The sequence below is a fragment of the Pseudomonas sp. Soil_N_39 genome (assembly GCF_057655955.1).
The window spans coordinates 1-56,129 of the sequence record NZ_JBDGLI010000008.1 but is presented as its reverse complement, the minus strand read 5'-3'; the positions used below and the strand labels follow the sequence as shown (position 1 = coordinate 56,129).

Below are 56,129 nucleotides of genomic sequence, written 5' to 3'. Positions count from 1 at the left end.
GAAGACGAATTGGAAATCGCCCTTGATGGAGAGCCTTCGACATTGGACGGCGTCAAGGTCACCCTCAGCCCTACCCGCCTGCTGATTGAAATTGCCCCGGCGGATGCCGATGCGCTCAACGGCGACGATGTGCTGGAGATCATCCACGACACCGACGCGGCGGACCTGGCGGAAGTGGAACTGACGTTGCAGAACATCCTCAAGGGGACGGGGACCTATATAAGCCAGCTCTGACTCCCAAGGCGACCCCTCGCCACAGGATCAGTGCGCCAGCTGTTATTCGTCTTTCTGCACGAGATTGCCATCGGCGTCATAAACCAGGTACTCGTCATCGTTTTTCGGATCCCTTACGTAGTAACGGGCCTCATTGCCGTTATCCGGCACCTTCATGCTGGTGTAGGACCCCAGTGCCTTGATCACCTTGTTGTCCTGACTGATCAAGACCAGCCCGGAACCACCACCGGCCCGGATGGCCGCGGCGTAACGGGTCTGAAACGCGTTGATCTGGCTGTAATCCAGCGGCACGCGCAGCCTGCCCGCCAGGTCGATGGCACCGTAGCTACCATCCCGTGCGACCACCGCCATGCCGTTGGAAAACGGTGTCACTTCGTCATACGGCAACTTGATGGGTAGCCGCGCGCCCTGGCGATCGATAAACGCGAATTTCCGGCTTTTAGTGTCCTGCACCAGCAGCGGTTGCTGACCCACAAACCGGCCTATCACGTTGTCACCCTGAAGGTTGATCCGTTTACCTTCCAGGTCGAAAACGTCCTGATGACGCCGATCGGGGGCACTGGCGTAGAGCAAACCCTCGCTGTGCTCGATGCCCGAGAATTGCGTCGGCAGGATCTGCTTGCCATCCAGGGTATAGGCACCGTACAGGCCCTCCGTGACATCGGTTCGCTTGCCGAGACGGGCGATGAACAGGTTGTCGGTCACGGTGGGGTTGACGAATTTCATCGGCAACACGAAACGGTGACTCCTGGCATCGTAAAGCCCATATGGGCCGTTGGTTTCACGCTCCACCAACAGCAGGCCATTGCTCAATACCTCGACGATGTGCTCGAACGGCAACTCCACGAGCTTGTTGCTACCGGCGGGGAAATAGGCGAGCTGGCTGCGCAACGCCTGCCACTGCGAGTCCGGGTCGCTGGACTTCTCCGGGGAAAACAACGTGTAGGTATCGGCCATCTGGCTATCTTGCACCTGCACCCAACGGGGCTTGATCAACCACTGGCCGGCCTGATCGATGAAGCCGTAGCGCTCGGCGTTCCGGTCCAGGGCGATGTACCGCGCTTGTTGCGCAAGGACGTTGTCGACCTGGGTGAACGCCACGGAGTTGTCTTCCATCGGATCGAGCACATGGATGACGATACGTTGCGGGGTCGCCTCGAATTGATAATCGACCTCGGTGTTTTTCAACGGTCCCACCTGTGCGGCCAGCGCCTCGGTCAAGCGCTGCAACTGCTGTTGCACCGCCTGACCGGTCTTGAGCTGCTTGAGATCGTCCTTGGTCTGCAGCAACGCCTTGTAATAGTCATGCAACGCCGCGATATCGCCATCGGAGGGGAACGCCCGAGCGTTGTTACCGTTGCTGTAGAGCGCCCTGCCCGCATCATCCAGCCCCTGCACCACGAAGGTCGACGATTTCGGCGTACTCAAGCGCACGGAGGCGCTGCCATCACCCAGGGCGGTGAGCTGGAAGGACTGGCCGTCGTCCAGGGTCACTTTCGGGTGATCCTTGTCCAGCACCACTTTCTTGAACGCCGGGTAGCTGCGGTACGCGACTGTCAGGCCGAGACTCGCCAGCGGTTTGTTCACCGACAGTGCAAAGGCGTCATGGGACGAGATCGTGTCGTCGGACTCTACCTCAGGCGCCCCCTTGAGCTCGGCGAAGGTTTTTTCGCTGCCATCGCGAAAACGCAGGCGCTGCGGCAGGTATTGCTCGGCCGCCGGCTCATCCGGCGTGGCGGCGCGCTTCCAGAGCGGATCAAGGCTGCTGGTATCGAGCCGCACCTCAGAACCCTCGGCGAACAGCCGCTGGGTAAAACGCAGGCCCTGGATCGACGCCAGTTCAGCTTTCAGTTGCGCACTTGTGAACGGCACAAACAGCGGCTCGTATTGCAGCGGCTGCTCATCGGCAGGCTCGTTCGTCTCGACGGTCAGGCTCAGTTGCACATCACTGACCAACTCCAAGGACCTGAGGCTTTCACCGGCGTCCTGAATCAAGTAATTGAGGCGTTTCTCCACCTCGGGCGGTGCCAGCGTGCCGATGTCTTCCATGCCCCCTTCGTTCAGTTGCTCGGCGGCGAAACCTTCATCGGCCGGCGCGCCGCTGTGGCGAAACAGGTAATAGGACGTAAAGCCCACCACCAACAAGGTCACACTCAGTATCGACAGCAATCTCAAGCGAGGCTGGGTAAAGTTCATGGTGGCTTCGGTAGTCAAAGGGCAGGGAAAGGCAGGCAGCTAACCACACGGCCTTACGCGCTGCAAATCGGCTGGAGGGGTCGGTTCTGATGAGGATCTGTCTGGATCGTCGCCCCTGTGGGACTGAAGCGAACCACCGTCGGTCGTGCCTCTGACACGTCGCCCTTGACGATCGATTGGGTTCTGGTGTTTCCTGAAACCGGTTTCAGAGCCACTAATAAATCCAATAAGCAGGTTTCAATCCGTGACTTCTTTCTCCGCCGCCCAGCGCAACCGCGTGACCATGCTCGACGTCGCCGAACGCGCCGGGGTCTCCAAGGCCAGTGTCTCGCGTTTCATCGGCGAGGACCGCGCCCTGCTCTCCGAGGCCATCGCCCGGCGTATCGAGCAGGCCATCAGTGAGCTGGGATACCGGCCGAACCAGATGGCCCGCGGCCTCAAGCGCGGGCGCACACGCCTGATCGGCATGCTAGTGGCCGATATCCGCAACCCTTATTCGATTGCCGTGATGCATGGCGTGGAAACCGCCTGTCGTCGCCACGGCTACAGCCTGGTGGTGTGCAACACCGACCGCGATGACGAGCAGGAACGCCAGCACCTGGCACTGCTGCGCGCCTACAACATCGAAGGGCTGATCGTAAACACCTTGGGTCACCACCGTGACGAACTGTTCGAACTGCGCAGCGAAATGCCCCTGGTGCTGGTGGATCGCAAGGTCGATCAGCTCGACAGCGACCTGGTCGGGCTGGACAACCCGGCGGCCGTCGAAATGGCCCTTGATCACCTCGAACAACGGGGCTACCGCGACCTGTTGCTGGTGACCGAACCGTTCGATGGCACCAGTTCGCGAATCGAGCGGGTCGGGAGTTTCAACGCCGGCATCCAACGACGCCCTGCCCTGGCCGGCGCCGTGGTGGAAACCTGTGATCAGTTGAAAACGCGCATCAAGACCTTTCTTTCCCAGCCAGGCCATGGCCCCAAGGCGTTGTTCTGCGCCAATGGCATCGCCGCCCTGGCCGCCACGACGGTATTGCGCGAGCTGGGTTGTCACTTGTTCGACGACGTGGGCCTGATCGCCCTCGATGACCTGGATTGGTACCCCCTGGTGGGCAGCGGCATAACAGCCCTGGCCCAACCGACAGCGCAGATCGGCGCCAGCGCGTTCGAGTGCCTGCTCAAGCGCTTGCGCGGTGACAACGGGCCGGTGCGGACCCTGGATTTTGCGGCGCGGTTGATTGAGCGTGGGTCGACGCTTGGGAATGGTCGGTGATGGTGAGGGACCTATCGCGAGCAAGCTCGCTCCCACAGGGATCTTCAGTGCGCCACAGATCCAGTGTGGGAGCGAGCTTGCTCGCGATGAGGCACTGAAGCGCACCACCCTTTTTTTGAACAAAACTGAAACCGGTTTCAGAGGTATAACAACAATGCACAACCCACCCGTCTCCATCAGTCTTTCCAGCTACGGCGCCGACCTGGTGCGGCAGCATGGCCAAGGCCGTTTCATCGACCTGTTGGCCGCTGCCGGTGCCTCACGCATCGAATGGCGCGAAGAATTGCTCACCACCGAACAGCCCACTGAATTGGCCGCCGCTGCCCGGGCCCAGGGGCTGCAAAGTATCTTCTCGTCACCACTGGAACTGTGGCTCGCCGGCCAGTCCAGGCCCAACCCCGCCCTGGCGCTGGCCTTGCAACGCGGCGAGGCGTTCGGTTCGACTTGGCTGAAAGTCTCCCTCGGTCATTTCACCGATTCCAATGACCTGTCGGCACTGGCCCAGGTGCTCGCCGCGAGCCCGGTGCAGTTGCTGGTGGAAAACGACCAGACCTTGCAGGGCGGACGGATCGAACCGTTGCAACGGTTCTTCACGGCCGTGGAGCACCAAGCGCTGCCCGTCGCCATGACCTTCGACATTGGCAACTGGCAATGGCAGGACCAATCGGCCGCCGTGGCCGCCCGACAGCTCGGACGGCATGTGGCGTATGTGCACTGCAAGGCCGTGGCCCGGCGCGCCGACGGCAAACTCGTCGCAGTGCCTCCGGGCATGACCGACCTGCACCTGTGGGAACAACTGCTCAAGCACATGCCCCCTGGCGTGATGCGAGCCGCCGAATACCCGCTGCAAGGCGATGACCTGCTGCAATTAACCGCTAGCCATGTCGCCACCCTGTCCCGCCTCGGGCAATCACGCCGGGAGCCTGTCCATGTCTGAATTCGATGTGCTGTCGTTCGGCGAAACCATGGCGATGCTGGTAGCGGATCAGCACGGTGACCTGGCCAGCGTCGACCAGTTTCACAAACGCATCGCCGGAGCCGACAGTAACGTGGCCATTGGGCTTTCGCGGCTGGGCTTCAAGGTGGCGTGGCTGAGCCGGGTCGGCGCCGATTCACTGGGGCGCTTCGTGACACAGACGCTGGAAAACGAAGGCCTGGATTGTCGTCACGTGGCGGTCGACCCGGAGCACCCCACCGGCTTTCAGTTCAAATCTCGTACCGTCGATGGCAGCGACCCGCAAGTCGAGTATTTCCGGCGCGGCTCGGCGGCCAGTCATTTGTCGATCGACTCCATCGCCCCAGCGTTGCTTGAAGCGCGTCACTTGCACGCCACTGGCATCGTCCCGGCGCTGTCGGTCACGGCCCGCGAAATGTCCTTTGAATTGATGAGCCGCGTGCGCGAGGCCGGCCGCAGCCTGTCGTTCGACCCGAACCTGAGGCCGAGCCTATGGCGCAGCGAGGCGATGATGATCACCGAAATCAATCGCCTCGCCGCCCTCGCCCACTGGGTCTTGCCAGGGCTTGGCGAAGGCCGGCTGCTGACTGGTTTCGACGATCCGGCTGACATCGCCGCGTTCTACTTGGACCAAGGCGCCGAAATCGTCGTGATCAAGCTCGGCGCGGACGGCGCCTACTACCGCACGCCGCAGGACGAAGGCGTCATCGCCGGCGTGCCGGTGGCCCAGGTGGTGGACACCGTGGGCGCCGGCGATGGCTTCGCCGTCGGCCTGATCAGCGCATTGCTCGAAGGCCGCGCCATCCCCGAGGCCGTGCAGCGCGCCAACTGGATTGGCAGCCGCGCGGTGCAGAGCCGTGGGGATATGGAAGGGTTGCCGACGCGCCTTGAGTTATTGGCTGAATTTGAAACCGTCGATCGCGAGCAAGCTCGCTCCCACATAGGGTCGAGTTAACCCCTGTGGGAGCGAGCTTGCTCGCGATTGAAGCCACCACAAACGCACCTGCTGCAACAAAAACAACAAGCTCAGGAGTCAACGACATGCAAACGCTCAACCTCGCCACCCGCCGCTGGTGGTACATCATGCCCATCGTCTTCATCACCTACAGCCTGGCCTACCTCGACCGTGCCAACTATGGCTTTGCCGCCGCCTCGGGCATGGCCGAAGACCTGATGATCACCCCAGGACTCTCGTCGCTGCTGGGCGCACTGTTTTTCCTCGGCTACTTTTTCTTTCAGGTCCCGGGGGCGATCTACGCGCAAAAGCACAGCGTGAAGAAGCTGATCTTCGTCAGCCTGATCCTCTGGGGTTCTCTGGCCACCCTGACAGGCGTGGTCTCCAACGCTTACTGGCTGATCGTGATCCGCTTCATGCTCGGGGTAGTCGAGGCCGCCGTCATGCCGGCGATGCTGGTGTACCTGTGCCACTGGTTCACCCGGGCCGAACGCTCGCGCGCCAATACCTTCCTGATCCTCGGCAACCCGGTGACCATGCTGTGGATGTCCGTGGTCTCGGGTTACCTGGTGCAGCAATTCGACTGGCGCTGGATGTTCATCATCGAAGGCCTGCCGGCGGTGCTCTGGGCCTTTATCTGGTGGCGCCTGGCCGATGATCGTCCGGCCCAGGCCAAGTGGCTCAGCGACCAGGAAAAACACGACCTGGAAAGTGCCTTGGCGGCCGAACAGGTCGGCATCAAGGCGGTGAAGAACTATGCCGAAGCCTTCCGTTCACCCAAGGTGATCATCCTGGCGTTGCAGTTTTTCTGCTGGAGCATCGGCGTCTACGGGTTTGTGCTGTGGTTGCCGTCGATCCTCAAGGCCGGCTTGCAGATGAACATGGTCGAGGCCGGGTGGCTGTCGTCCTTGCCGTACCTGGCGGCGGTGATCGGCATGCTGGTGGTGTCCTGGGCGTCGGACAAGGCGCAGAAGCGCAAGCGTTTTGTCTGGCCGCCGCTGCTGATCGCCTCCATCGCGTTCTACGCCTCTTACCTGCTGGGGGCCGAGCACTTCTGGTGGTCCTATGGTTTGCTGGTGGTCGCCGGCGCTTGCATGTACGCGCCCTACGGTCCGTTCTTCGCCATCGTTCCGGAAATCCTCCCGGCCAACGTCGCTGGCGGCGCCATGGCCTTGATCAACAGCATGGGCGCGCTGGGGTCGTTCGGCGGCTCGTACCTGGTGGGCTACCTCAACGGCACCACCGGCTCCCCTGGCATGTCCTTCCTGTTGATGAGCGGCGCGTTGCTGCTCTCGGTGGTGCTGACCCTCGCCCTCAAGCCCGGCGCCAGCGACCGGGACGTCTCCAACCCCGCGACGCCACACCCGGCGCCCGCCCGTTCCTGAATCGAGACCCATCCCATGAAAAAGCACGTGGTGTTGTACAAAACGCTGTCACCTCAATTGATGGCTCGCCTGCAAGCCCAGGCCCAAGTCACGCTCATCGAACGCCTGGATGCCCAGGGCCTGGCGCAACTGCGCGACGCCCTCCCCACCGCCCACGGCCTGCTCGGCGCCAGCCTCAAGCTGGATGCGGCGCTGCTGGACCTGGCGCCGAACCTGCAAGCCATCGCCAGCGTCTCGGTGGGAGTCGATAACTACGACATCGACTACCTGACCGAACGCCGAATCCTGCTCAGCAACACCCCCGACGTGCTGACCGAAACCACCGCAGACACCGGTTTCGCCCTGATCCTGGCGACCGCCCGGCGCGTGGTGGAACTGGCCAATCTGGTCCGCGCAGGCGGCTGGCAACAGAGCATCGGCCCCCGGCATTTCGGCACCGATGTCCATGGCAAGACCTTGGGCATCATCGGCATGGGGCGCATCGGCGAAGCCTTGGCCCAACGCGGGCACTTCGGCTTCGGCATGCCGGTGCTCTACCACAGCCATTCGCCCAAGCCTGCGGTCGAGCAGCGTTTCAACGCCCGTTATTGCAGCCTCGAAACGCTGTTGCGGCAGGCGGACTTTATCTGCCTGACCCTGCCCTTGACCGCTGAGACTCAAGGGCTGATCGGTGCCCAAGCGTTCGCGCAGATGCGTCCCGAGAGCATCTTCATCAACATCTCCCGAGGCAAGGTGGTGGATGAAACGGCGCTGATCGAGGCCCTGCGCAACAAACAGATCCGTGGCGCGGGGCTGGATGTCTTCGAGCGCGAACCCTTGAATGCCGATTCGCCGCTATTGCAGATGGACAACGTGGTCGCGACGCCGCACATGGGCTCGGCCACCCACGAGACCCGGGAAGCGATGGCGCGCTGTGCCGTGGACAACCTGTTGGCGGCATTGGCGGGGGAGCGGCCGGTGAATCTGGTGAATGCGGGGGCGTGAACGCCGCACTTGCCCCTGAATCTCCGTGGTCAGTCGATTCTTGCAGTAAAAGCGCTGAAGTTCGTTCTGCTTCAGCGGTGTCGTGCCGACAAGCCGGTCCAACGGATCGTAGTGATAACGACAGAGCAGATTATCGCTATACGGGGCCATGGGCTAAGCTCCTGAGGGTCCGTCAAGCAGTGTTCAGTCTCGACGTGGGTTCAACGGCTGTCTACTAGCAGAACTGTTAGGGAGTAGACCATTCAGTTGATTTTTTCAGGGTCGCGCGCGCCTGTGGCGAGGGGGCTTGCCACCTAAATGCGAACCAAACGTCTCGCCCCATAACTTCTCTCGCGGGCATTTCCGCTTTTCCTGCGCAAAGGCCCGATAGTTGCCGATGGGCGTTGGCAGGGACTGCAGTCAAGTGGTTGTTGAATGACATCCAGGCAAAGAACTAACCAAACCGTATGCCTGAGACGATGATGCTGGATGTGCCGGACTCTTCGCGAGCAAGCTCGCTCCCACAATGGAACTGTGGCGTTCCTGGCTCCTGCGTCCGCCGCCAATCCCCTGTGGGAGCTTGCTCGCAAAAGCGGTGGGTCAGGTTGCATTGAAGTTGAAGGTGCCGCGGTCATCGCGAGCAAGCTCGGCTCCCACACTGATCTCGGGTGTTCATGGAATCGGTGTTCACCGCAAGTCTCTGTGGGAGCGGACTTGCTCGCGAAAGCGATATGCCTGGAGCGGCCCGTGGATCTGGCGAATGCGGGGGCATGGATGGTCGGGTCATTCGTCCAAGAGCCGAAGCCATGGAGGCTTTTTGGGCAAGAAAAAGCCCCTGTTGTAGCATGATTGCCCTGCGTGATCTCGTGCCGAATGTATCGACAATCAGTCGACCGGTGGAAGACGCACTCCAAATCTTGGACGGTGCCGTTGCGCTTCCTCTGCGGCGGGTAACGTGCCCGCATCCCTGATTGCTTTCTGAATATTCTCTGGAAGGTCTGCCTTAAATACTCCAGGAAGCAGGTTTTGATTAGCCATCACTGCGAAATGTTCCCTGTTTTGGGCTGCTTTGTATTGATTCTGAAAATTGATAAATGAAGACTCTCTAACGCGAGCCATAACCCAAGCGTGAGAATGATTTTTAACTAAAAAGGCATGATCTGCGGAGGTGAGTTTCGCTTGGCTCAGGTGTTGAAGTAGGAAGGTATCCGGTTTCTTTGGAATAGATTCCTGAAGCGTATTAAGCTGGACAAGGCCATTCACTCGAGATCGAGTGACAGGGTTGGATTCGAAAGCCCTACGAACCCGAACACGATCATTCCTTCGAGTTGGGCCCGCGGGGGCAGCCATTGCAGCTTCAGGTGCGCGCGCAGCCACTACGCGCTGTGACTTTCGCAATCCAAGTTTTCTCCCAATATATTTCAACTTCCCCCAAATTCCCGCATGCCCAGTCGGGTCCATCCGATTCACCGGATCTCCCAAACAATACGCATATCCATTCAACCCGCCTTTACCAAACGGACTCCAACTATCTGGGCTGTTAAAGCGCATCAACACCGGGTTAAACGTCCGATAACCATTACCCAACCAATAATGTCCGGTTAACGGATCCGACCGTTCGCCGTTGAAGCCCAGCAAACTGAGCAAATTACTTTCAACGGGACGATGGCCGTAAGGTGAATAAACGATGGGAAGCTGCTGATAGGGGCTAACTGTTTGCGCTACTGAGCGCTGCTGGTCGGTGGCCAATAATAGAGTATCGCCCTGATGTTCTTGTTGTGCCAGCAGTTGGTCGCCCTGCTGGAAAATCGAACGCCGCACTTGCCCCTGAATCTCCGTGGTCAGTCGATTCTTGCAGTAAAAGCGCTGAAGTTCGTTCTGCTTCAGCGGTGTCGTGCCGACAAGCCGGTCCAACGGATCGTAGTGATAACGACAGAGCAGATTATCGCTATACGGGGCCATGGGCTAAGCTCCTGAGGGTCCGTCAAGCAGTGTTCAGTCTCGACATGGGTTCAACGGCTGTCTACTAGCAGAACTGTTAGGTAATAGATCATCCAGTTGATTTCAGGGTCGCGCGCGCCTGTGGTGAGGGGGCTTGCCACCTAAATGCGAACCAAACGTCTCGCCCCATAACTTCTCTCGCGGGCATTCCCGCTTTTCTTGCGCAAAGGCCCGATAGTTGCCGATGGGCGTTGGCAGGGACTGGTCGATAAGCCAGTAGTCAAGTGGCGGTTGAATGACATCCAGGCAAAGAACTAACCAAACCGTATGCCTGAGACGATGATGCTGGATGTGCCGGCCTCTTCGCGAGCAAGCTCGCTCCCACAATGGAACTGTGGCGTTCCTGGCTCCTGCGTCCGCCGCCAATCCCCTGTGGGAGCTTGCTCGCGATGGCGGTCTGCCTGAGACGACGATGCTGGATGTGCCGACCTCTTCGCGAGCAAGCTCGCTCCCACAATGGATCTGTGGCATTCCTTGATCCTGCGTCCACCGCCAATCCCCTGTGGGAGCGAGCTTGCTCGCGATGGCGGTCTGTCTGAGACGATGCTGCTGGATGTGTCGACCTATTCGCGAGCAAGCCCGCTCCCACAAATGACTCCAAACCGATCACAAATCCGCACACCAGACAAAATCCCGTTAGTCGCCACCCCCTGCCATGCATTAAAGTAACGCCCCCAGCCCCGACGTTATCCGAACGCCTGGGGCCACCCTTTCCAGGAACAGTCACCGATGGAACATCGTGAAGCGCTGCTTGCGCTGCGAACCTTTCTTTCAACGCAGATTCTCGGCCAGGAAAAACTCATCGAGCGCCTGCTCATCGCCCTGCTCGCCGACGGTCATATGCTGGTGGAAGGCGCGCCTGGGCTGGCCAAGACCAAGGCCATCAAAGAGCTGGCCGAGGGCATCGAAGCGCAGTTCCATCGCATCCAGTTCACCCCCGACCTGCTGCCCGCCGACATCACCGGCACGGAGATCTACCGCCCGGAAACCGGTAGCTTCGTGTTCCAGCAAGGGCCGATCTTCCACAACCTGGTGTTGGCGGACGAAATCAACCGCGCCCCGGCCAAGGTCCAGTCGGCCCTGCTCGAAGCCATGGCCGAGCGTCAGGTCAGTGTCGGGCGCAGCACCTATGAACTGTCGCCGCTGTTCCTGGTGATGGCCACGCAGAACCCGATCGAGCAGGAAGGCACCTACCCGCTGCCCGAAGCCCAGCTCGACCGGTTCCTGATGCACGTCAAGATTGGCTTTCCCGATGCTGCCGTGGAACGCCGCATCCTGCAGCAGGCCCGGGGTGAAGCGCTGAACGGCGAGACCAAGCCCGAACGCCGCGTGAGCCAGCAGGCGATCTTCTCCGCCCGCAAGGAAATCCTCGGGTTGTACATGGCCGACGCCGTGGAGGAATACCTGGTGCAACTGATCATGGCCACTCGCAACCCGGCCAAGTTCGATCCGGAAATGGCCGAGTGGATCGCCTACGGCGCCAGTCCGCGGGGCTCCATCGCCCTGGACCGCTGCGCCCGTGCCCATGCCTGGCTGGCCGGACGCGACTTTGTCAGCCCGGAAGATATCCAGGCCGTGCTGTTCGACGTGCTGCGCCATCGCATCATCCTGTCGTTCGAAGCCGAGGCCGCCGGCATCGACCAGGATCGGGTCGTGCAGCGGATTCTCGACGTCGTCGCTGTCGCTTGAGCATGCGTCATGAATAACCCCCTGGCGCCCGCACCGGGCATCCGCGTCAGCCTTTCGGAGCTGATCGAGATGCGCCATCGCGTGCGCGAGGTGCAACTGTTCTCGACACCGGGCCAGCGCAGCCCGCTGATCGGCTTGCATCACTCCAAGCTGCGCGGGCGCGGGGTGGATTTCGACCAGGTGCGGGTCTATCAGGCCGGCGACGACGTACGCACCATTGACTGGCGCGTCACCGCCCGGACCCAGGAGCCCCACACCAAGCTGTTCCACGAAGAGCGGGAGCGGCCGATCTTCATCATGATCGAGCAAAGCCATCGGTTGTTCTTCGGCTCGGGGCTGATGTTCAAATCGGTACTCGCCGCCCAGGCCGCCAGCCTGATCGGCTGGGCCGCGCTGGGGCATAACGACCGGGTCGGCGGCCTGGTGTTCGGCAACAACACCCATTACGAGGTCAAGCCGCGACGCAGCAAACAGAGCCTGTTGCAATTGCTCAACCGGCTGGTGCGGGTCAACCAGTCACTGCACACCGAGGGCGAGCCGGACCGCGACTCGTTCGGCATCGCCCTGCGCCGGGCCCGGGAAGTGCTGCGGCCCGGCAGCCTGGTGATCGTGATTTGCGACGAACGTGCCCTGTCCGACAGCGCCGAGCAGCAACTGAGCCTGCTGTCGCGCCATTGCGACTTGTTGCTGCTGCCGCTGTCAGACCCGCTGGATCACGCCTTGCCCGCCGCGGGCTTGCTGCGTTTCGCCCAGCGCGACGCCCAACTGGAGCTCGATACCCTGAATTTCGAACTGCGCCAGGCCTATCGCGCCCAGGCCGAGGCCCGCCAGGCGCGTTGGGAACTGCTGGCGCAGAAACTGCGAATCCTGATGATGCCCCTGAGCACCCAGGGCGACATGGTCGAGCAGTTGCGTGAATACCTGAACCCCAAGCGGGCCGGGAAAAGCCGATGAGCAGTCTCGATCAATTGCAGCCGCTGATGGCCCCACCGCCCATTGGCTTCTGGCCGCCCGCGCCGGGCTGGTGGTTGCTGCTGGTGATGTTGCCCCTGCTCGGCCTGGGGCTGTGGCAATTGCGCCGGTTCATTCCCGCCAAGCGCATCACCGACCGCAGCGAGCAGCCCCTGGACCCGGTGCGCGTGGCCGCCCTGGCCGAACTCGCCCGGCTGCCCAAGCCCTACGACGGCGCCCCGGCCGGTGCCTGGTTGCAGCAACTTAACGGGCTGCTCAAGCGCCTGTGTCGCAACCACTACCCCTACAGCCAGAGCCACACCCTCAACGGGCGCAAATGGCTGGCCTTCCTGGATAACCGTTGCCCGGCCGCCGGCCTGACACGCTGGATGGTACTGGTGGAAGGCGCCTACAAGCCCGAATGCAAGCTCGATGACAAAGCCATCGCCGGCCTGACCCAGGCGGTGGAAATCTGGATCCGCAAACATGTTTGAATTCGCCTGGCCGTGGGTGTTCGCCCTGTTGCCGCTGCCTTGGCTGATGCGCCTGGTGCTGCCGGCGGCCGACAGCGGTGAGCCGGCGCTCAAGGTCAGTTTCCTCGACGACCTGGAAGGCCTGGTGGGCCGTCGGGCCCGGGCCAATCTGCCGACCTGGCGACAACAAGCGCCCTTTATCCTGCTCTGGCTGCTGTTGCTGATCGCCGCCGCCCGGCCGCAGTGGCTGGGAGAACCGCTGCCCATTGCCGCCAGCGGTCGCGACCTGCTGGTGGCGGTGGACGTCTCGGGCTCCATGGACTTTCCCGACATGCAGTGGAAGGACGAAGAGGTCAGCCGCCTCGCGCTGGTCCAGCACATGCTCGGGGATTTTCTCGAAGGCCGCGAAGGTGACCGGGTCGGCCTGATCCTGTTCGGCAGCCAGGCCTATTTGCAGGCACCGCTGACCTTCGACCGCCGCACCGTACGTCGTTGGCTCGACGAGGCGCGCATCGGCATCGCCGGCAAGAACACCGCCATCGGCGATGCCATCGGCCTGGCCCTCAAGCGCCTGCGCCAACGTCCGGCCCACAGTCGTGTGTTGATCCTGGTCACTGATGGTGCCAACAACGGCGGCGAAATCGATCCATTGACCGCCGCGCAACTGGCCGCCGATGAGGGCGTGAAAATCTACCCGATCGGCATCGGTGCCGACCCGGAGCAAAGCGGCACCGCAGGCTTCCTCGGCGTCAACCCGAGCCTGGACCTCGACGAACCGACCCTCAAGGACATTGCCCAGGTCACGGGCGGTCGCTATTTTCGGGCCCAGGATGGTGAGCAATTGCTGGCGATCAAGACCACCCTCGACCAGCTCGAACCGGTGACCCAGCAACCGACCCAGGCGCGCCCTGCCCTGGCGCTGTATCACTGGCCCCTGGCCGTTGCGCTGCTGTTGAGCATGTTGCTGGTGGCCCGGGCGCGCTGGCCGGACAATCCGCTGCAACGCCTGCTCAACCAAGCACTGTTCCGGCCGGCCCAACACACCGAGTGGCGCCAGCGGCTCAAGCGCCTGCGCTTGCGGAGGCGTCGATGATCGCCCTCTGGCCACACTGGCTACGCCCCTGGTTCGTGTTGCTGCTGCCGTTGCTGGGCTGGTTGCTCTGGCAACTGTGGCATCGGCAGAAACGCGTGGGACGCTGGCAGATGATCCTGCCGCCGGCCTTTCATGCCGTACTGCTCAGTGGTGGCAGTGGCCGGGAAAGCCGGCTGCCGTGGATTGCCCTGGGCCTGGGCTGGCTGTTGATCGTGCTGGCGTTGCTGGGGCCGAGCTGGGCGCGGGTCGAACAGACCAGCCAGAAACCCGCCGATCCGCTGGTGGTGATACTGGAACTGACCCCGGAAATGCTCGCCACCGATGTCCCGCCCACGCGCTTGGAACAGGCCCGGCGCAAGGTGCTGGACCTGTTGCAGAACCGCAGCGATGCCCAGACCGCGATCATCGTCTATGCCGGCAGCGCCCACACGCTGGTGCCGCTGTCCGACGACCTGGCCACCAGCACCAACCTGCTCGAAGCCCTCGCGCCATCGATCATGCCCCAAAGCGGTCATCGCGCCGATCTGGCCGTTCATAAAGCCATGGCCCTGCTGGATCAAGGTGAACTCGGTCACGGTCGGATCCTGCTGATCGGTTCGTCGTTGAACGAACAGGAACGTCAAGGCATCCGCCAGGTCCTGGACGGTTCCGCCACACAATGGCTGATGCTGGGCATCGGTACCCGCGAAGGCGCACCGGTGGCCCAGGCCGATGGCAGTTACCTCAAGGATGCCCAAGGCTCGATCCTGGTGCCGCGCCTGGACAACCCGGGCCTCAAGGCCTTCGCCAACGAACTGGACGGCCGCTACCGACCGGCGCGGCTGGACGACAGCGACCTGCGCGGCCTGGGCCTGCTGGACGGTCCTCGTCACCTGCGCAGTGACGGCCAGACGTTGCGCCTGGACACCTGGGCCGACCAGGGTTATTGGCTGCTCCTGCCGTTGTTGCTGTTGGCCGCCTGCGCCGGGCGTCGAGGCTGGCTGTTCTGCCTGCCGCTGCTGTTCGTCTTGCCGCAAACCGGCCATGCCTTCGAATTCCAGGACCTGTGGTTGCGCCCCGACCAACAGGGCCAGCACTTGCTCAAGCAGAAGCGCCCCGCCGAAGCCGCCGTCCACTTCGAAGACAGCCAATGGCAAGGCGTCGCCCTGTACGAAGCCGGCCAATACGGCGAAGCCGCCCAGCGTTTCGCCGAAGGCAACGACGCCCGTGCCCACTACAATCGTGGCAATGCCCTGGCCCGGAGCGGTGAGCTGGAAGCCGCACTCGATGCCTATGAACAAGCCCTGGAATTACAACCCGACCTGCGCCCGGCCCAGACCAACAAGGCCCTGGTACAGAACCTGCTGAAGGAACAGGCACCACCGACGACGCCAGAGCCCAAGCCTGTCGAAAGCGAGGAAGCGGGCCCTGCCGAGCAAACGCCGGATAGCACTTCGACGAGTCAAACTTCCGAAGCGGGTCAACCTTCCACCGAGGCCACCACGACGCCGGACCAATCCCAGCCTCCACGGACGGCACAAGCGCCCACCGCCCAGGATGTGCCGGGCAGCGAGCTGCCTGACGAGCAGACCACCAGGCCGCCGCTGCGTCCCGCCGCCGGCCAGCGCAATGAAGAAGAACAACGCCAGGCCATGGAACAATGGTTGCGCCAGATCCCGGACAATCCCGGCGAGCTGCTCAGGCGTAAATTCTGGTATGAACAGCAAAGCCATCAGGCCCAGGGAAAAACCCCATGACCCGCTTCACCGCCTACCTCCTCGTCTTGCTGCTCTGGGCCTCTGGAACCCAGGCTGCACAGCTGACGGCCAGTGTGGACCGCAGCCGCCTGAACTCCGGGGAAACGGTGGAACTGACCCTGGAATCCAATGACGCCACGTTGTTCGGCAAACCCGACCTGGGCCCGCTCCAGGCCTTGTTCGATGTGCGCGGCACCCGCCAGGTCAACCAGCTGACCACCCTCGACGGCGAGAACCGCGCCACCACCCGCTGGATCGTCACCCTACTGCCGCGTCGAAGCGGCACCGTGGTCATTCCTCCACTGCAACTGGGCGAGGTGAGCAGCCAGCCCATCACCCTGCAAGTCATCGAAAGCGAAACCCGCAATGCCTCGGGGACCTTGGCGCCTGTGTTCATCGAAGCCAGCCTCGACCAGCGCGACGTGTACGTGCAGGCCCAGGCGATCCTGACCCTGCGCATCTACCATTCGGTGTCGCTGTACGACGACAGTAGCCTGACGCCGCTGCACATCCCCGATGCCCGCACCGAACAACTGGGGGAATCGCGCACCTATGAAAAGGTCATCAACGATGTGCGCCACGGCGTGATCGAACTGCGTTATGGCATCTACCCGCAGCGCAGCGGCGAGTTGACGATCCCGGCCCAGACCTTCAGCGCTACCCTGGTCGAACCGGTGACCCAGGACGCCGCACCTTCAGGTCCCAAGCCCGGCCAATTGATGCGGGTCAGTTCCGAGCTACTGCAACTGAGCGTCAAGCCCAAGCCCGCCAGCTACCCGGCCGACGTGCCTTGGTTGCCGGCACGCAGCCTGTCCTTGAGCGAAAGCTGGAGCCCGGAACCGACCCACAGCCAGGTCGGCGACTCCCTGACCCGCAGCCTGACCCTGGAAGCCGAAGGCCTGGCCAGCGCCCAGTTGCCACCGCTGCCAGCCACCGAGATCAATGGCCTGCGGCGTTATCCGGACCAGCCGGTACTCAGCAGCCGCAGCAGTGAACGCGGGTTGGTGGGCAGTCGCGAAGACCGCGAGGCGCTGGTGCCCAACCGCAGCGGCACCATCGAGCTGCCTCCGGTGGAAGTGGTCTGGTGGAACACTCTGGAAGATCATCTGGATCGCACCAGCCTCCCGGCGCGAACCCTGCAAGTGGCGAACAATCCGAGCCTGATGGTGGATACGCCCGCCGGCACGGCGCAGATCGTCACGACCGTCGAGAGCGACAGCCTGTGGTATTGGCAATTGAGCAGCCTGATCCTGGCCTGCACCACGCTGCTCGGCTTTGGCCTGTGGTGGCGAGCCCGCTCGCAGCCCGCCGTCCTGCGCGCGACCCAGGCCGGGCCAAGCCCGCGCACCCTGCTGGATGATCTCAAGCGCACCTGCCTGGCCAACGACCCCCACGCCACTCGCCAGGCCCTGGACGCCTGGGCCCGCCAGCAACCGGAGACCCTGGCCGACATGGCGGCGCGCTTCGTGCCGCTGTCCGACGCCTTGGACGGCCTCAACGGCGCGCTCTACAGCGAGACCGGCCAGCATTGGCAGGGTGAAGACCTGTGGCGGGCCATTCGCACCATCCCGCCCACCGAAGGGGCGCTGGATTCGGCGGGTGATTCGGGATTGCCGCCGCTTTATCCTAAATAAACCGCTCTTTTTTGTAGCTTTTGAGCTTTTGAGCTTTTGAGCTTTTGAGCTTTTGAGCTTTTGAGCTTTTGAGCTTTTGTGGCGAGGGAGCTTGCTCCCGCTCGATTGCGCAGCAATCGCAAAACAAGGGCCGCTGCGCAGCCCAGCGGGAGCAAGCTCCCTCGCCACAGGATCGCGCTGCAGCAGATACCTCGAAGTTGAACAAGTCCTCCCCCCAGTTTCCCAGTAAACTCTGCTTCTTTTAGCCGCCCCCCTCTTCACCGCGGCCATTATCTGTTTTCTGGAGTTTGCCTTGCGTCTGTTTCACACCTCCGACTGGCACCTGGGACAAAACCTGCACGGTCAGGAACGCGATTTCGAACACGCCTGTTTCCTCGACTGGCTGCTGCGTCAGCTGACCCACGAAAAACCCGACGTGCTGTTGATCGCCGGCGACATCTTCGACACCGTCAACCCGCCGGTCAAAGCCCAGGAGCGGCTCTACGATTTCATCGTCAGCGCCCATGAACAAAACGCCAACCTGACCATCGTGATGATCGCCGGCAACCACGACTCCGGCTCGCGTATCGAATTGCCTGCGCCGCTGATGCGACGCTTGCGCACCCACGCCCTGGGCCGGGTGTTGTGGCTGGACGACGGCCAATTGGATGTCGAGCGCCTGTTGCTGCCGTTGCCCGATGCCAAGGGCAAGGTCAAGGCGTGGTGCCTGGCCCTGCCGTTCCTGCGCCCCGCCGAAGTCACCGGCGCGCAACTGGGCGACGACTACCTGCGGGGTATCGGCCAGGTGCATGAGTGGCTGATCGCCGCGGCCAACAGCAAGCGCAAGAAAGGCCAGGCGCTGATCGCCATCAGCCATGCGCATATGGCCGGCGGTTCGGTGTCCGAGGATTCCGAACGCAGCCTGATCATCGGCAACGCCGAGGCCCTGCCCGCCAGCCTGTTCGGCCCGAGCATCAGCTACGTCGCCCTCGGTCACTTGCACAAGCCGCAGAAGGTCAACGGTGAAGAGCGCATCCGCTACAGCGGCTCGCCGATCCCGCTGTCATTCTCGGAGATTGGTTACCAGCATCAGATCCTCGACATCACCCTGGACGGCGAGACCCTGGTCAAGGTCGAACCCCGCCTGATTCCCCGGGCCGTCAACCTGCAACGCCTGGGCCCGGCGCCCCTGGCCGATATCCTGGGGCAACTCAAGGACCTGCCCGACATCGACCTGCTGGCCGACGTCCAGCGCCAACCCTGGCTGGAAGTACGGGTGCGCCTCGACGAACCGCAGCCCGACCTGCGCCACCAGGTTGAAACCGCGCTGCAAGGCAAGGCCGTGCGCCTGGTACGGATCGCCGCCGAGTACGCCGGAAACGGTGGCGCCGGCAGTGCCGATGACGGCAGCGCGCTGGTGGAACTGGATCAACTCAGCCCGCAGGAACTGTTCAGCCGCGCCTGGCAGGACACCTACGGCAACGAAGTGGACGCACAGACCCTCAAGGACTTTGCCGTGCTGTTGCAAGACGTGCAGATGGAGAACGAGCAGCCATGAAGATTCTCGCCATCCGCCTGAAGAACCTGGCGTCCCTGGCCGGGCCGTTTGAAATTGATTTCACCGCCGAACCCTTGGCCAGTGCCGGCCTGTTCGCCATCACCGGTCCCACTGGCGCCGGCAAGAGCACGCTGCTCGACGCCTTGTGCCTGGCGCTGTTCGGCGCCGTGCCGCGCCTCAACAACACCGGTCGCGATGCGAAGGTGCCGGACGTCGATGGTGAGATTGCCACGGGCGATCCGCGCACGCTGTTGCGCCGTGGCACCGGCGATGGCTTTGCCGAAGTGGATTTTCGCGGCATCGACGGGCGCCGCTACCGGGCCCGCTGGGAAGCCAATCGCGCCCGGGAAAAGGCCGGCGGCAAGTTGCAAGCCAGCCGCCAGAGCCTGCGGGACCTGGACAACGATCAACTGCTGGCGAGCCAGAAAGGCGAATACAAGACCCAGCTCGAAGCCGCCCTGGGCCTGAATTTCGAGCAGTTCACCCGCGCCGTGTTGCTGGCCCAGAGCGAGTTCAGCGCGTTCCTCAAGGCCGATGACAACGACCGCAGCGAACTGCTGGAAAAACTCACCGACACCGCCCTGTATACCCGCCTCGGCCGCCGTGCCTTCGACAAGGCCAAGCAAGCCAAGGACAGCCACCGGCAGTTGCAGGACCAGGCCACCGGTGTCACGCCTTTGGCCCCCGAGGCCCGGGCCGAGCTCGACCAGCGCTTCAACGACGCCCAGCAACAACTCAAGACCCAACAGGCGCAACTCAAGCAACTGGAGCAGCAACACACCTGGCTGCGCGACCTGCGCCAGTTGCAGGACGCACACACCAGCGCCGCCGAACAGTTGCAACAGGCCCAGGCCGATTGGAACGCCCTGGCCGACGAACGCCTGAAACTGACCCGCCTGGAACAACTGGCGCCCCAACGCCATCAGTTCATCCGCCAGACGGAGTTGAGCCGGCAACTCGACCCTTTGGCCGCGCAGATCCAGCAGCTCACCCAGCAGCAAATCGACCTGCACCAACAGCAAGCCGAACTGGAAACAGGCCTGGGCGTCACGCAACTGGCACTGGCTGAGGCTCGACAACAAAGCAGCGACAGCGCGCCGTTATTGCGCCAGGCTTTTGAAGAGCAAAGCACCCTCGCCCGCCTTGTCAGGGACGCCAGCCAGTCCGCCGAGCGCCAGGAACAGGCGCAACAGGCCTGCAGCGAAGGCCAGCGAGCCATCGACACCTTGCTCGATCAGCAAAAACAGGTGGTCGAGCGCTTGCAGCGAATCGCCGGCGAACTTGAACAAAGCACGCACCTGGCACCGCTGAGCGACGCCTGGAACGCCTATCGCGACCGCCTCCAACAACTGATGCTGATCGGCAATCGCCTGAACCAGGGCCAGGCCGAACTCGCCACGCTGGAACAAGGTGCCGCCCGTGCCGCCGAGGAATTGGCCAACCGCCGGCAAGACCTCGAGGTGCTGTACAAGGAAGCCGGCGCCGAACCCGAGGCCGTGGCCGAACAAATCCAATTGCTCGGAACCCTGCTGCAAGACAACCGCAAGCAACTGCGCGCCTTCGAAGACCTGACCCGGCTGTGGGCCAGTCAGCAAGAGCTGGACAAACGGGGGGCCGAGCTTGAGCAACGCCAACAACAAGCGTTGCAGGAGCGTGACCGCCTGGTGCGTGAGGGCGGCGAAGCCAAGGCCGAACTGACCCTCGCCGAACAGACCCTGACCGTGACCCGCGCACTGCTGGAACGCCAGCGCCTGGCCCGCAGCGAAAGCGTCGAACAGCTGCGCGCACAGTTGCAGGACGAGCAGCCCTGCCCGGTGTGTGGCAGCGTCGAGCATCCTTATCATCAGCCCGAAGCCCTGCTGGAAAACCTCGGGCGCTTCGATGAAACCGAAGAGGCCAACGCCCGCAAAGCCGTCGAGCAGCTCAATGAAAAAGTCATCGACCTGCGGGCGCAGTACAGCGGGGTCATCGCCCAGCTCAAGGAACTCAAACAGCAACAGGAACAGCTCGCCAGCCAGCAACAAGGCCTGGCACCCAGCCTGGAAGCTCACCCGCTGTCGGCGCAACTGCTGGCCCAGGACTCGAACAAGCGTGACGCCTGGCTGACCCAACAGAACAGCCAATTGCACCTGCGCATCAGCCAGGACGAACAACGGCAAGCCGCCCTGCTGACTTTGCAGCAGGACGTCGCACGCATGGGCCAGCGCCTGCGCGAAGCCGAAGCCACCAGCCAGCAGGCCTCACAGCACCTGGGCAACCAGCAGCAAGAACTGGCCCGCGATCGTCAGCGCCTGGACGAGGAATTGAACCACTTCAGCACCCTGCTGCCGGCCGACACCTTGCAGGCCTTGCGCAGCGAGCCCGCCGCGACCTTCTTGCAACTGGACCAGCAGATCGCCCAGCGCCTGGAGCAATTGGAGCAGCAGCGCGACGAACTGAGCGAACAACTCCAGCGCCAGCAGACCCTGGAGAAAGAACAGGACCGCCAGCAGACCCGCATTCAGCAACTGGAAGCGTCCCGCCTGCAATTCAACGCCCTGAGCGAGCAACAGCAGGCCTGCCAGGAGAAACTCGCGCAACTGCTCGGCGAACACCCCAGTGCCGAACACTGGCAGCACCAACTCGACCAGCGCCTGGAACAGACCCGGGAGGCCGAGGCGACGGCCAACCAGCAGTTGCAGCAAGTGCGCAACAACCTTGTGCAATTGGCCGCCGAACTCAAGGCCCGCCAGGAGCAGGCGCAAACCCTGGACCACGAACTTCAGGCGCTGGCCACGGGTATCGCGCAGTGGCGCGCCGGCCACCCTGAACTGGACGATGCCGCCCTTGAGGCCCTGCTCAGCCTGGACGAGCAACACGTCGGCCAGTTGCGCCAGCGCTTGCTCAACAGCGAAAAAGCCATCGAACAGGCCCGCGTATTGCTCACCGAACGCGAGCAGCGCCTGCACAACCACCAGGCCCAGCACAACGGCAACCTGGCGCCCGAGCAACTGGCCGAAGCCCTCGTCGAACTGCAAACTCAATTCGCCGCCAGCGAACAGCGTTGCGCCGAACTGCGCGCCGAACAGGCCGAGGACCAGCGCCGACAGAACGCCAATCAGGCCCTGGCCCGGCAGATCGAACAGGCCTACGCCGAGTACCAGCGCTGGGCGCGCCTCGATGCCCTGATCGGCTCGGCCACCGGTGACCGCTTCCGCAAGTTGGCCCAGGCCTACAACCTCGACTTGCTGGTGCATCACGCCAATGCCCAACTGCGACAACTGGTGCGCCGGTACCGGCTCAAGCGCGGCGGCAGCATGCTCGGGTTGCTGGTGATGGACACGGAAATGGGCGATGAACTGCGCTCGGTGCATTCGTTGTCCGGCGGCGAAACCTTTCTGGTCTCCCTCGCCCTGGCCTTGGGCCTGGCCTCGATGGCCTCCAGCACATTGAAGATCGAATCGCTGTTCATCGACGAAGGCTTCGGTAGCCTCGACCCTGAATCGCTGCAACTGGCGATGGACGCCCTCGACGGCTTGCAGGCCCAGGGCCGCAAGGTCGCGGTGATTTCCCACGTGCAGGAAATGCACGAGCGGATCCCGGTGCAGATCCAGGTGCGGCGCCAAGGCAACGGGTTGAGTACGGTGGAGGTGAAATGAGCCGCGCCACGCTCTATTCCTTCCGCCGCTGCCCCTATGCGATGCGCGCGCGTATGGCATTGCGTTACAGCGCGGTCGACGTGGGGATTGTCGAAGTCAGCCTGAAGGCCAAGCCAGCCGAGATGCTCGCCCTCTCCAGCAAAGGCACGGTGCCGGTGCTGCAGGTCGATGGCCGGGTGATCGATGAAAGCCTGGAGATCATGAACTGGGCCTTGGCCCAGCACGATCCGCAAGACTGGAGGCTACGGGACGATGCCGACGGCCAGGCGTTGACGGCGGCGTTGATCGAGGAAAACGACCAGGTGTTCAAACTGCACTTGAATCGCTACAAATACCCCGAACGCCACCCCGAGTACCCGAAGGAGCGTTACCGCCACGAGGGTGAGGCCTTTCTACGCCGCCTGGAGGCATTGCTTGAGACCCGGCCGTTTCTGGTGGCGGAGCACCAGAGCTTGGCCGATGCGGCGCTGATGCCATTCGTGCGGCAGTTCGCCCATGTCGACCGCGACTGGTTTGCCCAGGCGCCCTATCCCCGGCTGCAGGATTGGTTGCAGAGGTATCTGGAGTCCGAGTTGTTCGTGGCGATCATGGTCAAGTAACTGCTTGCACAAAGCCCTGTGGCGAGGGGATTTATCCCCGTTGGGCTGCGCAGCGGCCCCAAAGCTACCAACCCGGTGTGTCAGGTTGATCAGGTTGCCATTTGAGGGGCTGCTTCGCAGCCCAGCGGGGATAAATCCCCTCGCCACAAAAGCATCATGCAGCCCCGTTACTGAATCAATCAGTCGCTCAGCAAACTCAATAATCGCTCACGCGCCACTTCCAACTCGCCCGCATCCGGTTGGGCCGCCGAAACAATCGGCGTGGAATAGAGAAACAGCAGCATCACTGCCAAACGCATCGCCATGGTGTCGATCCTTATCTGCGAAGGAGTCAATTTATCAGCGTCAAATTTAAACACATGGCCAAGTGATATTACAGCAGGATTTCTTCAGAAACGGCGAAGCCTGCGATCTTTTCTCTTTCACCCGATGTTCAGGTGAAGATGAAAAGATCGCAGGCTTCAGTCGTTGCACAAGATTTCAGTGTTGATTCTTGTGGTCCAGCGCCGCATAGAAGTTGGCGCTTTGTTGCAGGTATTTCTCGGTGTAGCTGTGGGTGCGGTTTTTCTTGTCGCTGATCTCGACGCTGGCACTGGCGGGCAGCGCCACGGTGGCAGAGATGGCGGAAGCGGCGATCACGGAGAAGAGATTCAGATTCATGGCGGTAGACCTCGGATTCAGTTGGCTGACTTGCCCGGTTGGGCCGTGGAGCAAACTTACGCGCCGAGGCGTCTCGCCTTGAAATGCTTTGTAATACTAGCGACTATCAGTCTCGTTGATACAACGGTGCAGGCCCCGAAAACCGGGGCCTGCGGTCTATTGACGGACGATGAACTTCAGGTCGCTCGGCGCCTCCATCGGCATTTTCTGCACGGTTTTACCCAGCAGGCCGGTCTTCGGATCACGCTCGACCACCACGATCTGGTTGCTCTTCTGGTTGGCAATCAACAGGAATTTCCCGCTCGGATCGAGGCTGAACTCCCGCGGATGATCGCCTTCCACCGAGCGCCGCTGCAGCTCCTTGAGCGTGCCGGCGGCCGGGTCGATGGCGAACACCAGCACTTCGTTGGTGGTGCCACGGTTGCTGACGTAGAGGAACTTGCCATCCCTGGAAGCATGCAACGCAGCCGCCGCCCTGCCCGGCTGGGGTTTGCCGGCGGCCAGGTCGACCAGTTGGCGCTGGGTCAGGCGACCGTCCTGGTAATCGAACACCGCCACTTGCGCGCTCATTTCCATGGTCAGCCAGGCGTGCTTGCCGTCAGCGCTGAACAGCAGGTGACGCGGGCCGCTGCCAGGTGGCAACTGCACGAAGGCCGGATCGGCGGCGGTCAGTGGCAGCTCGGGATTGGCCTTGGGGTCGTAGCGGTAGATGAACACCTTGTCCGCCCCCAGGTCGTTGGCGAACACGTACCTGCCATCGGGCGACGACACCGCCGCGTGCACGTGGGCCGACATCTGCCGCTCGGGGTTGACCCGGCTCGGCTGATGACTGCTCAATTGCACCACCGGCGACAGCGTGCCGTCAGCGCCCACCGGCAACACCGCCAGGGTGCCGCCCGGGTCTTCCACCACCGAATAGTTGCTGACCAGCAAATGCCGGCCATCGCCGCTGAGGCTGGAGTGGGTCGGCTCGTTGCCCAGGGATTGCACCTGATTGATCAGGCTGATGGCATGGGTCTTCGGGTCGATGGTGTAGCTGCTGACCTTGCCCACCGGGTCTTTCTGGCCCGGTCCGTTTTCGTTGACCACGAACAGCCGGGTCATGTCCTTGGAAAGGGTCAGCCATGAAGGGTTGTCAGTCTTGATCACTTGCAACGGGTTCGCGTCGATCTGGCCGGTACGGCTGTCGAACTGCAACCGGTAGATACCTTGGCTCTGCCCGGCAGTGTAGGACCCCACCAGCAGTTGATGACGTTCTTCGGTGTCCGCCTGGACGCCCATGGCCCCCAGGCTTCCGGCCATCAACAGCGGCCAGAGACTACGCACTTTCATCTTCGTCGTCCTCATCGTCGTGACCGCCGAATGCCTTTATGCACTCCAGATGGTGATCACCCGAATCACTGGTGATGACCCAGTGATTGCAGGTTGTATCGAAGGTCGCGGCCTGCATCTGCGCCGGTGTGAAACGCCAATGCTCGCGGGTACGACCGTTCATGCACTCGACGTGCAGTTGATCCTGCTCGTCGAGGGAAAAATCGAACGCATGCAGCTTGTCAATGATCAGCATGTCGCAGGTTTCAAGGGTATCGAGCAGGGTGTCGGTTACGGCAGTCATGGTGATCAGTCGGTCATTGGGAAAGTTGCCATGATAACCCAATGTGGGAGTGGGCCTTGGGCCATAAGGTTCGAAAGCGTTTTCGACGGGTAGATCGCCATCGCGAGCAAGCGCTCCCACAGGGGTTCTGTATTGAACATGAATGTTGCGTCTGCCGACGATCAAATGTGGGAGCGAGCTTGCTCGCGATAGCGGTGGAGCAGTGGCGCGGGAACCTGTTCCTTACCCCACAAGTTCGACGTAGTGAGACTCCCCACCTCCAGTCGCGCCAGACAACCTTGATAACCCCCTCCTGCAAGCACCGAGTCGCAGGGCCAATTGCGTACCTCTCCACAAAGCCGGTAGGAACTCATCCCAGACGATCAAAACACTGGCATCATGCCCTTTTTCCTTGCACTCATGGAGTGACTGTGACGAATCTAAGTGCCGCCCCTGAGTTTGCACCCGCTTCCACTTTATCGCCCTACCGCTTCTTTCCCCGGCTCGGGATGTTTGTGCTGGCCACCCTGATCGTCTTCCTGGCCGCGATGCCCGAGGTCCTTTTCGTCCCCGCGGACATGCAGACCTACCTGACGTTCACGACCACCTCGGGCATCACCGCGCTCGTTCTCCTCGCCCACTTCGCCTTGCAATACCGCGCCGATTCGCGCACGCAGTGGCGCGGCCATGCCATTCGCAAACCCCTGCAGTGGGGGGCGATCAGCATTATCGGGACCTACCTGCTTTTTGGGGTCGCCGTCTTCGTGCTCGGGCTGCCGCGTGAGGTGTTCATGGCCGAGCTCCTGGACGGGCTCAACAGTTGGCAGGCCGCGATCAAGATTGCCTCGCTGATCGTGCTGCCGCCCATCGCCGAAGAGCTGTTCTTCCGCCATTACATGCTCCGGCTGTTTCCCTACGAGAACAGCCGTGCCTGGACATGGATCGCGATCATCGTGACCTCAGCCATCTTCGCCGGCATGCACATCCAATACGGGAATTGGATAACGGTCGTGCTGATCTTCGCCTGTGGCGGCGTGTTCGCCGTTGCCAGGGTGGTCAGCGGTGGCCTGCTGGTGCCGGTGCTCCTGCATTCGCTGGCCGAAGTTGTCGCACTGACCACGGACAAGTCTTTCTCGTTGATGGGGCTTTACGGTTGAGCGAGCAGTGCCAGGCCAGCGACCCTCTACGGCTTCACGGCGCCTGAACCTCGGCGTGCGGCAGAGGGATCTCACCTATCTGCGGGTAGTGCATGGTCAGGACCGCCCACCTCAAGCCCTCCACGCCTGGCACGGTGCCCGATGCCTTGGATGAATGCTCGACGTAGCCGGCATATTCCTCAATGTACTGGAGGTGCTTTTCCCAGCGCGCCTGGTCAAAGTTCACACCAAAGATAATGACGCTGCCCGTTGCTACCTTTTCCGCCTGGGATTTCAGCCGGGTCATGTACCAATAATCTTTGGCGGCACTTTCAAACATCTTGCCCTGGTTGGCATTGGCGAAAGGTGTCTTGAGTTCAATGAAGTGAAAGCGCTTTTCATCCTGGTCGCGAATCCACAAATCGCATTGTTTGGTGAGGATGTCCATCTGCGACCAACGCTGATCGAGCGCCACCTTGTACTCGACGCCAACGTCCGCCAGCTCACGGTCGGAACCACGAAGTCGACGGGCGTGGATCAGCCAGAAATAAAACTCGAACTTCAGCCAGCCCTCGAAACCGTTGGCCAGGGCACTGATGGAGGACGGCAGGTATTTGCGGTCCTCTTCCCACGATTGCATGAATTCACAGAACGCTGACGCGACGTTTGGGATGCCGGGCATGGATCACTTCCTTGTAATGGCCTAAAGACTGTAGGCATAGTGCCACCACCCTGCCGAGGGCCACAATACCAAGCTATGATTCGCCAACGTCAGCACTTCAAACAAGGTCAACCATGAACACCCACACAGCCTGTCTCGGACTGCTTGCCTTGACGCTCTCCTTCATGGGCGAGCCCGTCCAGGCCTCAACGTGGCAGATCTGCCAGATGGAGCTGCGCATCGTCGAGGTGCTGAAACAACCCTATCCTCAGCTTCAGGCGCAGGTGATGAAAGTCAGGCCGAAGACCTCTTCGGTGGAGTGTCCGGCGCAAGGCTCGTTACTCACCTTCACTCCGGAAACCCCGGACTACCAAGCCACGCTCCCTCGCCGCCAATGGCCCGGGAAAGGACAGTCGGTACAGGTCGACTACCGTTACCTGGATGGCGTCTGTAAGGGCGACGGCAACTCGTATGCGTGTCGTATCAAGCATTACCCGGTGGTGAGTCGGTAAGCAGCCGGCTGAAGACCGTGGAATTTTTCAAGTCAGTGATGGCCTCATCGCGAGCAAGCTCGCTCCCACAGGGGATTGCGGGTGTTCACAGCATTCCGACCTATCACACCCCCTTGTGGGAGCGAGCTTGCTCGCGATGACGTCGGCACATCCAACCTCAATGCAACTCAAGCCAACAGCTCAGTGATCCAACGGACCTGCCGTGTGATGTCGTGCAGTTTCTCTTCGGGCACAGCCTGCCGCGCCTTGGCAAAGCTGGTGAGGGTCTTTTGCTTCTGGCGCAACAGGCGTTGCCACTTGGCCAGGAAAATCGGGGTTCGGGCTTGCATCTGCAGTGGGCCGAAGTACAGCTGCTCGGCGGTGTACGTCACCGGCCCGGCGCGCTCGGCGACGATGATCTCGTAGTAGAAACGGTTTTCCCGCAGCACTTCCTCGCAAAGGATGCGGTAGTCGTTCTCCATCAGCCATTGGCGCAGCGGTTGTTCGCCGCCGTTGGGTTGCAGGATCAGCCGCTCCCGCCCGCTCAGCCGTGCTTTGCCACTGTCCAGGATGTCGCGGATCGTTTCGCCGCCCATGCCACAGAGACTGATCGCCGTGATCTCGTCTTCCGGCTCGATTGCCGCCAGGCCGTCGGCCAGGCGCACGCTGATCCATTGCTCCAGGCCATTCTCGCCCACGGTGCGCTCGGCGGCGCGCAACGGCGTCAACGCCACCTCGCCGGCCACCGCCGTCTCAATAGCGCCACGGCGCAGCAAGGCCACCGGCAGGTAAGCGTGATCCGAGCCGATATCGGCCAGGCGCGCACCCGCCGGCATATGCGCCGCCACGCGCTCCAGGCGCATGGACAAGGTCTGTTCGTTCAACTGCAGTTCCCTGGGTTAATCGTAGAACGGCTCGACCGCCGTCCGACTGCCGACAAAAAAGCTGTCCGCGACCAACCGCAGTGGCTGCAGGTCCATGTCACTGGCTTTGTCGTTGATCAGTTGCTGGAAATGCCGATATACCGCGGCGTACTCACCTTCCTCGGAGACGGCCTGGCGCATGCCATCGATGCTCAACAGCGCACCGCCGTTGTCCAGGCGCAGGACGCCTTCGGCGCAGCGAATCTCGATGCTCCAGAGTTCGTCATGACCATGGTCGAAATCGAACTCCGCACGAATATCGAGGTGACGCGCGTCGGCCATCTTGATGCTGGCGGCAATCGGCGACTGGCAGTTGTCCGGCACGCGCAACTCGGCGGACTCCACGAACAACGGCAACGCCAACAAATGGGTCGCAATCGACAAGGCATTGATGCCCGGATCGAAGACACCCAGGCCACCGGGCTGCCAGATCCACGCCTGGCCGGGGTGCCACTTGCGCACGTCTTCCTTCCAATCGATCTGGACGCTGTGCACGGTGCGACTGGCCAGCCAGTCACGGGCGGCTTCGATGCCCGGGGCGTAACGGGAATGCCAGGCGAACAGGCCGCTGACGTCTTGCTCGCGAACTTGCTCCACCAAGGCCATGGCCTCGCCCAGGGTGGCGCACGGCGGTTTTTCCACCAGGACGTGTTTACCGGCCGCCAGCGCTTGTTGCACCAGGGCGAATCGACCTTGTGGCGGTGTGCAAAACGCAATCGCATCGACGTGCGGGCCGTTTTCGAGCAGCTCGCCCAGGGACCGGAAGTTCTCCACCCCGGCGCAGGGTTGCCCTTGCGTGGCGACCGCCACCAGTTGGAATGCGGGGTTGGCGTGGATGGCTGGAACGTGTTGATCCTGGGCAATCTTGCCGTAGCCCACCAGGCCGAGACGAATCGGTTGCATCGATGACTCCTGATTTTTTGTACTTGTGATCGGGCAGCAAACTAGACGCAAATCGCCTGGCGGACAATGGGGGCCGTGCAGTATCTATCCAATTGTCGAGTTCACGGCGGCAAAGGCATCAGGTACGGCGCTGTTCACGGGCAGCCGTCACGACGTTGGTCACCCGGCCGAAGAAGGGTTCGAGTCGCTCACGGGGCGCATCGTGCTCCACCACCAGGGCGGCGACTTCTTCGCAGGAGGCCACCTGGTAGTGGGCAACGCTGGACAGCTTTTCATTGGTCACCGCCGCGATCACCTGTCCACTTGCCGCGACCACCGCGCGCTTGAACTCCGCGTCGTCCAGGCCGAACGCCGTGACGCCATTGTCGGGATCGATGGCGCAGGCGCCGAGGACACACACGTCGAAACTGAATTGGCGCAATTGCTGGACAGCGGTCAGCCCGATCACACCTCCCGCGTTTGGACTCAAGCGGCCACCCAGCAGGATGACCTCGGCGCGGGGCAGTTTCATCAACTGAACCGCAATCAACGGCGAATTGGTGGTGAGGGTCAATTGCAGGTGCGGATCGATAGCGCAGGCGACGGCCAGGTTGGTCGACCCGGCGTCGATAAACACGTGTTGGCCCGCGCGCAACAATGCAGCGGCCGCTTGGCCGAGACTGCCCTTGCGCGCCGGGTCTTTACGCACGCGCGCCTCCATCGACCCTTCGGCAGCGGGCAAGAGTATCGCGCCGCCATAAACGCGCTTGCACACCCCCGCCGCTGCCAATGCGCCCAGATCACGCCGGATCGAGTGTTCGGAGACATTGAATTCGCTGGCCAGGTCAGCCGCGATCACCCGGCCATACCGAGCGAGACGCTGGCTGATCAATTGCTGGCGTTCGCCGGGGAACGTTTCGTGAGGAGAAGTCATGATGCTACAACCTGCATAAACGAGCACTAATGATCACAAACGAGCAAATAGTGCCGATTATGCAGCGAGGCGTCAAACCCGCTCGTTCAAGCGGGCTGCCAAACGTTAAAGCTCAAGCGCCCCAGGGACATTCGTGCCCATACCCAAGGGCAGGAAAGGTTGAATCTCGTCGATCTCCTCGGCACTGAGGCGCAGCTGCGAGCCGGCAATCAGCCCATCGACCTGTCCGGGACGGCGAGCACCGACGATGGCGCCGGCCACCACCGGTTTGCGCAGCGCCCAGGCGATGGCGACTGCCGCCGCGCTCACCCCGTGCCGTTCACCAATACCGGCCAAAACCTCGACCAACGCCAGGTTCGCGCTCAAGCGAGGCTCCTGGAAATCCGCGCTTCGGGCCTTTCGCCAATCGTCGTCGGGCAATTGGGCGATGCGCTCACGCGTCATGCTACCGGACAGCAGTCCCGATTGAAGGGTGGAATAGGCCAGGACACCCATTCCGGCCTGCTCGCAAAATGGCAGGACGTCCTCCTCGATGTCCCGCATCAAGGCGGAATAAGGCGGCTGGAGTGAGATGATCTCGGTCACCGCCTGAGCCCGCTTGAGTTGCGCGACATCAAAATTGGAGACGCCGATAGCGCGGATTTTCCCCTGTTCGCGGGCGGTGACCAACGCCGAAAGTGCCTCCTCGATCCCTTCACTGCTACCGTCGGCAGGAAAGGCCGGCCAGTGGATCTGATAAAGGTCGATGGTTTCGACTTGCAGTCGGCGCAAACTTGCCTCGACCTCGGCGAGCAATGACCCAGGCGCCAGCGAGTGTGAAATTGCCTTGGTGACCGGGTCCCAGACCAGACTGCCCTTGGTGAACACCAACGGACGCCGCGAAGCCGGCACCCGGCGCAACAGCTGCCCGACCAGTCGCTCGGCATGGCCCAGCCCATAAACCGCCGCCGTATCGATCCAGTTCACCCCGCGCTCGACAGCGTATTCAAGGGCGCCCAGGCTGTCCTCGTCGTCCTGCGCGCCCCAACTGTATTCCCAGCCGGTGCCAGCAATGGCCCAGGTTCCCAGGCCAATGGGCGAAATCAGGAAGTCCGATGATCCAAGACGATTGGTTTGCATAGCCAGTTCTCCACAGATGAGGCAGGCAGTATCCGTGAGCGATCTCATGACGATAAGATGGGTAATCTTATTTGAACTACTGAGCAATATTCATGAGTCAGCACCCCGATCTGTCCGAGCTGGATGCCTTTGCCGCCGTCGCTCGCCATCGCAGCTTTCGCAAGGCCGCCGACGAGCGGGGTGTTTCGGCCTCGGCATTGAGCCACGCAATGCGGGCCCTGGAAGCACGCCTGGGTGTCAGGCTGCTCAACCGCACCACGCGCAGCGTGACCCCGACCGAGGCCGGCCACCAGCTATTGGCAACGCTGGCCCCTACCCTGCAGCAGGTTGCCGATGCCTTGACGCAGTTGACCTCGCTGCAGGACGTGCCCGCCGGCAAGCTTCGCCTCAACGTGGCGCGTCCGGCGGCGCGTGCAGTATTTGCGAAAGTACTTGGGCCATTCGTGGCCAGGTATCCGCGCATTCAATTGGACCTGGTCACCGATGATGGCTTGACCGATATCGTGAGCGGCGGTTTTGACGCCGGCGTGCGCTTTGGCGAAAGCCTGGCCGGCGACATGATCGCCGTCCCTGTCGGCCCCCCTCAATCGTTCGTGACCGTGGCCGCGCCAACCTACCTGGCCGCGAAGGGGATTGCCCAGGTTCCACGGGATTTGCTCGACCATGCCTGCATCGCCCGGCGTTTTCCCAGCGGCAAACTCTACGCTTGGGAGTATCAGGCAGAGGGGCAACCGATCCGTTTGTCCGTCACCGGCCCGCTCATGCTTGAAGACGATGCTTTGATGATCCAGGCGGCGAAAGATGGCGCCGGGATTGCCTACGTCTACGAGGAATTGGCGCGCGATGACCTGCGCAGTGGGTATCTCACGGAACTGCTTGCGCAATGGAAAGCGCCGCCGAGCCGGTTTTTTCTCTATTACCCCAGCCGACGCCATGTGCCACCGGCCCTGAAAGCGCTCATCGAGTTCATCCGAGCGGATGATTGGCTAACCTGAAACCGGCAGGCAAAAAAAGCCCCGCGACCGAAGACGGTGCGGGGCAAGGGAATTGGTTGGTTGCGGCCAACCAAAGGAGCACGGTGAAAACGTTTACGGGCCGGTCAGATGCATTCCTGTGCGGCGCGTTCAAAACTCGAAGGCAGGAGGTTGGAGGCCAGCAAGTGCCGCTCGTAGATGAATACCTTGCCGCCGTTGCCGGCCTTGTAGGCTTCCAGCACGTTGTCCGCCGACACCTTGCTCGGCACCACGATGCGGTAGCTGCGCTGGGTCTGCGAGACCATCGGGTTCAAGGCATTGCCCTGCAACTTCGGTACGACGCATTCGGCGTATTGGGCCGGTGTCTTGCTGGTCTGCAAGGTCAGGGTCGGGTCGTTCGGTGCAGAGGCACAACCGGCCAGCAATAACGGGGAAAACGCCAGGGCAAGCAAAAATAAAGGGCGCATGGGTTGGGGGTCCTGAAAATAAAAATACTGGGCTGCGTGTTCGATGGCGCTGATTTTCCAATGATTGCCGGCAAAGCAGAACTTGCATTTGGTAATGGTCACTATTACTCCTAGCAATAGTTGCCAGCCGAGAAAGATTGATGAGGTATAGCCATGAGAACGTTTGATCTGATTCGCGACGCGGTATTGCCCGACTTCCGTGAGCGGGTGGCGGACTACCTGATCCAGTACGAAAGCGTGCTGTTGAGCAGCACCGAACCTGAGCCGGAGCTCAAGCGGGCCACGGCCAATCAATTGCGCGGTTATTTGCGCGGGCTGAACACGATGCGGGTATTGGGCATGGCGGATTGGGAAGAGTTGGATCGGCGGGTGGTGGATACGTGGCTTTAGCGCCCGGCTGGATGCGCCCTGTTCACCAACCGTTGCACCCACGCGGCATCCTCGTCATTGACCACCCCATAGCGGTTCGGCGGTAGAAAATTCCAGTGATGGGCGGCCTCGTCCAGGCGCTTGAGCTCATCGGCAGACATCCAGTACGGCGTCTCCACCAATGGCATCGGCGCACCGTCGAAACGCCGACCCAGTTGCAGGTTCGTGCCCGGGGCGAAAGCAATCGTCAGTTGCTGACGGGGTCGCAGCAGCTTGTCCGGCGCCGGCATTTGCCCTACCCGGCCGTAGCTGAAGTTGCCCGGATATTGCTCCTTGAGCACCAGCCAATGCCCCGCTGCGGTCTTGGCCAGGATCCATTGCGACACACCGCTGTCTTGCACGCATTTCAGTTTGCCGTCGCTCCATTGCATGAGGGTGTTGCAGTCCGGGTCATAGTTGTTGGACCACAGGCTGATGCCGGAGACCAGGGTATGGTGTTCGAGCTCGACCAGCCCTTGGTCGAGCATCGACTGCCAATAGCGCTTGGTCGGGTCGCGTGTATCGCGCAAGAAGTTGTGCAGGATCCACGCAGCCATGAACAGCAATGTGGCGAACACCAGCCAGCCAAAGGAGGCCCCGACGATCCGGTCAAGGTCAACGCCTGGGGCGGATAACCCCTGATAGACCAGCAACCCCAGCAGAAACGCAATGCCCGGCAGCACCGGGCCCAGGCACAACGGTGGCACCAGCACCACGATCCAGCTGAAGCGATGCATGGCCGCGCGCTCACGCGCCCAGGCCTGCTCCTGGGCAAGCATGGGCGCCTGCTCCCGGGGACCGATGTCAGGATCGGGGGTCTGGAAGCGTGTGAACAGGTTGTAGATGTCATCGCTCATGGATCGGATCATGCCCTTGAAATCATCATGGTCGGGCTCCCCTTCGGGACGCCCTTTGACGCTGAAACAGGCGTATTATCCGGGTAACCCAGCGTCCTGTAGACACACATTCATGCCCATCTCCCAAACTCGCCCTTCACCCGCGCCCTTGCTCAAACCAGGCGAGACAGTGGTCCTGTTCGATGGTGTTTGTAAACTGTGCAATGGCTGGGCGAGGTTCCTGATCCGCCACGACCGCGACCGACGCGTGCGGTTAGCCTCCGTCCAGTCGCCCGAAGGACAAGCCTTGCTTGCCTGGGCAGGCTTACCCTTGCAGCAGTTCGACACCATGGCAGTGGTTCGTGATCGGCATTACTGGGTGCGTTCGGATGCGATTTTTGAAGTCGTAGCCCTGCTGCCTTGGGCCTGGCCCCCGGTGAAACTGCTGCGCTACGTCCCCCGCATGCTTCGGGACTGGGCCTATGATCGCATTGCCCTGAATCGTTATCGGCTGTTTGGCAAACACGACATATGCCTGTTGCCGAACGCGGATCATGAACGGCGTTTCTTGAAAATGTCCACGCCTGGGACCAACCCGCTGGAACGGGTCGATACTTAACCCAGCAATAGCTCGATCCACTGACGTGGCGTCATCTTCGTCACCATGATCAGCACGATGACAAACATCCCCAAAAAGCCCAGAACCCCCATCCAGAACCACTTCTGATACACGGATGAGTATCGATCATCGAGCGTCCGCCCATCCCCCACCGCGCTCGACGCCATTACGTATAAGCGCTTCTGGAGCACCAGCACCGGAAGCCAGAGCGCGCCCACGCAAAAGAAGATGATCAGCGACGTCATGATCCATTCAGTGATCAGGGGGAGTCCGGCCAGCCTCATTAGCAGATAACCCGTTACTATCTGAATAAAACCCGCCGGCGTGGTAATCCAGGTGTCGAATCGGACGACCGTCCTGGCCACATGGGCAATGACTTGCGGGTTGGCGGTGCGGCTGGCGGCGATCAGGTAGAGGTATGACCCCATGCCGAAGCCGAACAGGAAAATGGCCGCGATCACATGGATGTACTTCACGCACAGATAGAGCATGGTCAACCCTGCCCGTCAGAGAAATGCACGGACAGGCTGAGGTTTTGTGGATCGTTGATGGCGGCCATGTATTCGTCGACGGTGATTTCACCCACACAGGCCCGAGCACCGGGCTCGGGCAGATACCCTTGGGCAACTTTTGCCGCCAAAGCAACGGCTGCACAGCTGGGAATTTCCGGCCCTTTGTCGTTCATGGCGCAGAGCTGGACGTTCAACGACAGCGGCTCGTCATCGGCACCGATGCCATGGACGTCGATGTACATTGCGCTTTTGCCATCGCCAAATCGTTCGAACCAGAGCCCCCATCGATGAAGCCTGGCCGCCCAAGGGACATGGTCACGCACCATCCCCATCCTCATTGCCCAGGCCAGCAGGTAGTTGGCAATGCCGCCGAGCTTCAGACCAGCGCCGGCCTTGAAGCTCAGGGTCTGGGCACCATAGCGGCCGGCGAAGATATCCATGTCCGGCACGTCGACATTGGCCAATACCCGGGTGCCCATAGAGTGCATTCTGCGAAGCGTCAGATCCTGCCATCCCAGGACCTCATGCACTCGGCCATTCCTGAGTTGCTTGATCGGCTTACCCGCATAAGCGAGAACGCCTTCGACGGTGGATAACCCCGGCATCTTGGCCGAAGAGGAAATCCCATGCTCGATCGTGTCAATGCGTTTAAAACGATGCCGCTGCTGATCGATGAGGGCGGCCGAGAGCGTCGGCACTGAGCTGCAACCACTGAGGATCGCCACGCCTGCCTGTTTTGCCCGGGCGTCGAGTGCGCCAATGCCGGTGACAAAGGCCCTGGAATCGGACAGGTCACAGTAGTTCACGCCCGCGTCGATGCAGCTCTCGGCGACTGCATAGGATTGCCCTTGAAAGGGGCCGCCGGTATGAATGACCCATTGGATGTTCATCAAGCCAAGGACGGATTTGAAGCCTGGCCCCATGGCATCGCCGCACCAACTTTCACACACAGTGCCCGATTGAACGTTCAACTCATCGACTTTGCGCTGCAGTTTTCGAGCGTCACGCCCCGAAATCACCAGTTCTACACCTGGCATCACCACCAGATGCCTGGAAACGATACTGCCGAAATTTCCATACCCACCGACCACCATGACCCTGAGCGTCATTCCATCCGTCCCTAAATATTCGATGAACCCCGCAACCTTGCCACAAGGAAGACGCGGTGGTGTACCCCTTGTGGAGGCGGGTCACTGTCCCTCGCCACAGGAGCGGTTCGATGGTGGGTCAGTGAGTGGCCGTATTTGTCCCCTGCTGGTACTCCCGGGGCGTGCAGCCGAATTCGCGGCGGAACACGGTGTGCAGGTATTGCGCCGATTTAAAGCCGCAATTCTGGGCGATGTCGGCAATCGGCGCGTTGGTGTTTTCCAGTCCGTTGGCGGCGGCGGCCAGTTTGAAGCGCAGGATTTCGTCGTGGACGCTACAACCCCGCTCCTTGCGAAAATGCGCCTCCAGCGATGAACGCGATACCCCTACATAAGCCGCCACTTGGGCCGTCTTGATGCCCTGGCAGGCGTATTGGCGGATGAAGAGCAGTGCCTGCATGACATAAGGGTTGCCCAACGGTTGATGCAGGCTCGATACCTGCACATTGATCGCATCCGGCGGGACCAGAATCTGCGTGCCCGTGGACGGCATGCCGTGCAGCATCTGATGGAGCAGGCGTGCGGCGGTGCGGCCCATGGTCTCGGTGCCTTGGATCACCGAGCTCAATGGCACCCGCGTCAGGCTGCGGGTCAGGGGATCGTTGTCGATGCCGATCAACGCCACTTGCTCCGGCACGGCGATCCCGGCTGTCAGGCAAGCTTGCAGCAGTTGCCGGGCGCGGGCGTCGCTGACGGCGATGATGCCGATAGGTTTGGGCAGGCTTTGCAGCCAGGCGATCTGCTGTTCGACGGCGCTGTCCCAGAGCGGTGCGCTGGTGCCCATGCCACGATAGACCTCGGCGTGCAGGCCATCGCGCTGCACCAGCCGGCGAAAGGCTTTCTCCCGTTCCTGGGCCCAGCGATTGGCTTGTGCTTCAGGCAGGCTGAAACAGGCGAAACGGGTCAGCCCGGCCTCGATCAGGTGCTCATAGGCCAATTTCATCAATGCATCATTGTCGGTGGCGACGTAGGGAATGCCCTTCGGGTAGGCGCGTTCATCCTGATAGGAACCGCCCACCGCCACCACCGGCAGCTTGATCCCGGCCAGCGCCTCGCCGATCAGCGGGTCGTCGAAATCGGCAATGATCCCGTCGCCCTGCCAGCGCTCGATGCCTTTCAAACGGCAGAGAAAATCTTCCTCGAGAAACAAGTCCCAGGACGCACGCGTGCTGCTCAGGTAGTTGCCGATACCACTGATGATGCCGCGGTCGTAGATCTTGCTGCCATTGAACAGCAACGCAATGCGGTGAACGGGCGGGACGGTTTTCATTGGTTTAACCCTGTGCCGGTCGACACAGACTAGGCGCGCGGACAGCGAATCTCAATACTCAAAATCGAACTGCCCGTTGGTGATTTTCATAATCAGCAGCCACGGGGCCGGCGTTAGTATCGGGACACCGCCAAGAATAAAAAGGAAACCCGCTCATGCCGTACTTCCCCGGTGTCGACAAGATTCGCTATGAAGGCCCCACCAGCGATTCGTCGCTTGCCTTCCGTCACTACGACGCCAACAAGTTGGTGCTCGGTAAACCCATGCGCGAGCACCTGCGCATGGCGGTCTGCTACTGGCACACCTTCGTCTGGCCGGGGTCGGATGTGTTCGGTGCCGGTACCTTCAAGCGCCCATGGCAGCACGCCGGGGATCCGATGGAAGTGGCCATCGGCAAGGCCGAAGCGGCCTTTGAGTTCTTCTCCAAACTGGGCATCGACTACTACTGCTTCCACGACACCGACGTCGCCCCGGAAGGCAATTCGCTGAAGGAGTACCGCAACCACTTCGCCCAGATGGTCGACCACCTGGAGCGCCATCAGGAACAGACCGGGATCAAGCTGCTGTGGGGCACCGCCAACTGCTTCAGCAACCCGCGCTTTGCCGCAGGCGCCGCCAGTAACCCCGATCCGGAAGTGTTCGCCTGCGCCGCCGCGCAAGTGTTCAGCGCCATGAACGCCACCCAACGCCTCAAGGGCGCCAACTACGTGTTGTGGGGCGGTCGTGAAGGCTACGAAACCCTGCTCAATACCGACTTGAAACAAGAGCGCGAACAGTTGGGCCGCTTCATGCGCATGGTGGTCGAGCACAAGCACAAGATCGGCTTCAAGGGCGACCTGCTGATCGAACCCAAGCCCCAGGAGCCGACCAAGCACCAATACGATTACGACAGCGCCACGGTGTTCGGCTTCCTGCAGCAGTTCGGCCTGGAGAACGAGATCAAGGTCAACATCGAAGCCAACCACGCCACCCTGGCCGGCCACAGCTTCCATCACGAGATCGCCACGGCTGTCTCCCTGGGCATTTTCGGCAGCATCGACGCCAACCGCGGCGATCCGCAGAACGGCTGGGACACCGACCAGTTCCCCAACAGCGTCGAGGAAATGACCCTGGCCACCTATGAAATCCTCAAGGCCGGGGGCTTCGGCAATGGCGGGTTCAACTTCGACTCCAAGGTTCGGCGCCAGAGCGTGGACGATATCGATCTGTTCCACGGCCATGTCGCCGCCATGGACGTCCTCGCCCTCGCCCTGGAGCGCGCGGCAGCCATGGTGCAGAACGATCAGTTGCAACAATTCAAGGACCAGCGCTACGCCGGCTGGCAGAAGCCGTTTGGCAAGGCAGTGATAGCTGGCGACTTCAGCCTTGAATCGCTGGCCGAGCACGCCTTTACCAACGAGCTCAATCCCCAGGCCGTCAGCGGTCGCCAGGAAATGCTCGAAAACGTGGTCAATCGGTTTATCTACCCCTGACAACGGGGCGCCGTTCGGGGCACAGGGGCTGTTACATTCTCGCGACAAATCTGTGCCCACGGCGCCCTACAACGCTCTACAGTTCTACCCGGTATCACGCTCATCGTCAGGCAGTGTCTTTCAAACAACAATAAAAGGACGCACTACATGAAAACATTCAAACGTACCCTGCTCGCCGGCGCCCTCGCCCTGCTCTCGCTTCCGGTCATGGCCGATGCGGCCCATCCGAAAATCGGTTTTTCCATCGATGACCTGCGCCTGGAACGCTGGTCGCGGGACCGTGACTACTTCGTCGCGGCGGCGGAAAAACTCGATGCCAAGGTCTTCGTCCAATCCGCCGATGCCAACGAGCAGAAGCAGATCTCGCAGATCGAAAACCTGATCTCCCGTGGTGTCGATGTGATCGTCATCGTGCCGTTCAACGCCACCGTGCTGACCAACGCCGTCGCCGAAGCCAAGAAGGCCGGGATCAAGGTGGTGTCCTACGACCGACTGATCCTCAACGCCGACATCGACGCCTACATTTCCTTCGATAACGAAAAGGTCGGCGAGATGCAGGCCAGCGGCGTGCTGAAAGCCGCGCCCAAGGGCAACTACTTCCTGCTCGGTGGCGCGCCCACGGACAACAACGCCAAGGTCCTGCGCGAAGGCCAGATGAAAGTGCTGCAACCAGCCATCGACAAGGGTGACATCAAGATTGTCGGCCAGCAGTGGGTGAAGGAATGGAACCCCACCGAAGCGTTGAGCATCGTGGAAAACGCCCTGACCCGGAACAACAACAAAATCGATGGCATCGTCGCCTCCAACGACGCCACCGCCGGCGGCGCCATCCAGGCCCTGGCAGCACAGAAGATGGCCGGCAAGGTGCCGATCTCGGGCCAGGACGCCGACCTCGCGGCGGTCAAGCGCGTGATCGATGGCACCCAGACCATGACCGTCTACAAGCCGCTGAAACTGATTGCCACCGAAGCCGCCAAGCTCTCGGTGCAACTGGCGCGTAACGAGAAACCGACCTTCAGCTCGCAATACGACAATGGCAGCAAGAAAGTCGACACCATCCTGCTCACCCCTACTCCGTTGACCAAGGACAACATCGACCTGCTGGAAAAGGACGGGTTCTATACCAAGGCGCAGATCGCCGGGCAGTGACTTGACCAGGCAATCAAGCAAAAACCTGTGGGAGCGAGCTTGCTCGCGATGACGGCAGCCCATCCGATATTGATGCAAGCTGAGCCACCGCTATCGCGAGCAAGCTCGCTCCCACAGACTGCCTGCCCCACTGCCTAGGTGTGAGCCCCTTTTCCAAGAGTCCTTGCCATGTCCGACTACCTGCTGCAAATGAACGGCATCGTCAAAACCTTTGACGGTGTCAAAGCCCTGAACGGCATCGACATCAAGGTCAGGCCGGGTGAGTGTGTCGGCCTGTGCGGTGAAAACGGCGCGGGCAAATCCACGCTGATGAAAGTGCTGTCGGCGGTCTACCCTTACGGCACCTGGGAAGGCGAAATCATTTGGGACGGCCAGCCGCTCAAGGCGCAGTCCATCAGCGAAACCGAAGCCGCCGGGATCGTCATCATTCACCAGGAACTGACCCTGGTCCCCGACCTGTCGGTGGCCGAAAACATCTTCATGGGCCACGAGCTGACGCTGCCTGGCGGACGCATGAACTACCCGGCGATGATCCATCGCGCCGAAGCCCTGATGCGTGAGCTCAAAGTGCCGGACATGAACGTCTCATTGCCGGTTTCGCAGTACGGCGGTGGCTACCAGCAACTGGTGGAAATTGCCAAGGCACTGAACAAGCAGGCGCGGCTGCTGATCCTCGACGAGCCCTCCTCGGCCCTGACCCGCTCGGAAATCGAGGTGCTGCTGGACATCATCCGCGACCTCAAGGCCAAAGGCGTTGCCTGCGTCTACATCTCCCACAAACTCGATGAAGTGGCCGCCGTGTGCGACACCATCTCGGTGATCCGCGATGGCAAACACATCGCCACCACCGCCATGGCGGACATGGACATTCCCAGGATCATCACCCAGATGGTCGGGCGGGAAATGAGCAACCTCTACCCCACCGAACCCCATGACGTCGGCGAGGTGATTTTCGAGGCGCGCCACGTCACCTGCTACGACGTCGACAACCCCAAGCGCAAACGGGTCGACGACATTTCATTTGTCCTCAAGCGCGGGGAAATCCTCGGCATCGCCGGGCTGGTCGGTGCCGGCCGCACGGAACTGGTCTCGGCGCTGTTTGGCGCCTACCCCGGTCGCTACGAAGGCGAAGTCTGGCTGGGCGGCCAACAAATAGACACGCGCACGCCGCTCAAGTCGATCCGCGCGGGTCTGTGCATGGTCCCCGAAGACCGCAAGCGCCAAGGCATCATTCCAGATCTGGGCGTGGGCCAGAACATCACCCTGGCGGTGCTGGACAACTACGCGAAACTGACCCGCATCGACGCCGAAGCCGAACTGGGCAGCATCGACAAGGAAATCGCGCGCATGCACCTCAAGACCGCGAGCCCGTTCCTGCCGATCACCAGCCTCTCCGGCGGCAACCAGCAAAAAGCCGTGTTGGCGAAAATGCTCCTGACCAAGCCCCGCGTGCTGATCCTCGATGAGCCCACCCGTGGCGTCGACGTCGGTGCCAAGTATGAGATCTACAAGTTGATGGGCGCGCTGGCGGCCGAAGGCGTGTCGATCATCATGGTGTCCTCGGAGCTGGCCGAAGTCCTGGGGGTTTCCGACCGCGTCCTGGTGATTGGCGAAGGCCAGTTGCGCGGGGACTTCATCAACCACGAACTCACCCAGGAACAAGTGCTCGCCGCCGCGCTCAGCCATCCCGATGGCCATAACAATAATGATCGGAAGTCTGCGTAGATGAATCAGGTCAAACAGCTGTTTTCCCGCTACAAAATGCTCGCGCTGGTGATCGCCGTGGCGCTGATCTGGCTGTTCTTCAGCTGGCAGACCGACGGTGGGTTCCTGACCCCGCGCAACCTTTCCAACCTGCTGCGGCAGATGTCCATCACCGGGATCCTCGCTTGCGGCATGGTGCTGGTGATCATCAGCGGCGAGATCGACCTGTCGGTGGGCTCATTGCTTGGGCTATTAGGTGGCCTGGCGGCGATCCTCGATGTGGTCTATCACATCCCATTGCTGGCGAACCTCAGCCTGGTGGCCTTGTGCGGCTTGGTGATCGGCTTGGGCAACGGCTACATGACCGCCTACCTGCGCATTCCATCGTTCATCGTCGGGCTGGGTGGCATGCTCGCGTTTCGCGGCGTCCTGTTGGGCGTGACCGGCGGCACCACCATTGCCCCGGTGTCACCGGAACTGGTCTACGTCGGCCAGGGTTACTTGCCGCACACGGTCGGGACCGGGCTCGGCATCCTGCTGTTCGCCCTGACCCTGTTCCTGACCTGGAAACAACGGCGCAACCGCGCCCTCCATGGCTTGGCGGCGCATTCCCTGGTGCGCGACGTGTTGCGCGTGGTGGTGATCGGCGCGGTGCTGGCCGGGTTCGTCTATACCCTCAACAGCTACGACGGCATTCCGGTGCCGGTGCTGCTCCTGCTGATCCTGCTGGGGGTGTTCAGCTACGTCACCAGCCAGACCGTGTTCGGCCGCCGCGTCTACTCGGTAGGCAGCAACATGGAAGCCACGCGCCTGTCCGGCATCAACGTGCAAGCGGTGAAGCTGTGGATCTTCGGCATCATGGGCGTGATGTGCGCCCTCGCCGGCATGGTCAACACCGCACGCCTGGCCGCCGGCTCGCCCTCGGCCGGCAACATGGGCGAACTCGACGCCATCGCGGCCTGCTTCATCGGCGGCACCTCCATGCGCGGCGGCTCCGGCACGGTCTACGGTGCGCTGCTCGGCGCGCTGGTGATCACCAGCCTGGACAACGGCATGTCGATGCTCGACGTCGACAGCTACTGGCAGATGATCGTCAAAGGCAGCATCTTGGTGCTGGCGGTGTGGGTGGATGTGAGTACGCGGACGGGGCGACGTTGATAGGTCTCATCACTTGCTGGCAGACGCCATCAACGCACCAAAGCCCAGGAAGGTGATGCCCGACAATTTGCCGACAATCCTGGCGCCCTGGCTCGACGAGAGCCAGCCCCTGGCGCCATTGGCCATGAGCGCATAGCCGGAATGCACCAGGACCACAAGCACGCCATAGGACGCCACCAGCAGGAAAAACTGGCGGTAATAATCGCCCTCCGGCTTGATGAACTGAGGGAACACCGCCAGGAAGAAAAACCCCGCCTTGGGGTTGAGCAACTGAATCGACAGCGCCTCGCCGAATCGCCGCCACGGGCGCGGCGACGTAGCTGTGAGTTCGGGAATAAAGCGCTGGGTACGCCACATCTTGATGCCCAAGTACAACAAGTACAGCGCCCCGATGTATTTGAGCACGGTGAAAGCCGTCGCCGAGGCGGCCAGGAGCAACCCCAGGCTGCTGGCGCAAATACCCGCCACGATAAACGCCCCCGACGCGATACCGAAGATGCCCGGCAATGCCCCGCGCCAACCATGGCGCAAGGCATTGGACAGCGTCAGCACCACGCCAGGACCCGGGCTGAGCACCGTCAGGGTCGCCAGGATCAGAAAAAGTCCGTAACCGGCCATGCACCACTCCCCATTAAAGGCAAATTACTGTGGCTTTCAGAGTGGCGAGGCGCATGGGGGCTGACAAACGCTTTAATTGCACCTCATATGTGACTAAATTAGACGCATGATTGCCAACCTCCCCCCGTTGAACGCCGTTCGCGCTTTCGCCGCTGCCGCTCGCCACCAGAGTTTCAGTCGCGCCGCCGAAGAGCTGCACGTCAGCCACAGCGCCGTCAGCCGTCACGTAAAGTTGCTCGAAGAGCGCTTGGGCGTACTGCTGTTCGAACGTCGAACCCGGCAATCCTTGCTCACCCCGGCCGGTCGGGTTTTCTACGAACAGGTCAGCGAGGCACTGACCCAGATCGCCAACGCCGCCACCGCGCTGACGCGCCACGCGGCCCAGCGCAAAGTGATCATCAACGTGCGCCCTTCCTTCGCGGTGCGCTGGCTCATCCCCAGACTGCCGGACTTCATGGCGCGCCATCCGGGCATCAAGCCCGAGGTCGTCACCAGCACCCGGTCTCCCGATCCATCGCGGGAAATGTTCGACGTGGTCATTCGTCGTGGACACGCCGGCTGGTCAGCCGATGTACAGCCCACCGTGTTGTTGGAGGACCACCTGCTGCTGGTCGCCGCACCGTCGCTGCTGCAAAGCGTGCCATTGGAAAACGTCCACGACCTGACCCGGCACACCTTGTTGTCGGGCAGGACGCGCAGCAGCGATTGGCAAGATTGGGTGGAACAGGCCGGAATCGATCCATTGAACAATCCGCCGACCCTGCAATTCGATCACATGCACCTTGTGCTCCAGGCCGCTGTCGATGGCCTGGGCGTGGCGTTGTGTCCGGCTTCGCTGTTGGGTAGGGATTTGTCCAATGGGCGCTTGGCCTGTCCACTGCCGTCGTTGCGCCTGCCGTTGGCCCGCTATTACTACGGGGTTGCCGAGAATGCGGTGGTTGAGACGCAGGTTTTTGTCGATTGGTTGTTGACGCATATTGATCAGGATTGGGATGGGCGGGGTTTCAGTCGCTCAGATCCAGTTAGCACTGCCGCAAATACCCAGACGCTTCCAGGGTAACGGTCAAAAAACGTAGTGCTCGGCAAAAGACAGGATGACATTGGTCATAAGGTAAATCGTCGAAAGCTGCCCAAAAAAACTCGAAGGAAAGACCGCCGCCGTCACACGTGTTGTATGTCCATTGCTCTGGGAGCGCGATCCTCGGCTCACATAAATGGAATGACCATACTTGGGCAAGATGATCAGCGTCCCAGCATCCGAGGTCTGCCGAGATTGCAGCGCAGTCGATACCAGCTTCCTCATTCAGCTCACGCAGTGCGGCCTGTCGGGCAGATTCATCGACCTCAATCGTTCCCTTCACAATTTGCACACCTGCCAATGGGTGATGGAATAACAAGATTCGCGGCGGGTGAGTGTGAGAAAGAATGATGGGACAAGCTTTGTTTGGAATCATCCTGTTGTCCTGAGAGAAGACCTGGTTGCTTAAGGCTTCTCAAGCCAAATCGGCTCAACGCAATCCGGCAAGACGAGCCAATCAAAGCGGGTTTCGCGGTAGCCATGCTGTTGTTTGTGGGGTTTGAATTCGGTATCGAGAGTGGCCACGGCAACCGATATCCAGTCTGGATACGCGCCGTGAGGGTCCGACCAGAACAAGCTTGAACCGCATGCTCCGCAGAACTGCCGCTTGACGCCCGTTTCGGACTCATACAACCGGAGCGCATTCCCATTTGCCGAGACTCGCAATGATGCAGCCGGGACGCTGGCATAGGTCGCGAACGCGGCACCATGCGCTTTCTGGCAACGCCTGCAATGACAGTGGGTCAACGCCTTCAATTCGGCCGAAATTTCATAACGGATCTCACCGCACAGGCAGCTTCCGTGGTGACCTTCATGCATCCTTAGCGCCCCGCTTGAACTTGATCGAAACGACGTCTTGAAGACTTTGCCTTCAATTCCCAGCAACCGCTTTCGGATCAGCGACCTCAACCCAGCCCTTGCGCAAATAATCCTGCGCGACAATCTTGCGGATCATGAAACAGTAAACGACATGCAGCAGCGCCGTTGCCCCAGCCATCCATTGCGGTCCAGCCACAAGCCCGATCGCCACAATGCCGAGCCAGATCAACAAGTGTCGCCATAGCCCTGTGAAAAACAGATAGATCACGCCCAAGAACAGGATCGCCAACACCTGGAACGCGTCCACTTCTTCAATTTGATCACTGTCCGGGCTTTTGAAATAGCGTGCCATGTACAACTCCTTCGTTAGGATTTCCGTTTTTTAAGCCGCTGTATTCAGCCAGCATCAAGCACGCCATCGCGGCTACATTAGCTGCGCACTCGCCATGCAGGCAACTGAGCTGCGAAGTGAAACGCTGGACCGAGATGCCCCAGGGTGGTCATTTTGCTGCATTGGAGCAGCCTGAGTTGTTGGCGGAGGATATCAGGGCTTTTTTCGCGGTTGTCGCTAGAAAAATCCAATAAAGCTCACCGCAGGCCTCCTGTGGGAGTAAGGCTTGCCCACGATGAAGATGACGCGGTCTTTCGGGGAAACGAGGCGCCTGCATCGCGAGCAAGCTTTGCTCCCACAGAGATCCGCGCACTTCAGTGGTAGCGGCAAGAGACGGTCCGAAAATCTCGTAGGAATTTACCTCCCGTGGCGAGGGAGCTTGCTCCCGCTGGGGCGCGAAGCGGCCCTAAACCAGGCGCCTCTTTTCGCCAGGTACTGCGCAGGGGCCGGTTTTGCGGCTGCTGCGCAGCCGAGCGGGAGCAAGCTCCCTCGCCACAGGGGATGCGTGCGTCCTACAGGTCGGTTGTGGGGGCCAGGATCGACTTCTATAGTTGGGTCGTCGCTGGCTTTGGCCGGTGGCTGGGTTTCGCAGCCCGAGTGAACAAATCTAGATACCGTCAAATGAAATTCAGGCAAACTTGCCCGCTTTCATTTTATGGCGGTTGCGCGCGGGAGACTTTCGGGTCTGCCGAGTTTTGGATTGGTTCCTCGGTCTGCGAACCCTCGCGCAACTGCCACCCATTTGATTCGCAGCAAAAAGGTGGCGATTATTTCTATCAAATGAGTGCAACCTTATGACAACGAATCAACCATCCAGTCGCTTCACACCTCTCACTCAAACCGCCACCACCCACCCCGTCCTGCTGATCGACACCCAAGCCCCGCTCCCCGAACTCCATGCCTGTGCCAGCGAACGCCTGCACGCCACGCTCGACTACCTGACCTTGGTGGCGTGCAGCAGCCTGCGTGATTCAGCGGCCAGCGACCTCAACACCATCACCAATGTCGCCAGGATCCTGGTGCAGGATGTCGCGGATGTGTTCGGCGTGATCGAGCGGCGCGGGCTCGAAGACTGAGCCCTTGTGGGAGCGAGCTTGCTCGCGATGGCGGTGGCACAGTCAATCTCTGCGCAGGGTGAAATACCGCTTCGCGAGCAAGCTCGCTCCCACAGTGAACTGCGTTAGCCCGAGAATCCCCCCAGGCATTTCGTGGCGAGGGAGCAAGCTCCCTCGCCACGGGGTTCCTGCCCTAAACAGGGCGTGTTGTTGTCTAACCCAGCTGTCGGCGCACGGCCAGTTCCACGCCGCGGATTTCCGCCAGGCCCTTGAGGCGGCCGATCAGTGAGTAGCCGGGATTGCTTTTGCGGTGCTGGTCGTCCAGCAGTTGATGCCCATGGTCGGGACGCAGCGGCAAGCGCGGGCCGCCTTCGCGTTCACGTCGGCGCTCTTCAGCCACCAAGGCGCTGATGACCCCGACCATGTCGACGTCGCCGTCCAGGTGATGGGCTTCATGGAAGCTGCGGGGGTCGGTTTCCCGGCGGGTTGAACGCAGGTGGGTGAAGTAGATGAACGGCGCAAAGTGCTTGGCCATCGCTACCAAGTCGTTGTCTTCGCGCACGCCATAGGAGCCGGTGCAGAACGTCAGGCCATTGGCCGGGCTTGGCGCCGCGTCCAGCAGCCATTGGGCGTCTTCAGCGGTGGACAGGATGCGGGGCAAGCCGAGCAGTGCCCGGGGCGGGTCGTCCGGGTGGATTGCCATGCGCACACCCACCTCCTCGGCAACCGGGATCACCGCCCGCAGAAAATACCCCAGGTGTTCGCGCAACTTGGCCTCGTCGATGTCGGCGTAGGTCCGCAGCAAGTCACGGAAGTTGTCCAGGCTGTAGTGTTCCTCGGCGCCGGGCAAGCCGGCGATCAGAGTGTTGACCAGGGTTTCGCGCCGGGCCGGCGTCAGTTGTTCGAAGTAGGCCTTGGCCTGCTGGATGTCCTCGGCGCTGTATTCAGCCTGCGCACCCGGGCGCTGGAGGATGAACAGGTCGAAGGCGGCAAACGCGGTTTGATCGAAACGCAAGGCCCAACCGCCATCCGCCAGCTCAAAGGACAAATCGGTTCGGGTCCAGTCCAGCACCGGCATGAAGTTGTAGCAGACGATATCGATGCCGCAGCTCGCCAGGTTACGCACGCTTTGCTGGTAGTTGGCGATGTACTCGTCGCGCCGTCCGCAGCCGCGCTTGATGTCTTCGTGCACCGGAATGCTTTCCACCACCGACCAGCTCAGGCCGGCCGCTTCGATCATCTGTTTACGCGCCGCGATGGCGTCCACCGGCCACACCTGGCCATTGGGGATTTCGTGCAGCGCGGTGACGATGCCGGTCGCACCGGTCTGGCGAATGTCCGCCAGGGAAATCGGGTCTTTGGGGCCAAACCAACGCCATGTCTGTTCCATGTTCTTCTCCTTTTTATCAGTTGGATGCGGCAAGGGCGTGCAACAGGCTGTCCACGCCATCGCGCGTCAAGGCGCCGTAGGCGCGGTGCACGGCGTCGCGAAATGCCGGGCTAGCCGAGAGCAGCGGCGGGAAGACTTCGTGCAGGTCGAGAACGGCATCCACCCGCGATGCGCCCTCGAATCGTCCCGCAAGATCGGCAAAGGTGGCACTCAGCGGGTCGTCAACCACGTGCGCCGCACGACCGGGCAACGGTTGCGTGCAGTAGAGGATCCAGGCCGCGATGCCCAGCGCGGTACAGTCGATGTCGCGCCCCTGGTCGAGCAATTGCTGCGCGCCGAGCAACCAGCGTTGCGGCAGCTTCTGCGAACCGTCCATGGCAATCTGGCGCAACCTATGTTGCAGGCTGTCGTTGGCAAAGCGCGCCTGCAGATCATGGGCATACGCCGACAGATCGATGCCGGCCGGCATGTCCAGGGTCGGCGCGGCCTCCTCGGCCATGTAGCGCGCGATGAGGCGTGCCAGCCTCACGTCGCTGACGGCCTCGAAGACCGACTCATGGCCGGCCAGCAACCCTACGTAGGCCAGCAACGAATGGCTGCCATTGAGCATGCGCAGTTTCATCGTTTCAAACGGACGCACGTCGTCCACCATCTGCACGCCTTCCACTTCCCAGTCCGGGCGGCCGAGGGGAAAGTGGTCCTCGATCACCCACTGGCTGAAGCTTTCACAGACCACCGCCGCACGGTCGTGGCAGTCGAGTTGCTGCGCCAGCCGGCGGAAGGATTCGTCGTCCATGGCCGGCACGATGCGGTCGACCATGCAGCTGGGAAACGCCACCTGTTGCTCGACCCACTGCGCCAGCGCCTCATCCTGCAACGCCGCCAACGCGCTCACCGCCTGGCGGGTGCGCTGGCCGTTGTCGGGCATGTTGTCACAGCACAATACAGTGAAGGCCGGGACGCCCTCGGCACGTCGCCGGCGCAGGGCTTCCAGGACAATACCGGGGGCTGAGCGCGGCGTGTGTGGATGGGCGATGTCATGGGCAATCGTCGGATCTTCCCGGCGCAACTGCCCGGAGGAAGGGCTCAGGCAGTAACCCTTTTCGGTCACGGTGAGGGTGACGATCCGCGTTTGCGGCGCAGCCATGCGCTGCAGCAACTGTTCCAGTTCCTCGCCGCCCTCGCCCACATACAAAGCCTGGCGCAACACCCCGATCTCGCGCAGCGTCACTTGTTCGCGGTCACGGTACTCGGCCACATGGTAGCGGCCGTCCTGCTCGCGCAATTGCTCGACCAAGGTGCGATTGGAGCGCAGGTTGGCACTGCACACGCCCCACTCGCTGTCGCCATGGCGATTGAGATGGCGTTGCAGGTAGACCGCCTGGTGCGCTCGGTGAAACGCGCCCAGGCCCAGGTGCACGATACCGATCTGCGCTGCAGTGCCGGTGCAAGGTACACGTTTCACAACAGGCATCGACTCACTCCTTCTGTTCAGGAACGGCCCAGGGCCGAAGCGGGCTGCGGGCTTTGTGCCGCCGCGTTGCCGGTGTCCGCTACCGACAGCGGTTTAACGTAGCGCGCGACACACACGGCACCGATCACGGTCAACAGCCCTGCCAGCAGGAAGGCACTGGTGAACGAACCGGTGAACTGCACCAGGAAGCCCGTCAGGGTCGGGCCGACGATGCCCGAGGTGTTCGCCAGAAAGTGCATGAAACCACTGACGCCGCCCACCCGCGCCGCCGGGACGGTGTCCTGGATGATCGCCCAGTAGATGGCGCCGGTGAGGTACAGGAAGAACACCGCCAAGGCGACGAGAATCACCGCTGGATACAGGGTCTTGACCATCCCCGCGCAAGCGATGCAGACGGCACAGGCCAGCAGACAGGTCACCAGCACCACTTTGCGGGAGAACATCATCTTTCCGGTTTTCTTGAACACAAAGTCGGAGATGAAGCCGCCCAGGGCCAGACCGAGGAAACCCAATACCCAGGGAATGACCGTGGCGATGCTCATGTCCTTGACGTTCAAGCCGTGGGCCATGGTCAGGTAGCTGGGGAACCAGGTCAGGAAGAAGAACAAGGTGTAGTTATAGGAAAAGAACGCCAGGGAGGTGAACAGCACCGTCGGCTGTTTGAGGTAGAACCGCAGTGGAAACACCGGTTGTGCAGCCAGCTCGCTCTGCCCCTCGGCCCGGAGAATATCCTCGGCACCCTCGCCTTCAGGCTTCTCCTTGACGAACTTGTACCAGACCGCCGCCCAGATCAGGCCGACCAACATGATGATAATGAACGACACCTTCCAGCCGTAGGTGACGGCGATGAAGCCCACCACCGGACCGGAAATCGCCCCGCCCAGCGGCGTGCCGGACATCGACGCGCCGATCGCCCGCGCCCTGCGCTTGGGGGCGTACCAGTTGTTCACCATCTTGCTGGTGGTGACGCTCAGCGGCCCTTCGCCCATGCCGAACAGGATCCGGATGAGCACCAGCGAAGCGAAGCCCACCGTCAGCACGGTCAGACCGCTGAACAGCGACCACAAGACCATGGCCAGCAGCAATGTGGTCTTGGCGCCGTAACGGTCGGCGGCCCAACCACCGATGAAGTTGAAGGCGGCATAACCGACGAAAAAACTGCTGAAGATCATGCCCATCTCACCCGTACTCAGACCGTAGTCCTTCTGGATGAAAGGCGCCGCCACAGACAATGCCGACCGGTCGAGGTAATTGATGACCCCGGCCAGGAACAGCATGATGATGATTAAGCTACGTCCTTGACCAAACATGGTGGAGCCTCCCGCTTGTTGTGTTTATTCGGTGAGGGTGCCCATGACAGGCACGGTGAAACCGGTGATACCGACGGCTCAGGGATGGGCGTTCGTCAGCTCCACCAGCACTTTTCGGGTTTGCTCGGGGTGTTTTTCAATGAGGTCGATGGCGCCGGGCATTTCGTCGAAGGTGACGCGATGACTGATCAGGTCCTGGACCTGCAACTGGCCGCTGGCAATCAGTTCGATCACCCGGGGGAACTTGCGGTTGTTGAGCCGCGAACCTACCAGGGTCAGTTCCTTCTTGATCATTTCCAACTGCACCAGATCACTGGGCGTGGCAGTGAAGCCCAGCAATCCGATGCGCCCAGCCGGCGAGGCCAGGCGCACCATCTGCGGCATCAGCGCCGGGATGCAGGCGGCATCGACAATCAATGGCACGCCTTCGCCTTGAGTCAGCTCACGCATCACCGCTTCGACATCGACTTGCTGGCCGTTGAGGGTCCGACTGGCGCCCAGGGCCCGCGCCGTCTCCAGGCGGCTGTCGATGACATCGGTGACGGTGATGTCAGTCATCCCCAACGCCTTGGCCATCTGCACCAGGGTCAGGCCGATCACCCCGGCGCCGTAGATCAACACGCTGTCGCCCGGTTGCGGCTGCATGCGATCGAGTACGTTCAGGGCAATGGAATAAGGCTCGACCAGGGCGCCGTGGCTGAGGGACATCGAATCGGGCAAGCGGTGCGCATTCTCGGCCGGTACGCAAACCTGCTCGCTGAAACCACCGTCGCGATGCACGCCGATCACTTGCAGCCGCGTGCAGACGTTGGGCCGGCCAATGCGGCAGGGATAACAAGTGCCGCAACTGATCACCGGATCGACGCACACCCGGTCGCCCACCTGCAGGTGCTCGACACCTTCACCGACTTGCCGGATCACCCCGGAAAACTCATGGCCGGTGACCCGGGGGAAACGCACGAATGCGTTCTGCCCGTGAATGATGTGCATATCCGAGCCACAGATGCCGGCGTACGCCACATCGACCTGGACCTCGCCGGGGGCGACTTCGGGCCGGTCGACCTGGGCCAGGCCGAATTCAAAGGGTGCTCTTACCTGAAACGCTTTCATCGGGTCACTCCTGACGGGACGTTCGCCCCGTTTCCTCAAATAGTTGGAACCGCTTCACCAATGCCACAGCGTGCCGTCTTCAAGACGGTTGACCGGCAGGCTGGCGCGTTTGTAGGGGTATTGGCGGGCAAGGTCTTCATCGATGTCGACGCCATGCCCCGGTGTTTCGCCCGGGGTGAAGTGGCCGTCCTCGAAGCGATAGGCATGGGGAAAGACTTCATCGATGCGGTCTTCGTGCGGCATGTGTTCCTGGATGCCGAAGTTGGGCACCCACGTATCGAAATGCAGGGCCGCGCCCATGCACACCGGTGACAGGTCGGTGGCGCCGTGAAAACCGGTGCGCACCTGGAACAGCGCGGCGAAATCGGCAATGCGTCGCACATGGGTGATGCCGCCGGCATGCACCAGCGTCGTGCGGATGTAGTCGATCAACTGCTCCTGGATCAACTCGCGGCAGTCATGGATGGAATTGAACACCTCGCCCACCGCCAGGGGCGTGGTGGTGTGTTGGCGGATCAGGCGAAAACTCTGCTGGTTTTCCGCTGGCGTGCAGTCTTCCAGCCAGAACAGGTTGTACGGTTCCACGGCCTTGCCCAGGCGCCCAGCTTCGATGGGCGTCAGGCGATGGTGTACATCGTGGAGGATATGCAGGTCATCACCAAAGCGCTCGCGCACGGCGGCGAACAGCTTGGGCACGTAGTTGAGGTACTTGGCAGTGTCCCAGACGTGTTCAGCGGGCAGGTCGCTGTCGGCCGGTTCATAACGCTCACCGCTGCGCTTGGCGACGCCATAGGTGGTGGCAATGCCGGGCACGCCACATTGCACACGCACGGCTTTGTAGCCCAGCTCGACGTGACGGGCGACTTCGTCCAGGCAGCCTTCGATGTCCTTGCCGGTGGCATGCCCGTAGACCATCACCCGCTCGCGACTCTTGCCGCCGAGCAACTGGTACAACGGCATGTTCGCGGCCTTGGCCTTGATGTCCCACAGCGCCACGTCAACGGCAGCGATGGCGGTCATGGTCACCGGTCCTCGACGCCAGTATGCACCGCGATACAGGTACTGCCAGATGTCCTCGATGCGGTGGGCGTCGCGGCCAATCAGCGCGGGAAGGACGTGTTCTTCCAGGTAAGCGACCACCGCCAGTTCGCGGCCATTCAAGGTGGCATCGCCGATGCCGTAGAGGCCTTCATCGGTGACGATTTTCAAGGTGACCAGGTTGCGGCCCGGGCAGGTGACGATGACGCGCGCTTCAACGATTTTCATAAAGTCAGACCTGTGCAACAGAAGGAAGTGAGGACGTGCCCATGTTCGGCATGGCCGCCTGGGGAATCAGCGCGCCCCGGTATTGGACGACCTGGGCCGCCAGGCGATGGCCCCAGCGGGCGGCCTGCTCCGGATCGCCGCCGCGCAGGCGACAGGCCAGGTAGGCGGCGCTGAACGAATCACCGGCAGCGGTGGTGTCGACGACATGGGAAACGGTTTGCGCGGGCACCTCGAAACGCCCTGTCGGGCACTGGATCAAGCAGCTGGCGGCGCCACGTTTGAGGGCAACTTCGCGCACGCCCACCTGGGCGTAGGTACTGAACAAGGCGTCAGGGTCGTGATAGCCGAACAGGGTCGCGTCATCTTCCCAGGTGACCAGGGCCACGTCGGTCAGGCGCAACAGGTCGCAGTAGGCCTGCCGGGCCGTTTCGGGATCAGGCCAAAGATGAGGGCGGTAATTGTTGTCGAAGACGATGCGCGTGCCTGCCCGACGAGCCCTATGCAGGGCTTGGATCAAGCGTTGGCGCCCTTCTGGTGTGAGGATCGCCAGGCTGATGCCGCTCAGGTAGACGTAGTCGTAATCGGCCAGCGCATCGAGCATGGCGTCGGCCTCGGGGCCCTCGAACATGCGCCGCGCCGCCGCTTCCCCGCGCCAGTAGAGGAAACGTCGCTCGCCGTGTGGATCGGTCTGGATGAAATACAGCCCCGGCAGCGCGTCTTCGATCACGCGGACATGGGCATCACCAATCCCCTCGTCCAGCCAGGACCGGCGCATGGCGACGCTGAACGCATCGCTGCCCACGGCCGTCATGTAGTCCACGGTCACCGCGCTGCGGGGATTCAATCGGGCCAGGTAGACCGCGGTGTTGAGCGTATCGCCACCGAATGTCTGCGTGATCGCAGCACCCGGCTCACCGCGCATCTCGATCATGCATTCCCCCACCAACGCCACTTTCAACGGACGGGCGAAGCGGGTCTGCGGGCCATGGTCAAGCGTCAAATCCATAATCAACGCGCCTTTCTTGTTTTTAAAACGGCGTTTCATTTTTATCTCAAGGCCCGAGTCTAGTCAGATTCCCGGCCTCGTCAAGTAAAAATGAAACAGCGTTTTGTTCTGCTTGCGTATATCCTTGGGTTTTACTTTCACGTTGGAGCCTTCATGGACAACAGCGTCATTCCCAACAACGATCTGGTGTCGGCGGTGGGCCGGACCATGGCCGTGCTCGAGGCACTGGCCGAGCATCCGGAAGAAAGCGGCGTGTCGGAAATCGCCACCAAACTGGACATGTCCAAGGCCACGGTTTATCGCTTCCTGCAGTCGCTCAAGGCCCGTGGGTATGTGGTGCAGGACGCCGAGGATCGCTATCGCCTCAGCGTCCGGCTGTTCGAACTGGGCGCCCAGGCCCTGCCCCACCTGGACATCGTCCGGGAAGCGGAGCCGGGCATGCGGCGGATCAACGAGCTGACCGGCGAGACTGTCCACCTGGGGATTCTCGACGAAGGCAGCATCGTCTACGTGCACAAGATCGACTCCAAATACAACCTGCGCATGTACTCGCGGATCGGCCGACGGGCGCCGTTGTACTGCACCGGCATCGGTAAGGTGCTGATGGCCTGGCTTGAAGAAGACGAGTTACTGACCCACCTGGAGCAGGAGAGCTTCGAGCGCCGCACGGCCAATACCCTGACCAGCGTCGAGGCGTATCTGCAGGAACTGGAGATTGTTCGCCAGCAGGGTTATGCCGAGGACCATGAAGAGTTCGAAGACAACATGCGTTGCCTCGCGGCACCGATCCGCGACCGTTTCGGCCATGTGATCGGCGGGATGAGCGTTTCATTCCCGTGCTTTCGCTTCCGGGAAGAGCTGAAGCAGGACTACGTCAAGCAACTGATGCAAGCTACTCAACAGATTTCAAGCCAGTTGGGCTGGCATGCGCGGGGGTAAGCACAAAGTCCCATGTGGGAGCGAGCTTGCTCGCGATGACGGCGGCACATCCAACATCATTGCAAACTGATCCACCGCTTTCGCGAGCAAGCCCGCTCCCACAGTTGGATCGGGGTACGGCAGGAGAGACAGGTCGGCTGTCAGGCCGCCTCGCTTTTGCTTTTGATCTGGAGGCCCCGTTAACCACGATGGCCGAACGCAGGCATTGTGGAGTGGGCATCCCGGCATGGATGCCGGGATAGCCGCGCTG

General features: G+C 61.6%; 53 protein-coding genes (1 of these 53 running past the window's edge). 27 read left to right on the top strand and 26 right to left on the bottom strand.

The window, feature by feature from the left end; translation table 11 throughout:
• Positions 1–234, top strand: the 3' portion of a protein-coding gene (locus AC3A5O_RS13715) for a hypothetical protein (RefSeq protein WP_046062747.1). The gene continues 120 nt to the left of window position 1, outside the view; the window shows 234 of its 354 coding nt (coding positions 121–354); the start codon falls outside the window, past its left edge; the stop codon is at positions 232–234.
• Between the two features lie 42 nt (positions 235–276).
• Here the strand turns inward: AC3A5O_RS13715 and AC3A5O_RS13710 are convergent, their stop codons facing one another.
• Entirely contained in the window at positions 277–2,430 is a 2,154-nt protein-coding gene (locus AC3A5O_RS13710; protein ID WP_487753289.1) for a WG repeat-containing protein, read from the bottom strand.
• A gap of 244 nt (positions 2,431–2,674) precedes the next feature.
• Here AC3A5O_RS13710 and AC3A5O_RS13705 point away from each other — a divergent pair, with 244 nt between their 5' ends.
• The 5 genes from AC3A5O_RS13705 (at position 2,675) to AC3A5O_RS13685 (ending at position 7,979) form a co-directional block, all read left to right on the top strand.
• The gene (locus tag AC3A5O_RS13705) at positions 2,675–3,700 is read left to right on the top strand and encodes a LacI family DNA-binding transcriptional regulator (protein WP_305470706.1); all 1,026 of its coding nucleotides are present in this window, start codon (positions 2,675–2,677) and stop codon (positions 3,698–3,700) included.
• Positions 3,701–3,854: 154 nt separating this feature from the next.
• Positions 3,855–4,637: a sugar phosphate isomerase/epimerase family protein gene (locus AC3A5O_RS13700; RefSeq protein WP_487753288.1), complete on the top strand. Its 783-nt coding sequence runs from the start codon at positions 3,855–3,857 to the stop codon at positions 4,635–4,637.
• Positions 4,630–5,610: a sugar kinase gene (locus AC3A5O_RS13695; RefSeq protein ID WP_122566406.1), complete on the top strand. Its 981-nt coding sequence runs from the start codon at positions 4,630–4,632 to the stop codon at positions 5,608–5,610. The genes AC3A5O_RS13700 and AC3A5O_RS13695 overlap by 8 nt, the downstream gene beginning before the upstream one ends.
• Before the next feature lie 86 nt (positions 5,611–5,696).
• Entirely contained in the window at positions 5,697–6,995 is a 1,299-nt protein-coding gene (locus AC3A5O_RS13690; protein WP_122566405.1) for an MFS transporter, read from the top strand.
• 15 nt (positions 6,996–7,010) lie between these two features.
• Positions 7,011–7,979 carry a 2-hydroxyacid dehydrogenase gene (locus AC3A5O_RS13685; protein ID WP_487753287.1) on the top strand — a complete coding sequence of 323 codons (969 nt, stop codon included), beginning with the start codon at positions 7,011–7,013 and terminating at the stop codon, positions 7,977–7,979.
• A gap of 864 nt (positions 7,980–8,843) precedes the next feature.
• On the opposite strand, the gene AC3A5O_RS13680 is transcribed toward AC3A5O_RS13685, so the two are convergent.
• Positions 8,844–9,920, bottom strand: coding sequence for an RHS repeat-associated core domain-containing protein (locus AC3A5O_RS13680; protein WP_305470700.1), 1,077 nt, complete (start codon positions 9,918–9,920; stop codon positions 8,844–8,846).
• 768 nt (positions 9,921–10,688) lie between these two features.
• Between AC3A5O_RS13680 and AC3A5O_RS13675 the strand changes: the two genes are divergently transcribed.
• The 9 genes from AC3A5O_RS13675 (at position 10,689) to AC3A5O_RS13635 (ending at position 23,309) form a co-directional block, all read left to right on the top strand.
• Positions 10,689–11,648 carry an AAA family ATPase gene (locus tag AC3A5O_RS13675; RefSeq protein ID WP_039589986.1) on the top strand — a complete coding sequence of 320 codons (960 nt, stop codon included), beginning with the start codon at positions 10,689–10,691 and terminating at the stop codon, positions 11,646–11,648.
• A gap of 9 nt (positions 11,649–11,657) precedes the next feature.
• Positions 11,658–12,602 (top strand): DUF58 domain-containing protein, encoded by a 945-nt coding sequence (locus AC3A5O_RS13670; protein WP_305492225.1) that lies wholly within the window; start codon positions 11,658–11,660, stop codon positions 12,600–12,602.
• Entirely contained in the window at positions 12,599–13,093 is a 495-nt protein-coding gene (locus AC3A5O_RS13665) for a DUF4381 domain-containing protein (RefSeq protein WP_305492224.1), read from the top strand. The genes AC3A5O_RS13670 and AC3A5O_RS13665 overlap by 4 nt, the downstream gene beginning before the upstream one ends.
• Positions 13,086–14,165 (top strand): vWA domain-containing protein, encoded by a 1,080-nt coding sequence (locus AC3A5O_RS13660; RefSeq protein WP_122566399.1) that lies wholly within the window; start codon positions 13,086–13,088, stop codon positions 14,163–14,165. Before AC3A5O_RS13665 ends, AC3A5O_RS13660 begins: the two co-directional genes overlap by 8 nt.
• Positions 14,162–15,901, top strand: a complete 1,740-nt coding sequence (locus AC3A5O_RS13655) for a VWA domain-containing protein (protein WP_487753286.1) — start codon at positions 14,162–14,164, stop codon at positions 15,899–15,901. The genes AC3A5O_RS13660 and AC3A5O_RS13655 overlap by 4 nt, the downstream gene beginning before the upstream one ends.
• Positions 15,898–17,535: a BatD family protein gene (locus tag AC3A5O_RS13650; protein WP_305470691.1), complete on the top strand. Its 1,638-nt coding sequence runs from the start codon at positions 15,898–15,900 to the stop codon at positions 17,533–17,535. The genes AC3A5O_RS13655 and AC3A5O_RS13650 overlap by 4 nt, the downstream gene beginning before the upstream one ends.
• 292 nt (positions 17,536–17,827) lie before the next feature.
• A complete protein-coding gene (locus tag AC3A5O_RS13645) occupies positions 17,828–19,072 on the top strand; it encodes an exonuclease SbcCD subunit D C-terminal domain-containing protein (protein WP_305470687.1) in 1,245 nt (414 codons plus the stop codon).
• Entirely contained in the window at positions 19,069–22,710 is a 3,642-nt protein-coding gene (locus tag AC3A5O_RS13640; RefSeq protein WP_305470685.1) for an AAA family ATPase, read from the top strand. The genes AC3A5O_RS13645 and AC3A5O_RS13640 overlap by 4 nt, the downstream gene beginning before the upstream one ends.
• Positions 22,707–23,309, top strand: a complete 603-nt coding sequence (locus AC3A5O_RS13635) for a glutathione S-transferase (protein WP_305470684.1) — start codon at positions 22,707–22,709, stop codon at positions 23,307–23,309. The genes AC3A5O_RS13640 and AC3A5O_RS13635 overlap by 4 nt, the downstream gene beginning before the upstream one ends.
• A gap of 179 nt (positions 23,310–23,488) precedes the next feature.
• Here the strand turns inward: AC3A5O_RS13635 and AC3A5O_RS13630 are convergent, their stop codons facing one another.
• From AC3A5O_RS13630 to AC3A5O_RS13615, 4 genes are all read right to left on the bottom strand, one after another.
• Positions 23,489–23,614 carry a hypothetical protein gene (locus AC3A5O_RS13630; RefSeq protein ID WP_256587218.1) on the bottom strand — a complete coding sequence of 42 codons (126 nt, stop codon included), beginning with the start codon at positions 23,612–23,614 and terminating at the stop codon, positions 23,489–23,491.
• A gap of 175 nt (positions 23,615–23,789) precedes the next feature.
• On the bottom strand, positions 23,790–23,969 hold the full coding sequence (locus AC3A5O_RS13625) for a hypothetical protein (protein WP_122566393.1): 180 nt from the start codon (positions 23,967–23,969) through the stop codon (positions 23,790–23,792).
• 156 nt (positions 23,970–24,125) lie between these two features.
• The gene (locus AC3A5O_RS13620; protein ID WP_305470683.1) at positions 24,126–25,301 is read right to left on the bottom strand and encodes a lactonase family protein; all 1,176 of its coding nucleotides are present in this window, start codon (positions 25,299–25,301) and stop codon (positions 24,126–24,128) included.
• Positions 25,288–25,626, bottom strand: coding sequence for a DUF5629 family protein (locus AC3A5O_RS13615; RefSeq protein WP_305470682.1), 339 nt, complete (start codon positions 25,624–25,626; stop codon positions 25,288–25,290). Before AC3A5O_RS13615 ends, AC3A5O_RS13620 begins: the two co-directional genes overlap by 14 nt.
• Positions 25,627–25,994: 368 nt before the next feature.
• Between AC3A5O_RS13615 and AC3A5O_RS13610 the strand changes: the two genes are divergently transcribed.
• The gene (locus tag AC3A5O_RS13610) at positions 25,995–26,720 is read left to right on the top strand and encodes a CPBP family intramembrane glutamic endopeptidase (protein WP_305470680.1); all 726 of its coding nucleotides are present in this window, start codon (positions 25,995–25,997) and stop codon (positions 26,718–26,720) included.
• Positions 26,721–26,754: 34 nt separating this feature from the next.
• Here the strand turns inward: AC3A5O_RS13610 and AC3A5O_RS13605 are convergent, their stop codons facing one another.
• Entirely contained in the window at positions 26,755–27,381 is a 627-nt protein-coding gene (locus AC3A5O_RS13605) for a hypothetical protein (protein ID WP_305470678.1), read from the bottom strand.
• A gap of 113 nt (positions 27,382–27,494) precedes the next feature.
• Between AC3A5O_RS13605 and AC3A5O_RS13600 the strand changes: the two genes are divergently transcribed.
• Complete coding sequence (locus AC3A5O_RS13600; RefSeq protein WP_122566389.1) at positions 27,495–27,872, top strand: hypothetical protein; 378 nt, start codon at positions 27,495–27,497, stop codon at positions 27,870–27,872.
• 167 nt (positions 27,873–28,039) lie between these two features.
• Here AC3A5O_RS13600 and AC3A5O_RS13595 read toward each other — a convergent pair whose 3' ends face one another.
• The 4 genes from AC3A5O_RS13595 to AC3A5O_RS13580 form a co-directional block, all read right to left on the bottom strand.
• The gene (locus tag AC3A5O_RS13595) at positions 28,040–28,735 is read right to left on the bottom strand and encodes a tRNA (adenine(22)-N(1))-methyltransferase (protein ID WP_305470677.1); all 696 of its coding nucleotides are present in this window, start codon (positions 28,733–28,735) and stop codon (positions 28,040–28,042) included.
• A gap of 15 nt (positions 28,736–28,750) precedes the next feature.
• On the bottom strand, positions 28,751–29,677 hold the full coding sequence (locus tag AC3A5O_RS13590) for a Gfo/Idh/MocA family protein (protein WP_487753285.1): 927 nt from the start codon (positions 29,675–29,677) through the stop codon (positions 28,751–28,753).
• 118 nt (positions 29,678–29,795) lie between these two features.
• Positions 29,796–30,590: a DeoR/GlpR family DNA-binding transcription regulator gene (locus tag AC3A5O_RS13585; RefSeq protein ID WP_122566386.1), complete on the bottom strand. Its 795-nt coding sequence runs from the start codon at positions 30,588–30,590 to the stop codon at positions 29,796–29,798.
• Positions 30,591–30,695: 105 nt separating this feature from the next.
• Positions 30,696–31,709, bottom strand: coding sequence for an aldo/keto reductase (locus tag AC3A5O_RS13580; protein ID WP_122566385.1), 1,014 nt, complete (start codon positions 31,707–31,709; stop codon positions 30,696–30,698).
• A 92-nt stretch (positions 31,710–31,801) separates the two neighbouring features.
• Here AC3A5O_RS13580 and AC3A5O_RS13575 point away from each other — a divergent pair, with 92 nt between their 5' ends.
• Positions 31,802–32,704 carry a LysR family transcriptional regulator gene (locus AC3A5O_RS13575; protein ID WP_305470674.1) on the top strand — a complete coding sequence of 301 codons (903 nt, stop codon included), beginning with the start codon at positions 31,802–31,804 and terminating at the stop codon, positions 32,702–32,704.
• Between the two features lie 104 nt (positions 32,705–32,808).
• Here AC3A5O_RS13575 and AC3A5O_RS13570 read toward each other — a convergent pair whose 3' ends face one another.
• Positions 32,809–33,150: a hypothetical protein gene (locus AC3A5O_RS13570; RefSeq protein WP_122566518.1), complete on the bottom strand. Its 342-nt coding sequence runs from the start codon at positions 33,148–33,150 to the stop codon at positions 32,809–32,811.
• 153 nt (positions 33,151–33,303) lie between these two features.
• On the opposite strand from AC3A5O_RS13570, the gene AC3A5O_RS13565 reads away from it, so the two are divergent.
• Positions 33,304–33,540, top strand: coding sequence for a hypothetical protein (locus AC3A5O_RS13565; protein WP_122566383.1), 237 nt, complete (start codon positions 33,304–33,306; stop codon positions 33,538–33,540).
• Here AC3A5O_RS13565 and AC3A5O_RS13560 read toward each other — a convergent pair.
• Positions 33,537–34,415 carry a hypothetical protein gene (locus tag AC3A5O_RS13560; RefSeq protein ID WP_487753284.1) on the bottom strand — a complete coding sequence of 293 codons (879 nt, stop codon included), beginning with the start codon at positions 34,413–34,415 and terminating at the stop codon, positions 33,537–33,539. The genes AC3A5O_RS13565 and AC3A5O_RS13560 overlap by 4 nt on opposite strands.
• A 112-nt stretch (positions 34,416–34,527) precedes the next feature.
• Here AC3A5O_RS13560 and AC3A5O_RS13555 point away from each other — a divergent pair, with 112 nt between their 5' ends.
• Entirely contained in the window at positions 34,528–35,013 is a 486-nt protein-coding gene (locus AC3A5O_RS13555) for a thiol-disulfide oxidoreductase DCC family protein (RefSeq protein WP_487753283.1), read from the top strand.
• Here the strand turns inward: AC3A5O_RS13555 and AC3A5O_RS13550 are convergent.
• The 3 genes from AC3A5O_RS13550 to AC3A5O_RS13540 form a co-directional block, all read right to left on the bottom strand.
• On the bottom strand, positions 35,010–35,504 hold the full coding sequence (locus AC3A5O_RS13550; RefSeq protein ID WP_122566380.1) for a DUF2269 family protein: 495 nt from the start codon (positions 35,502–35,504) through the stop codon (positions 35,010–35,012). The two genes, AC3A5O_RS13555 and AC3A5O_RS13550, sit on opposite strands and share 4 nt — an antisense overlap.
• A gap of 2 nt (positions 35,505–35,506) precedes the next feature.
• Positions 35,507–36,634: a saccharopine dehydrogenase NADP-binding domain-containing protein gene (locus AC3A5O_RS13545; protein ID WP_487753282.1), complete on the bottom strand. Its 1,128-nt coding sequence runs from the start codon at positions 36,632–36,634 to the stop codon at positions 35,507–35,509.
• Positions 36,635–36,752: 118 nt separating this feature from the next.
• Entirely contained in the window at positions 36,753–37,940 is a 1,188-nt protein-coding gene (locus AC3A5O_RS13540) for a XylR family transcriptional regulator (protein ID WP_122566378.1), read from the bottom strand.
• Between the two features lie 155 nt (positions 37,941–38,095).
• Between AC3A5O_RS13540 and xylA the strand changes: the two genes are divergently transcribed.
• From xylA to AC3A5O_RS13520, 4 genes are all read left to right on the top strand, one after another.
• Positions 38,096–39,412, top strand: coding sequence for a xylose isomerase (gene xylA / locus AC3A5O_RS13535; RefSeq protein WP_122566377.1), 1,317 nt, complete (start codon positions 38,096–38,098; stop codon positions 39,410–39,412).
• Between the two features lie 147 nt (positions 39,413–39,559).
• Positions 39,560–40,561 (top strand): D-xylose ABC transporter substrate-binding protein, encoded by a 1,002-nt coding sequence (gene xylF / locus AC3A5O_RS13530; RefSeq protein ID WP_122566376.1) that lies wholly within the window; start codon positions 39,560–39,562, stop codon positions 40,559–40,561.
• A 168-nt stretch (positions 40,562–40,729) separates the two neighbouring features.
• Positions 40,730–42,286: a D-xylose ABC transporter ATP-binding protein gene (xylG, locus tag AC3A5O_RS13525; RefSeq protein WP_122566375.1), complete on the top strand. Its 1,557-nt coding sequence runs from the start codon at positions 40,730–40,732 to the stop codon at positions 42,284–42,286.
• Positions 42,287–43,423 (top strand): sugar ABC transporter permease, encoded by a 1,137-nt coding sequence (locus AC3A5O_RS13520; protein WP_122566374.1) that lies wholly within the window; start codon positions 42,287–42,289, stop codon positions 43,421–43,423.
• Positions 43,424–43,432: 9 nt separating this feature from the next.
• On the opposite strand, the gene AC3A5O_RS13515 is transcribed toward AC3A5O_RS13520, so the two are convergent.
• A complete protein-coding gene (locus AC3A5O_RS13515) occupies positions 43,433–44,041 on the bottom strand; it encodes a LysE family translocator (protein WP_305470666.1) in 609 nt (202 codons plus the stop codon).
• Between the two features lie 106 nt (positions 44,042–44,147).
• On the opposite strand from AC3A5O_RS13515, the gene gcvA reads away from it, so the two are divergent.
• Positions 44,148–45,101 carry a transcriptional regulator GcvA gene (gcvA, locus tag AC3A5O_RS13510; RefSeq protein WP_487753281.1) on the top strand — a complete coding sequence of 318 codons (954 nt, stop codon included), beginning with the start codon at positions 44,148–44,150 and terminating at the stop codon, positions 45,099–45,101.
• On the opposite strand, the gene AC3A5O_RS13505 is transcribed toward gcvA, so the two are convergent.
• Genes AC3A5O_RS13505 through AC3A5O_RS13495 form a run of 3 tightly spaced genes read right to left on the bottom strand, consistent with a single transcriptional unit; the run spans position 45,064 to position 46,290 of the window.
• Positions 45,064–45,495: an NUDIX hydrolase gene (locus AC3A5O_RS13505; RefSeq protein ID WP_305492206.1), complete on the bottom strand. Its 432-nt coding sequence runs from the start codon at positions 45,493–45,495 to the stop codon at positions 45,064–45,066. The genes gcvA and AC3A5O_RS13505 overlap by 38 nt on opposite strands.
• A 29-nt stretch (positions 45,496–45,524) precedes the next feature.
• Positions 45,525–45,938 carry a GFA family protein gene (locus AC3A5O_RS13500; RefSeq protein WP_305492205.1) on the bottom strand — a complete coding sequence of 138 codons (414 nt, stop codon included), beginning with the start codon at positions 45,936–45,938 and terminating at the stop codon, positions 45,525–45,527.
• Between the two features lie 52 nt (positions 45,939–45,990).
• Positions 45,991–46,290 (bottom strand): DUF2628 domain-containing protein, encoded by a 300-nt coding sequence (locus AC3A5O_RS13495; RefSeq protein ID WP_305470663.1) that lies wholly within the window; start codon positions 46,288–46,290, stop codon positions 45,991–45,993.
• Positions 46,291–47,123: 833 nt separating this feature from the next.
• Here AC3A5O_RS13495 and AC3A5O_RS13490 point away from each other — a divergent pair.
• Positions 47,124–47,405 carry a fructose-bisphosphate aldolase gene (locus AC3A5O_RS13490; RefSeq protein WP_305481420.1) on the top strand — a complete coding sequence of 94 codons (282 nt, stop codon included), beginning with the start codon at positions 47,124–47,126 and terminating at the stop codon, positions 47,403–47,405.
• Positions 47,406–47,598: 193 nt separating this feature from the next.
• Here the strand turns inward: AC3A5O_RS13490 and uxuA are convergent, their stop codons facing one another.
• From uxuA to AC3A5O_RS13460, 6 genes are all read right to left on the bottom strand, one after another.
• The gene (gene uxuA / locus AC3A5O_RS13485) at positions 47,599–48,774 is read right to left on the bottom strand and encodes a mannonate dehydratase (RefSeq protein ID WP_122566365.1); all 1,176 of its coding nucleotides are present in this window, start codon (positions 48,772–48,774) and stop codon (positions 47,599–47,601) included.
• A gap of 16 nt (positions 48,775–48,790) precedes the next feature.
• Positions 48,791–50,248 (bottom strand): mannitol dehydrogenase family protein, encoded by a 1,458-nt coding sequence (locus AC3A5O_RS13480; RefSeq protein WP_122566364.1) that lies wholly within the window; start codon positions 50,246–50,248, stop codon positions 48,791–48,793.
• A gap of 17 nt (positions 50,249–50,265) precedes the next feature.
• A complete protein-coding gene (locus AC3A5O_RS13475) occupies positions 50,266–51,558 on the bottom strand; it encodes an MFS transporter (protein WP_122566363.1) in 1,293 nt (430 codons plus the stop codon).
• A gap of 78 nt (positions 51,559–51,636) precedes the next feature.
• Entirely contained in the window at positions 51,637–52,668 is a 1,032-nt protein-coding gene (locus AC3A5O_RS13470) for a Zn-dependent oxidoreductase (RefSeq protein WP_305481416.1), read from the bottom strand.
• Between the two features lie 54 nt (positions 52,669–52,722).
• Complete coding sequence (gene manD, locus AC3A5O_RS13465; RefSeq protein WP_060742694.1) at positions 52,723–53,934, bottom strand: D-mannonate dehydratase ManD; 1,212 nt, start codon at positions 53,932–53,934, stop codon at positions 52,723–52,725.
• 4 nt (positions 53,935–53,938) lie between these two features.
• Positions 53,939–54,940 (bottom strand): sugar kinase, encoded by a 1,002-nt coding sequence (locus AC3A5O_RS13460; RefSeq protein WP_305470660.1) that lies wholly within the window; start codon positions 54,938–54,940, stop codon positions 53,939–53,941.
• A 153-nt stretch (positions 54,941–55,093) separates the two neighbouring features.
• Here AC3A5O_RS13460 and kdgR point away from each other — a divergent pair, with 153 nt between their 5' ends.
• Positions 55,094–55,879: a DNA-binding transcriptional regulator KdgR gene (gene kdgR / locus AC3A5O_RS13455; RefSeq protein ID WP_122566360.1), complete on the top strand. Its 786-nt coding sequence runs from the start codon at positions 55,094–55,096 to the stop codon at positions 55,877–55,879.
• Positions 55,880–56,129 lie beyond the last annotated feature (250 nt).

What these genes read in the sequence shown, in the direction of transcription:
- AC3A5O_RS13710 (WP_487753289.1), bottom strand. Translation starts at nt 2,430, where the DNA reads ATGAACTTTACCCAGCCTCGCTTGAGATTGCTGTCGATACTGAGTGTG.
- AC3A5O_RS13700 (WP_487753288.1), top strand. Translation starts at nt 3,855, where the DNA reads ATGCACAACCCACCCGTCTCCATCAGTCTTTCCAGCTACGGCGCCGAC.
- AC3A5O_RS13695 (WP_122566406.1), top strand. Translation starts at nt 4,630, where the DNA reads ATGTCTGAATTCGATGTGCTGTCGTTCGGCGAAACCATGGCGATGCTG.
- AC3A5O_RS13690 (WP_122566405.1), top strand. Translation starts at nt 5,697, where the DNA reads ATGCAAACGCTCAACCTCGCCACCCGCCGCTGGTGGTACATCATGCCC.
- AC3A5O_RS13685 (WP_487753287.1), top strand. Translation starts at nt 7,011, where the DNA reads ATGAAAAAGCACGTGGTGTTGTACAAAACGCTGTCACCTCAATTGATG.
- AC3A5O_RS13680 (WP_305470700.1), bottom strand. Translation starts at nt 9,920, where the DNA reads ATGGCCCCGTATAGCGATAATCTGCTCTGTCGTTATCACTACGATCCG.
- AC3A5O_RS13675 (WP_039589986.1), top strand. Translation starts at nt 10,689, where the DNA reads ATGGAACATCGTGAAGCGCTGCTTGCGCTGCGAACCTTTCTTTCAACG.
- AC3A5O_RS13670 (WP_305492225.1), top strand. Translation starts at nt 11,658, where the DNA reads ATGAATAACCCCCTGGCGCCCGCACCGGGCATCCGCGTCAGCCTTTCG.
- AC3A5O_RS13665 (WP_305492224.1), top strand. Translation starts at nt 12,599, where the DNA reads ATGAGCAGTCTCGATCAATTGCAGCCGCTGATGGCCCCACCGCCCATT.
- AC3A5O_RS13660 (WP_122566399.1), top strand. Translation starts at nt 13,086, where the DNA reads ATGTTTGAATTCGCCTGGCCGTGGGTGTTCGCCCTGTTGCCGCTGCCT.
- AC3A5O_RS13655 (WP_487753286.1), top strand. Translation starts at nt 14,162, where the DNA reads ATGATCGCCCTCTGGCCACACTGGCTACGCCCCTGGTTCGTGTTGCTG.
- AC3A5O_RS13650 (WP_305470691.1), top strand. Translation starts at nt 15,898, where the DNA reads ATGACCCGCTTCACCGCCTACCTCCTCGTCTTGCTGCTCTGGGCCTCT.
- AC3A5O_RS13640 (WP_305470685.1), top strand. Translation starts at nt 19,069, where the DNA reads ATGAAGATTCTCGCCATCCGCCTGAAGAACCTGGCGTCCCTGGCCGGG.
- AC3A5O_RS13635 (WP_305470684.1), top strand. Translation starts at nt 22,707, where the DNA reads ATGAGCCGCGCCACGCTCTATTCCTTCCGCCGCTGCCCCTATGCGATG.
- AC3A5O_RS13630 (WP_256587218.1), bottom strand. Translation starts at nt 23,614, where the DNA reads ATGGCGATGCGTTTGGCAGTGATGCTGCTGTTTCTCTATTCCACGCCG.
- AC3A5O_RS13625 (WP_122566393.1), bottom strand. Translation starts at nt 23,969, where the DNA reads ATGAATCTGAATCTCTTCTCCGTGATCGCCGCTTCCGCCATCTCTGCC.
- AC3A5O_RS13620 (WP_305470683.1), bottom strand. Translation starts at nt 25,301, where the DNA reads ATGAAAGTGCGTAGTCTCTGGCCGCTGTTGATGGCCGGAAGCCTGGGG.
- AC3A5O_RS13605 (WP_305470678.1), bottom strand. Translation starts at nt 27,381, where the DNA reads ATGCCCGGCATCCCAAACGTCGCGTCAGCGTTCTGTGAATTCATGCAA.
- AC3A5O_RS13600 (WP_122566389.1), top strand. Translation starts at nt 27,495, where the DNA reads ATGAACACCCACACAGCCTGTCTCGGACTGCTTGCCTTGACGCTCTCC.
- AC3A5O_RS13590 (WP_487753285.1), bottom strand. Translation starts at nt 29,677, where the DNA reads ATGCAACCGATTCGTCTCGGCCTGGTGGGCTACGGCAAGATTGCCCAG.
- AC3A5O_RS13585 (WP_122566386.1), bottom strand. Translation starts at nt 30,590, where the DNA reads ATGACTTCTCCTCACGAAACGTTCCCCGGCGAACGCCAGCAATTGATC.
- AC3A5O_RS13580 (WP_122566385.1), bottom strand. Translation starts at nt 31,709, where the DNA reads ATGCAAACCAATCGTCTTGGATCATCGGACTTCCTGATTTCGCCCATT.
- AC3A5O_RS13575 (WP_305470674.1), top strand. Translation starts at nt 31,802, where the DNA reads ATGAGTCAGCACCCCGATCTGTCCGAGCTGGATGCCTTTGCCGCCGTC.
- AC3A5O_RS13570 (WP_122566518.1), bottom strand. Translation starts at nt 33,150, where the DNA reads ATGCGCCCTTTATTTTTGCTTGCCCTGGCGTTTTCCCCGTTATTGCTG.
- AC3A5O_RS13565 (WP_122566383.1), top strand. Translation starts at nt 33,304, where the DNA reads ATGAGAACGTTTGATCTGATTCGCGACGCGGTATTGCCCGACTTCCGT.
- AC3A5O_RS13560 (WP_487753284.1), bottom strand. Translation starts at nt 34,415, where the DNA reads ATGAGCGATGACATCTACAACCTGTTCACACGCTTCCAGACCCCCGAT.
- AC3A5O_RS13555 (WP_487753283.1), top strand. Translation starts at nt 34,528, where the DNA reads ATGCCCATCTCCCAAACTCGCCCTTCACCCGCGCCCTTGCTCAAACCA.
- AC3A5O_RS13550 (WP_122566380.1), bottom strand. Translation starts at nt 35,504, where the DNA reads ATGCTCTATCTGTGCGTGAAGTACATCCATGTGATCGCGGCCATTTTC.
- AC3A5O_RS13545 (WP_487753282.1), bottom strand. Translation starts at nt 36,634, where the DNA reads ATGACGCTCAGGGTCATGGTGGTCGGTGGGTATGGAAATTTCGGCAGT.
- AC3A5O_RS13540 (WP_122566378.1), bottom strand. Translation starts at nt 37,940, where the DNA reads ATGAAAACCGTCCCGCCCGTTCACCGCATTGCGTTGCTGTTCAATGGC.
- xylA (WP_122566377.1), top strand. Translation starts at nt 38,096, where the DNA reads ATGCCGTACTTCCCCGGTGTCGACAAGATTCGCTATGAAGGCCCCACC.
- xylF (WP_122566376.1), top strand. Translation starts at nt 39,560, where the DNA reads ATGAAAACATTCAAACGTACCCTGCTCGCCGGCGCCCTCGCCCTGCTC.
- xylG (WP_122566375.1), top strand. Translation starts at nt 40,730, where the DNA reads ATGTCCGACTACCTGCTGCAAATGAACGGCATCGTCAAAACCTTTGAC.
- AC3A5O_RS13520 (WP_122566374.1), top strand. Translation starts at nt 42,287, where the DNA reads ATGAATCAGGTCAAACAGCTGTTTTCCCGCTACAAAATGCTCGCGCTG.
- AC3A5O_RS13515 (WP_305470666.1), bottom strand. Translation starts at nt 44,041, where the DNA reads ATGGCCGGTTACGGACTTTTTCTGATCCTGGCGACCCTGACGGTGCTC.
- gcvA (WP_487753281.1), top strand. Translation starts at nt 44,148, where the DNA reads ATGATTGCCAACCTCCCCCCGTTGAACGCCGTTCGCGCTTTCGCCGCT.
- AC3A5O_RS13505 (WP_305492206.1), bottom strand. Translation starts at nt 45,495, where the DNA reads ATGATTCCAAACAAAGCTTGTCCCATCATTCTTTCTCACACTCACCCG.
- AC3A5O_RS13500 (WP_305492205.1), bottom strand. Translation starts at nt 45,938, where the DNA reads ATGCATGAAGGTCACCACGGAAGCTGCCTGTGCGGTGAGATCCGTTAT.
- AC3A5O_RS13495 (WP_305470663.1), bottom strand. Translation starts at nt 46,290, where the DNA reads ATGGCACGCTATTTCAAAAGCCCGGACAGTGATCAAATTGAAGAAGTG.
- AC3A5O_RS13490 (WP_305481420.1), top strand. Translation starts at nt 47,124, where the DNA reads ATGACAACGAATCAACCATCCAGTCGCTTCACACCTCTCACTCAAACC.
- uxuA (WP_122566365.1), bottom strand. Translation starts at nt 48,774, where the DNA reads ATGGAACAGACATGGCGTTGGTTTGGCCCCAAAGACCCGATTTCCCTG.
- AC3A5O_RS13480 (WP_122566364.1), bottom strand. Translation starts at nt 50,248, where the DNA reads ATGCCTGTTGTGAAACGTGTACCTTGCACCGGCACTGCAGCGCAGATC.
- AC3A5O_RS13475 (WP_122566363.1), bottom strand. Translation starts at nt 51,558, where the DNA reads ATGTTTGGTCAAGGACGTAGCTTAATCATCATCATGCTGTTCCTGGCC.
- AC3A5O_RS13470 (WP_305481416.1), bottom strand. Translation starts at nt 52,668, where the DNA reads ATGAAAGCGTTTCAGGTAAGAGCACCCTTTGAATTCGGCCTGGCCCAG.
- manD (WP_060742694.1), bottom strand. Translation starts at nt 53,934, where the DNA reads ATGAAAATCGTTGAAGCGCGCGTCATCGTCACCTGCCCGGGCCGCAAC.
- AC3A5O_RS13460 (WP_305470660.1), bottom strand. Translation starts at nt 54,940, where the DNA reads ATGGATTTGACGCTTGACCATGGCCCGCAGACCCGCTTCGCCCGTCCG.
- kdgR (WP_122566360.1), top strand. Translation starts at nt 55,094, where the DNA reads ATGGACAACAGCGTCATTCCCAACAACGATCTGGTGTCGGCGGTGGGC.